This window comes from Pontibacillus marinus BH030004 = DSM 16465, from assembly GCF_000425225.1.
GTDB classification, from domain to species: Bacteria; Bacillota; Bacilli; order Bacillales; family BH030062; genus Pontibacillus; species Pontibacillus marinus.
The window spans coordinates 57,672-115,342 of record NZ_AULJ01000012.1 but is presented as its reverse complement, the minus strand read 5'-3'; the positions used below and the strand labels follow the sequence as shown (position 1 = coordinate 115,342).

Annotated in this window: 52 protein-coding genes, 1 pseudogene and 2 riboswitches (2 of these 55 cut by a window edge); of the genes and pseudogenes, 13 read left to right on the top strand and 40 right to left on the bottom strand. The window is 40.0% G+C overall.

Annotated features, from left to right (window positions below; translation table 11 throughout):
- The 5 genes from H514_RS0102770 to H514_RS0102750 form a co-directional block, all read right to left on the bottom strand.
- Positions 1 to 306, bottom strand: the 5' portion of a protein-coding gene (locus H514_RS0102770) for a glycoside hydrolase family 32 protein (RefSeq protein ID WP_027445563.1). The gene continues 1,116 nt to the left of window position 1, outside the view; 306 of the gene's 1,422 nt are visible here — the first part of the coding sequence; the start codon lies at positions 304 to 306; its stop codon lies off the left edge, out of view.
- Positions 307 to 318: 12 nt separating this feature from the next.
- Positions 319 to 1,275: an aminoimidazole riboside kinase gene (locus tag H514_RS0102765; protein ID WP_027445562.1), complete on the bottom strand. Its 957-nt coding sequence runs from the start codon at positions 1,273 to 1,275 to the stop codon at positions 319 to 321.
- Positions 1,276 to 1,345: 70 nt separating this feature from the next.
- Positions 1,346 to 2,746, bottom strand: coding sequence for a sucrose-specific PTS transporter subunit IIBC (locus H514_RS0102760; protein ID WP_027445561.1), 1,401 nt, complete (start codon positions 2,744 to 2,746; stop codon positions 1,346 to 1,348).
- A 195-nt stretch (positions 2,747 to 2,941) separates the two neighbouring features.
- Positions 2,942 to 3,928 carry a LacI family DNA-binding transcriptional regulator gene (locus tag H514_RS0102755; protein ID WP_027445560.1) on the bottom strand — a complete coding sequence of 329 codons (987 nt, stop codon included), beginning with the start codon at positions 3,926 to 3,928 and terminating at the stop codon, positions 2,942 to 2,944.
- A 51-nt stretch (positions 3,929 to 3,979) separates the two neighbouring features.
- Positions 3,980 to 4,459, bottom strand: coding sequence for a DnaA N-terminal domain-containing protein (locus tag H514_RS0102750; RefSeq protein ID WP_027445559.1), 480 nt, complete (start codon positions 4,457 to 4,459; stop codon positions 3,980 to 3,982).
- A 113-nt stretch (positions 4,460 to 4,572) separates the two neighbouring features.
- Between H514_RS0102750 and H514_RS0102745 the strand changes: the two genes are divergently transcribed.
- Positions 4,573 to 5,235 carry a DUF3889 domain-containing protein gene (locus H514_RS0102745; RefSeq protein WP_231566575.1) on the top strand — a complete coding sequence of 221 codons (663 nt, stop codon included), beginning with the start codon at positions 4,573 to 4,575 and terminating at the stop codon, positions 5,233 to 5,235.
- A gap of 361 nt (positions 5,236 to 5,596) precedes the next feature.
- On the opposite strand, the gene H514_RS0102735 is transcribed toward H514_RS0102745, so the two are convergent.
- Positions 5,597 to 5,971: a hypothetical protein gene (locus tag H514_RS0102735; RefSeq protein WP_027445557.1), complete on the bottom strand. Its 375-nt coding sequence runs from the start codon at positions 5,969 to 5,971 to the stop codon at positions 5,597 to 5,599.
- 1,316 nt (positions 5,972 to 7,287) lie between these two features.
- On the opposite strand from H514_RS0102735, the gene cspD reads away from it, so the two are divergent.
- On the top strand, positions 7,288 to 7,488 hold the full coding sequence (gene cspD / locus H514_RS0102730) for a cold-shock protein CspD (RefSeq protein ID WP_027445556.1): 201 nt from the start codon (positions 7,288 to 7,290) through the stop codon (positions 7,486 to 7,488).
- Positions 7,489 to 7,548: 60 nt separating this feature from the next.
- Here cspD and H514_RS0102725 read toward each other — a convergent pair whose 3' ends face one another.
- Positions 7,549 to 8,490 (bottom strand): arginine deiminase family protein, encoded by a 942-nt coding sequence (locus H514_RS0102725; protein WP_027445555.1) that lies wholly within the window; start codon positions 8,488 to 8,490, stop codon positions 7,549 to 7,551.
- 274 nt (positions 8,491 to 8,764) lie between these two features.
- The gene (locus tag H514_RS0102720; RefSeq protein WP_027445554.1) at positions 8,765 to 8,944 is read right to left on the bottom strand and encodes a hypothetical protein; all 180 of its coding nucleotides are present in this window, start codon (positions 8,942 to 8,944) and stop codon (positions 8,765 to 8,767) included.
- A 144-nt stretch (positions 8,945 to 9,088) separates the two neighbouring features.
- On the opposite strand from H514_RS0102720, the gene H514_RS0102715 reads away from it, so the two are divergent.
- Positions 9,089 to 10,045, top strand: a complete 957-nt coding sequence (locus tag H514_RS0102715; protein WP_027445553.1) for an LptM family lipoprotein — start codon at positions 9,089 to 9,091, stop codon at positions 10,043 to 10,045.
- Between the two features lie 37 nt (positions 10,046 to 10,082).
- Here the strand turns inward: H514_RS0102715 and H514_RS0102710 are convergent, their stop codons facing one another.
- From H514_RS0102710 to H514_RS0102700, 3 genes and pseudogenes are all read right to left on the bottom strand, one after another.
- On the bottom strand, positions 10,083 to 10,853 hold the full coding sequence (locus tag H514_RS0102710; protein ID WP_027445552.1) for a YqcI/YcgG family protein: 771 nt from the start codon (positions 10,851 to 10,853) through the stop codon (positions 10,083 to 10,085).
- Positions 10,854 to 10,919: 66 nt separating this feature from the next.
- Positions 10,920 to 11,563, bottom strand: a pseudogene (locus tag H514_RS22385) (LysE family transporter).
- Positions 11,564 to 11,884: 321 nt separating this feature from the next.
- Entirely contained in the window at positions 11,885 to 12,523 is a 639-nt protein-coding gene (locus H514_RS0102700; protein ID WP_027445551.1) for a spore coat protein, read from the bottom strand.
- Between the two features lie 188 nt (positions 12,524 to 12,711).
- Between H514_RS0102700 and H514_RS0102695 the strand changes: the two genes are divergently transcribed.
- Positions 12,712 to 13,239 carry a CotY/CotZ family spore coat protein gene (locus H514_RS0102695; RefSeq protein ID WP_027445550.1) on the top strand — a complete coding sequence of 176 codons (528 nt, stop codon included), beginning with the start codon at positions 12,712 to 12,714 and terminating at the stop codon, positions 13,237 to 13,239.
- 179 nt (positions 13,240 to 13,418) lie between these two features.
- On the opposite strand, the gene queE is transcribed toward H514_RS0102695, so the two are convergent.
- From queE to queC, 3 genes are read right to left on the bottom strand one after another with little or no spacing between them, the layout of a single operon-like run.
- On the bottom strand, positions 13,419 to 14,150 hold the full coding sequence (gene queE, locus H514_RS0102690) for a 7-carboxy-7-deazaguanine synthase QueE (protein ID WP_027445549.1): 732 nt from the start codon (positions 14,148 to 14,150) through the stop codon (positions 13,419 to 13,421).
- Positions 14,143 to 14,631, bottom strand: a complete 489-nt coding sequence (gene queD / locus H514_RS0102685; RefSeq protein ID WP_027445548.1) for a 6-carboxytetrahydropterin synthase QueD — start codon at positions 14,629 to 14,631, stop codon at positions 14,143 to 14,145. The genes queE and queD overlap by 8 nt, the downstream gene beginning before the upstream one ends.
- Positions 14,628 to 15,296, bottom strand: a complete 669-nt coding sequence (queC, locus tag H514_RS0102680) for a 7-cyano-7-deazaguanine synthase QueC (RefSeq protein WP_027445547.1) — start codon at positions 15,294 to 15,296, stop codon at positions 14,628 to 14,630. The genes queD and queC overlap by 4 nt, the downstream gene beginning before the upstream one ends.
- Before the next feature lie 54 nt (positions 15,297 to 15,350).
- Positions 15,351 to 15,395, bottom strand: a riboswitch (PreQ1 riboswitch).
- Positions 15,396 to 15,533: 138 nt separating this feature from the next.
- Between queC and H514_RS22380 the strand changes: the two genes are divergently transcribed.
- The 3 genes from H514_RS22380 to H514_RS0102665 all read left to right on the top strand — a co-directional run bounded on the left by H514_RS22380 (position 15,534) and on the right by H514_RS0102665 (position 18,666).
- Complete coding sequence (locus H514_RS22380; RefSeq protein ID WP_051255004.1) at positions 15,534 to 16,661, top strand: DUF2515 family protein; 1,128 nt, start codon at positions 15,534 to 15,536, stop codon at positions 16,659 to 16,661.
- An 86-nt stretch (positions 16,662 to 16,747) separates the two neighbouring features.
- Positions 16,748 to 18,238 carry a BCCT family transporter gene (locus H514_RS22375; RefSeq protein WP_051255003.1) on the top strand — a complete coding sequence of 497 codons (1,491 nt, stop codon included), beginning with the start codon at positions 16,748 to 16,750 and terminating at the stop codon, positions 18,236 to 18,238.
- 56 nt (positions 18,239 to 18,294) lie between these two features.
- The gene (locus H514_RS0102665; RefSeq protein WP_027445546.1) at positions 18,295 to 18,666 is read left to right on the top strand and encodes a hypothetical protein; all 372 of its coding nucleotides are present in this window, start codon (positions 18,295 to 18,297) and stop codon (positions 18,664 to 18,666) included.
- A gap of 188 nt (positions 18,667 to 18,854) precedes the next feature.
- Here H514_RS0102665 and H514_RS0102660 read toward each other — a convergent pair whose 3' ends face one another.
- The 3 genes from H514_RS0102660 to ade form a co-directional block, all read right to left on the bottom strand.
- Positions 18,855 to 19,037: a hypothetical protein gene (locus H514_RS0102660; RefSeq protein WP_027445545.1), complete on the bottom strand. Its 183-nt coding sequence runs from the start codon at positions 19,035 to 19,037 to the stop codon at positions 18,855 to 18,857.
- Between the two features lie 162 nt (positions 19,038 to 19,199).
- On the bottom strand, positions 19,200 to 20,024 hold the full coding sequence (locus H514_RS0102655; protein WP_027445544.1) for a 5'-methylthioadenosine/adenosylhomocysteine nucleosidase: 825 nt from the start codon (positions 20,022 to 20,024) through the stop codon (positions 19,200 to 19,202).
- A 110-nt stretch (positions 20,025 to 20,134) separates the two neighbouring features.
- Positions 20,135 to 21,892: an adenine deaminase gene (gene ade / locus H514_RS0102650; protein ID WP_027445543.1), complete on the bottom strand. Its 1,758-nt coding sequence runs from the start codon at positions 21,890 to 21,892 to the stop codon at positions 20,135 to 20,137.
- A 117-nt stretch (positions 21,893 to 22,009) separates the two neighbouring features.
- Positions 22,010 to 22,111, bottom strand: a riboswitch (purine riboswitch).
- A gap of 156 nt (positions 22,112 to 22,267) precedes the next feature.
- Between ade and H514_RS0102645 the strand changes: the two genes are divergently transcribed.
- Positions 22,268 to 23,464, top strand: a complete 1,197-nt coding sequence (locus H514_RS0102645; RefSeq protein WP_027445542.1) for an MDR family MFS transporter — start codon at positions 22,268 to 22,270, stop codon at positions 23,462 to 23,464.
- A gap of 481 nt (positions 23,465 to 23,945) precedes the next feature.
- Positions 23,946 to 25,331 carry an NAD(P)/FAD-dependent oxidoreductase gene (locus H514_RS22370; protein ID WP_051255002.1) on the top strand — a complete coding sequence of 462 codons (1,386 nt, stop codon included), beginning with the start codon at positions 23,946 to 23,948 and terminating at the stop codon, positions 25,329 to 25,331.
- Between the two features lie 52 nt (positions 25,332 to 25,383).
- Here H514_RS22370 and H514_RS22365 read toward each other — a convergent pair whose 3' ends face one another.
- The 6 genes from H514_RS22365 to H514_RS0102610 form a co-directional block, all read right to left on the bottom strand.
- Entirely contained in the window at positions 25,384 to 28,794 is a 3,411-nt protein-coding gene (locus tag H514_RS22365; protein ID WP_051255001.1) for a TIM-barrel domain-containing protein, read from the bottom strand.
- 3 nt (positions 28,795 to 28,797) lie between these two features.
- Positions 28,798 to 30,636 carry a glycoside hydrolase family 125 protein gene (locus tag H514_RS0102630; protein WP_027445541.1) on the bottom strand — a complete coding sequence of 613 codons (1,839 nt, stop codon included), beginning with the start codon at positions 30,634 to 30,636 and terminating at the stop codon, positions 28,798 to 28,800.
- Between the two features lie 60 nt (positions 30,637 to 30,696).
- A complete protein-coding gene (locus tag H514_RS0102625; protein ID WP_027445540.1) occupies positions 30,697 to 31,959 on the bottom strand; it encodes an ABC transporter substrate-binding protein in 1,263 nt (420 codons plus the stop codon).
- Positions 31,960 to 32,066: 107 nt separating this feature from the next.
- Complete coding sequence (locus tag H514_RS0102620; RefSeq protein ID WP_036841839.1) at positions 32,067 to 32,879, bottom strand: carbohydrate ABC transporter permease; 813 nt, start codon at positions 32,877 to 32,879, stop codon at positions 32,067 to 32,069.
- A 61-nt stretch (positions 32,880 to 32,940) separates the two neighbouring features.
- On the bottom strand, positions 32,941 to 33,825 hold the full coding sequence (locus H514_RS0102615; RefSeq protein ID WP_027445538.1) for a carbohydrate ABC transporter permease: 885 nt from the start codon (positions 33,823 to 33,825) through the stop codon (positions 32,941 to 32,943).
- A gap of 26 nt (positions 33,826 to 33,851) precedes the next feature.
- The gene (locus tag H514_RS0102610) at positions 33,852 to 35,075 is read right to left on the bottom strand and encodes an ROK family protein (RefSeq protein ID WP_027445537.1); all 1,224 of its coding nucleotides are present in this window, start codon (positions 35,073 to 35,075) and stop codon (positions 33,852 to 33,854) included.
- A gap of 243 nt (positions 35,076 to 35,318) precedes the next feature.
- Between H514_RS0102610 and H514_RS0102605 the strand changes: the two genes are divergently transcribed.
- Entirely contained in the window at positions 35,319 to 36,506 is a 1,188-nt protein-coding gene (locus H514_RS0102605) for a CaiB/BaiF CoA transferase family protein (protein ID WP_027445536.1), read from the top strand.
- A gap of 11 nt (positions 36,507 to 36,517) precedes the next feature.
- A complete protein-coding gene (locus H514_RS0102600; protein ID WP_027445535.1) occupies positions 36,518 to 37,708 on the top strand; it encodes an acyl-CoA dehydrogenase family protein in 1,191 nt (396 codons plus the stop codon).
- Positions 37,709 to 37,730: 22 nt separating this feature from the next.
- Here the strand turns inward: H514_RS0102600 and H514_RS0102595 are convergent, their stop codons facing one another.
- The 16 genes from H514_RS0102595 to H514_RS0102515 form a co-directional block, all read right to left on the bottom strand.
- The gene (locus tag H514_RS0102595) at positions 37,731 to 37,949 is read right to left on the bottom strand and encodes a hypothetical protein (RefSeq protein ID WP_027445534.1); all 219 of its coding nucleotides are present in this window, start codon (positions 37,947 to 37,949) and stop codon (positions 37,731 to 37,733) included.
- A 134-nt stretch (positions 37,950 to 38,083) separates the two neighbouring features.
- Positions 38,084 to 39,229, bottom strand: coding sequence for a PstS family phosphate ABC transporter substrate-binding protein (locus H514_RS0102590; RefSeq protein WP_027445533.1), 1,146 nt, complete (start codon positions 39,227 to 39,229; stop codon positions 38,084 to 38,086).
- 1 nt (position 39,230) lies between these two features.
- On the bottom strand, positions 39,231 to 39,515 hold the full coding sequence (locus H514_RS0102585) for a hypothetical protein (RefSeq protein WP_027445532.1): 285 nt from the start codon (positions 39,513 to 39,515) through the stop codon (positions 39,231 to 39,233).
- 21 nt (positions 39,516 to 39,536) lie between these two features.
- Positions 39,537 to 40,373 carry an alpha/beta fold hydrolase gene (locus H514_RS0102580; RefSeq protein WP_027445531.1) on the bottom strand — a complete coding sequence of 279 codons (837 nt, stop codon included), beginning with the start codon at positions 40,371 to 40,373 and terminating at the stop codon, positions 39,537 to 39,539.
- 501 nt (positions 40,374 to 40,874) lie between these two features.
- Entirely contained in the window at positions 40,875 to 41,744 is an 870-nt protein-coding gene (locus tag H514_RS0102570; RefSeq protein WP_027445529.1) for a cupin domain-containing protein, read from the bottom strand.
- A 130-nt stretch (positions 41,745 to 41,874) separates the two neighbouring features.
- The gene (locus tag H514_RS0102565; RefSeq protein ID WP_027445528.1) at positions 41,875 to 43,131 is read right to left on the bottom strand and encodes a glutamate-5-semialdehyde dehydrogenase; all 1,257 of its coding nucleotides are present in this window, start codon (positions 43,129 to 43,131) and stop codon (positions 41,875 to 41,877) included.
- Positions 43,132 to 43,149: 18 nt separating this feature from the next.
- Positions 43,150 to 44,283, bottom strand: a complete 1,134-nt coding sequence (proB, locus tag H514_RS0102560) for a glutamate 5-kinase (RefSeq protein ID WP_027445527.1) — start codon at positions 44,281 to 44,283, stop codon at positions 43,150 to 43,152.
- Between the two features lie 61 nt (positions 44,284 to 44,344).
- Positions 44,345 to 45,178 carry a pyrroline-5-carboxylate reductase gene (gene proC, locus H514_RS0102555; RefSeq protein WP_027445526.1) on the bottom strand — a complete coding sequence of 278 codons (834 nt, stop codon included), beginning with the start codon at positions 45,176 to 45,178 and terminating at the stop codon, positions 44,345 to 44,347.
- 392 nt (positions 45,179 to 45,570) lie between these two features.
- Positions 45,571 to 46,188 (bottom strand): DUF421 domain-containing protein, encoded by a 618-nt coding sequence (locus H514_RS0102550; protein WP_027445525.1) that lies wholly within the window; start codon positions 46,186 to 46,188, stop codon positions 45,571 to 45,573.
- Between the two features lie 118 nt (positions 46,189 to 46,306).
- Positions 46,307 to 47,461 carry a saccharopine dehydrogenase C-terminal domain-containing protein gene (locus H514_RS0102545; RefSeq protein ID WP_027445524.1) on the bottom strand — a complete coding sequence of 385 codons (1,155 nt, stop codon included), beginning with the start codon at positions 47,459 to 47,461 and terminating at the stop codon, positions 46,307 to 46,309.
- Between the two features lie 32 nt (positions 47,462 to 47,493).
- On the bottom strand, positions 47,494 to 48,996 hold the full coding sequence (locus H514_RS0102540) for an aldehyde dehydrogenase family protein (RefSeq protein WP_027445523.1): 1,503 nt from the start codon (positions 48,994 to 48,996) through the stop codon (positions 47,494 to 47,496).
- 21 nt (positions 48,997 to 49,017) lie between these two features.
- Complete coding sequence (locus H514_RS0102535; RefSeq protein WP_027445522.1) at positions 49,018 to 50,667, bottom strand: thiamine pyrophosphate-dependent enzyme; 1,650 nt, start codon at positions 50,665 to 50,667, stop codon at positions 49,018 to 49,020.
- On the bottom strand, positions 50,654 to 51,841 hold the full coding sequence (locus H514_RS0102530; RefSeq protein WP_027445521.1) for an LL-diaminopimelate aminotransferase: 1,188 nt from the start codon (positions 51,839 to 51,841) through the stop codon (positions 50,654 to 50,656). Before H514_RS0102530 ends, H514_RS0102535 begins: the two co-directional genes overlap by 14 nt.
- A 181-nt stretch (positions 51,842 to 52,022) precedes the next feature.
- Entirely contained in the window at positions 52,023 to 52,556 is a 534-nt protein-coding gene (locus H514_RS23855) for a hypothetical protein (RefSeq protein ID WP_027445520.1), read from the bottom strand.
- Positions 52,557 to 52,794: 238 nt separating this feature from the next.
- Complete coding sequence (locus H514_RS0102520) at positions 52,795 to 53,340, bottom strand: NUDIX hydrolase (RefSeq protein WP_027445519.1); 546 nt, start codon at positions 53,338 to 53,340, stop codon at positions 52,795 to 52,797.
- 107 nt (positions 53,341 to 53,447) lie between these two features.
- Positions 53,448 to 54,968: a carboxypeptidase M32 gene (locus H514_RS0102515; RefSeq protein ID WP_027445518.1), complete on the bottom strand. Its 1,521-nt coding sequence runs from the start codon at positions 54,966 to 54,968 to the stop codon at positions 53,448 to 53,450.
- A 242-nt stretch (positions 54,969 to 55,210) separates the two neighbouring features.
- On the opposite strand from H514_RS0102515, the gene H514_RS0102510 reads away from it, so the two are divergent.
- Both H514_RS0102510 and H514_RS0102500 read left to right on the top strand, forming a co-directional pair.
- On the top strand, positions 55,211 to 56,515 hold the full coding sequence (locus H514_RS0102510) for a globin-coupled sensor protein (RefSeq protein ID WP_051254999.1): 1,305 nt from the start codon (positions 55,211 to 55,213) through the stop codon (positions 56,513 to 56,515).
- 380 nt (positions 56,516 to 56,895) lie between these two features.
- On the top strand, positions 56,896 to 57,495 hold the full coding sequence (locus tag H514_RS0102500; protein ID WP_027445516.1) for a hypothetical protein: 600 nt from the start codon (positions 56,896 to 56,898) through the stop codon (positions 57,493 to 57,495).
- A gap of 45 nt (positions 57,496 to 57,540) precedes the next feature.
- Here the strand turns inward: H514_RS0102500 and H514_RS0102495 are convergent, their stop codons facing one another.
- Positions 57,541 to 57,671: the 3' portion of a fumarylacetoacetate hydrolase family protein gene (locus H514_RS0102495; protein WP_027445515.1), read on the bottom strand. The gene runs 517 nt beyond the window's last position; only the last 131 of its 648 coding nucleotides appear in the window; the start codon falls outside the window, past its right edge; it ends in the stop codon at positions 57,541 to 57,543.

Sequence of the window (57,671 nt, the reverse complement as noted above, 5' to 3'; positions counted from 1 at the left end):
TGAGTAACAGCCATTCTTGTCGTACCAATCACTCGGTGCAAGAGCAACAGGCTCTAACTCCCAGTTCACTAAATCCTCAGAGGAATAGTGCCCCCAAAACTTAGCACCATGAGTCGTATCAAAAGGCATCCACTGAAAGTACATATGATAAGTTCCCTTCCACTGAATAAACCCATTAGGATCATTCAATAATCCGACAGGTGGCATCATATGATAATTCTGGCGATACGGATCTTTTTCGACAATAGATTGATATTGCTGTACTTCTTTTTCTGCCATCTCTCGTAGTTGTTGGTCACGGTTCATAAAACAATCTCCTTACTGTCCATTCTCAAGGATGTTCTTTACATGTTGTCGGTCAGGTAGTGCTGTCATAGCCCCTTTTGATGACGCGGCCAATCCACCAGAGACACTTGCGAACCTAGCCATATAAACCGCATCCTCCACTGAAATAGAAAGAATATCTCCAGAGCGTTCGCTTAACTGATAAAGTATGCCTGAAACAAAGGCGTCTCCAGCTCCAGTAGTATCAACAGCTTCAACTTGAAGAGCATCCACTTGTGCTGAGCCATGTTCAGTAAACACATAACTTCCTTCAGCTCCCAATGTGACAAAAATCAACGGAATGTTGTACTGCTCTTTAAGCTTCTCGATTCCTTTTTCTATAGAATGCTCACCTGTAATAAATTCAAGTTCTTCTTCAGAGATTTTGAGAACATCAACTTGGTTGAACACAGATACCATCTGCTCTCGAGCTTGTTCCTCACTATCCCATAAGCTCATGCGTAGGTTTGGATCATAAGAAACCATAACACCAGCTTTTCTTGCTTGTTCTACCGCATACATTGTAGCGCTTCGAGCAGGTTCTTTGATTAATGAAATAGAACCAAAATGAAAAACATTATGCTCAGCAAATACATCTTCATGAATATCGGATTTTGAAAGTTTCTGATCCGCTGAAGGATTGACATAGAACTCAAAACTGCGTTCGCCGTTTTCATCTAAGGTGACAAATACAATATTTGTGTTTGCATCATCAGAAAAAGACATGTTTGATGTTTCAACGCCATAATTCGTTAATGTTTCTTTCAAAAATCGGCCAAGTACATCCTGTCCAACTTTTGAAAGAAAAGTAGATTTTGCACCAAGTCGTGCAGCTCCTACAGCTACATTGGCTGGCGCCCCTCCTGGATTCTTTTGATACGTCATATTAGTATGGTCAGTTGGTATAAAGTCGATTAACGCTTCTCCAAGTGTAATAATCCCTTTTGTCATGTTGTTCATCTCCTTACATTAAATAAATAGCAAGAAGACCTTTCTGAGAAAAGGTCTTCTCTTCTATTTTTTATTCCTTTTTATCTAACATATTATCATTGAAACCAAACATCCATGTTAGAGCGAATGCTACTGCAACGGCAACAATGTTGATTAAGAAATAACCGAACAGTTGTCCATTTAGATATAATAATGCACCTGGTAGTACAGTGATGGCCATTCCTGTTGCTTTAAGACCCATGATGGAAGCTAAGAAACCACTAACTCCCCCACCAACAAGTCCCATAATGAATGGTCGCACGTAGCGTAAGTTAACACCGAAGATTGCCGGCTCTGTAATTCCTAAGAATGCAGATGTTGCAGAAGAAATGGATAATGCACGTAGTTTCTTCCCTTTTGTTTTAAGTCCTACAGCTAGTGCTGCACCACCTTGAGCGGCGATTGCTCCTGTGATGATTGGGTTAAATGGATTGTATCCAAGATTGTTTAATAACTGAATTTCTAAGAAGTTAAAGATGTGGTGTACACCTGTAACAACAATGATTTGGTTCACAAAACCAATAATTAGACCACTTAAACCAAATGGAAGTTCAAGTAAGAAGCGCATTGCTTCGAAAATACCTTGTTCAACGATGTGGAAGACTGGTCCAATCGCAAATAATGAAAGCGTAATCATAATGAGTAATACTAAAAATGGTGTAACAACAAGATCTAATGCTTCTGGCACTTTCTTTCGTACGACTTTTTCAAGTTTGGCTCCGACTATACCTGCTATAAAGGCCGGTAGTACTGAACTTTGATAACCTAGTACAGGAATGAATCCAAAGAATGTCATTGGTTCAGCGTCTCCACCAGCTACTGCCCAAGCGTTTGGCAAGGATGGGGAAACGAGCATGAGTCCGAGGACGAGTCCTATGGTCGGATTTCCCCCAAATACTTTGAACGTTGACCACGCTACCAATGCTGGCAGGAATATAAATGCTGTATCAGTTAAAACCTGTGTGAGTGTAATAAAGTTTTCTGGTACGCTTTCAGGCGTTAACCCGAACCATGCTAAAATTTCTTCTTGTAAAACGAGACCACGAAGTCCCATGAATAAACCTGTAGCAACAAGCGCTGGAATGATGGGTACGAATACATCACCGAATGTACGAATCGCACGTTGGAACCAGTTTCCTTGTTGTTTTGCATCTTCTTTTAATTCTGATTTTGATGTACCTGTAACACCTAGGTTTACAACTTCATTGTAAACGTTGTTTACCGTTCCTGTTCCGAAGATGATTTGATACTGTCCGGAATTGTAGAAAGCTCCTTTTACTTTTTCAACTTCTTCTAAGCTTGATACATCAACGTTGTCCTTATCATGCACCATAACGCGAAGACGTGTCGCACAATGGGCAACGGACTGAATGTTTTCATGACCTCCAAGCGCTTCAATAACGCTTTGTGCAATTTGTTTATTGCTTGCCATATTGGTTCCTCCTCACCTGATTCATATGTGTAATCGATTACACATCACTCAAAAAAATTATCATTGTTAACCAGCCGCTTCATCCCAAACAAGGAATCGTTTACATATTTGCTAAAATAAATATGAAAGCGGTTATATTTCTCTCTAAAAAAATAATGTGTGAACGATTACATATATGATTTTTTCTACGTCACACTATACACTATCTCTCAAAATGAGTCTATAGGAATTCTTAATTTTTTTGCTTGTATTTTTTCCCTGCAACTGCCCTAATAGAGCACGAGCGGCTTCTTCACCAGCTTCTTTGTTGAAATAGTCTACTGTAGTAAGAGAAGGCGAGACATACTTCGACATAACCGATGCACCTATTCCAGTCACTGCTACATCTTCTGGTATTTTATATCCTTGTTCCTTCAAGTATTCCATAGCACCTATCGCCATTCGATCTGTTACGGCAAAAACCGCATTAGGTTGTGCATCATGATTTTGCAAGATACGTTTCATACCTTCATATCCAGATTCAATTGAGAAATCTCCCGTTTCAACCCAATGATCCTGAACAGGTAAATCATGCTTTGCCATCGTTTGAAGGTATGCCTGTTTACGTTCATAACCTACAGACGGGTCCTCTTCCCCTACACCAATAAACGCAATTTTGTCATACCCTTTCTGAATCAACATATTCGTCACATCAACAGAAGCAGCGTAGTCATCATAAACAACAGACGTCACCCCAGGAAAGTCTTGTCCTAATGAGACAAAGGGTAAGTCAACATCCTGAATCGTTTGTAAAAGCTCATCGTTAATATTCGTTGCAGATAAAATAATCCCATCAACCTGACGACTTTTCAGCAAACGAATGTATTCGATCTCTTTATCCTTTTGTAGTTCTGTATCGGTTAATAGAATTTGAAACCCTTGCTTTGATAGCACATCATTGATCCCATTCACCAAACGACTCGCTGTTTCTGTTGAAATGCGTGGCAAAATGATCCCAATAACACCTGAGCGCTTCGTACGCAGGGATTTTGCCGACACACTTGGCATGTATCCAGTTTCTTCTACAATGCTCATTATTTTTTTACGAACATCTTCACTAACATATCCACTATTATTTAACGCTCTCGATACGGTGGTTCGAGATACGTTGGCCATTTTTGCTATATCGTTAATTGTTGTCATCGTTCTTCCCCCAAAATCTTCGTGAAACTATCCTAACATAGATTTATGGATTTATGTTTCTTTATCTTGCGTCCATTCTAGAATCGGCAGCTCATGTTCATTTTGTAGCGTTTGAATAAGCTTTTTCTGTGCCTTGTGATCTAAAGCGAGGATTTGACCTGTGATATAGGAAACAGGATCTTCTTGCTGATCGTCTTCCAAGTTTAAATGCTTTTCAATCTTCTTAACTCTTTCCTCGAGCGATGGCACAGGTTTCGCTGATGATTCGTATAGAGGTTGAACGTGTTCAACTTCCTCCAAGCCTGATTGCACCACCACATTGACTTCTTTTCCAGTCACATCTTCGGCTGCTTTTCGAATAAGGTCTTTATATCGCGAGTCAATCCAGTCCCGCGCAAATTCATCAGGTGCATGTACAACGACTATCTCCCCTTGCACTTCGCCCGTAGTTTTGGACAGCCATGTTTCAAAAGATGGTTTTGGAATATCCTTTTGCAGTTTTTGCAATACTTTACTCCAGTTTTCATTCAAGGTGAATCCCTCCAGTTTACTTTTTAGTTTTTTAAAGATTGCCAGTCATGAGCCAAGCTGTCTACATCATACCTTATCAATAGTGGAGAATGTCTACCGAAGGAGGAGTTTGCATGATGTACGCTTATGATCAATATGGAAATCCGTATGTATACAGTCCTTACCCTATTGCTTATGTACCTCAACCTTATAACCCGTATCAACGAGGCTATTATCCGAATTTTTATTACCGTCAACAATCCGTTCAAGGTCAAGCATCTTGGACAGAGGGTGGGGCTGATACCGCATGTAATACACCCTGGTCTACAAACAACTATATGACCACTGCTGTTAGTGAAAATTCACCTTACAAGTGTGGTCAAAAATTAAAAGTAAAAAACCTTTCTTCCAATAATCAAAAAGAAATTACGGTAACCGTAGTGGATAAGGTACCCAACTATCCAGAAAACAAAATTAACCTGCACCGCAAAGCCTTTCAAGCATTAGGAGCCAATCTTGATGCTGGAATCATTAACGTACAAATCACACCTATTTCACCTGAACAAGAAAGCAGTGAATGGGGAAAGTACTTAATGAATGTGACGCAAACAGCTTATCCAAATTATCAAATCACGGATTATAAATCGGTTTCAAAGACTGAGGTGTCGAGTAACCAAACCAAAGAAGTTTATGAATTCACGCTCCAATCTCCACAAGAAACCTTAAAAGTTCAGGGTAGTGTGACGTATAATCCTCAAACAGGGCGTGTTGCTTCATTTGATTTGAAAGAAGTGTAATGCTTTAGGAGAACCGAGCTCGCGGTGGTGAGCTCGGTTTTGTTTTGAAGACTTGGAACTGGGGTGAGTTGGGAGCAGTATGATGGGGGCGGGGACTCTATTCGGAAAAATAATCTCTTTCAGAATGGAGTTTTTCCTTATGTAACCTCTATTCGGAATAATTGATCTCATCTAGGATCGAATTATTCCATATCAAGCCCCTATTCGGAATAATTACCTCTTTCAGGATTGATTTTTTCCGTATGCCCTCCCTCCCCCATCTTTTTGGTTGGACCTTATTCCACATACTGCCCTATCACTGACTCCCCCTCAGATTAAATATAAAAAACCAGGCTGCAACTTCAGCAACCTGGCCTCTTCCTTATGAAGTATCCACTTTTAAATTTTTAAACACGTTCACTACAAAAACAATCACACTAATGGCTAATACATTACTCCCCACAATGACAAGAAGTAACAAAGATTCATTCCCATAAAGCAAGAATCCAAGCCCTAACATAAATAACGGGAGCGACAGATTATGGAGCCAAAAGTGGGCTTTACCTAATTTGTTGTTCGCCAATTGCGGGAAATAGTGATATAAAAGTCCGAAAAGTGCCATTGAAACCCAGCCGACAAGGTTGATATGTGCATGTACGCCCATTAAGGCATGGTCATGAGCCATCTCCATAAAGATTCCTAATCCAATCCCAATTAAAAAGTATATCGTAGCTAATTTGATAAAACGGATCCCCATTGAACTCCTCCTTCCAATGAAATTAGACCTACTATATCTATACAAAAAAAGCTAATAAAATAGACGTAAAAACTTAGTATACAAATAAAAACCTCTCCTCCTCATCGCAAATTGTGATGAAGAAGAGAGGTTAATGGTTCAGTTCTGGATTTGTCATTCTTTAGCGCACCCCTTACCTAATCGTTTTTCAGTACTGCTTTTATCGAAGTCGACGCTCACTTATTAGATATTCTAATTCCATTTCATGAATATTCATCTAATTACCTCCTTCGTTTTCAGTTAACAGCTTACTTCGGGCGACGTTCTTCTACTTGCTGCCCCAATGCAAATTCGTTTAACATGGCTCATCTCTCCTTGTTTTCTTGTTAATTTAAGTATATCTCTCAGTACATTTTTTCTTAACGGTACCAAGCACGAACTTCTCTCAGACTTCAGGAGGATGAGGGAGTCAGACCAGAAGAATAACTTGTTTAATTCACATCAAAAAAAACCTCCCCTCTTCACGAAAGCTTGAGAAGAAGAAAGGTTATTCATGTTCTTTATTCTTTTTATTCCCCATAACGCACCCCTTACGATTAGTGATTTGAAACCTAATTCTCTTTATCGAGGGCGACGTTCACTAATTAAATATTTTAGTTCATGTTCATTTACAACCATTATGCTCACCACCTGTTTAGTTTGTTAAGCACTTATTTGGGACGACGTTCTTCTATTTGATGACTTAGTTCAAATTCATTAAACATGTTTTATCTCTCCTTGTTTTCTTGTTAGTTTAAGTATATCCATGATCGCTTTCCTTCTTAACGGCATCGAGCACGAACTTCCCTCATACTTCAGGAGGATAAAGACTTCAGACCTATTCCAGAGACTTGATTCAAAGACATCACAGATTAGCTTGTACGAATCATGGAAAATCATGCATCGGAACATAAATTTTCCTGAAATTTGTAACTCAACTTTCTTATCACTCGACCTTTAACACAAATGGATTATTCTCTAGAACCTGGGAGGTACCGTGTTGTTAAAGAATTTGATATGGAGGAGAAAAGTGCTTCATTCCCTTTAGCTGCTGAATTTAAGCTTACAAAATAAATGCTAAAAACCCTTGTCATGAAGCCATTTTGAGAGGATAATTAAAACTTTTTTCGTCAGATGTTTGCATTCCTTGGTTCATCTGTTATAATAAAATTACATTATTTTTGTTCGGGTAATGATTATTGAAAGAGAAATGATTCAGTAGTGATTGTCATCTTGAATAATTGTGTAGAGCAAGAATAGTAATATATCGTGCTAAGTTAGCACCTGGAGGAATTGAAATGAACAAAGGTACAGTAAAATGGTTTAACGCAGAAAAAGGCTTCGGTTTCATCGAAGTTGAGGGTGGAGACGATGTATTCGTTCACTTCTCTGCAATTCAAGAAGAAGGTTTCAAATCACTAGAAGAAGGTCAAACTGTTACATTCGACATCGAAGAAGGTAACCGTGGACCACAAGCTTCTAACGTAGTTAAGCAGTAGTCTTACTACCAACAAAGGACTTCTCATAATGAGAAGTCCTTTTTTAATGCTCTTTTATTGTTAAGAACGTACAAGTGGCAATGTCATACATCGAATGCCACCTCCGCCCTTTTCCAACTCTTCTACATCAATTTTGATCACTTGCTTCTTTTTTAAATTTAATTCTTTTGAAAATATCCTCTGATTGGCCTGGCTGCTCACCAAAATGGTTTCTGGATCTAGATTAAGAAAATTGATATCCGATACGGTGTTGCTCACATTAGATGTGTACATCGCTTTAATATGATGACGAGCCAGAAAATCATGTAGCATCATATATTGTTTCCCTTCTCTAGTGACCACCTGCACAGGCAAATAACGCATATATGACCTAGCTAGCAACATGTCATCTCCCACCATATTGCAATTCATATCTAAATGAAGGGTATCGGCTCTTCTAGGTAAATCAATTATTCCAATTTCCGAAAAACCAGCATTAAATATGGCTTGTTTGTTGTGTTCTAAACTTTCGATACTTGTCCTTAAACCAACATTAATGAAGACTGCATCACGGTTTAAGATCAATACATCCCCAAATTCCATAGGATGCTTTTGCTCAGAACCTACATACAAAAACACATCTTCTTCAAACCAATTCTTCATCACCTGATGAGCTTGAACATATTCTGGTTTCCGCATCGAAGTTCCTGCTCCCCCGGGTAAAACCGTTTCACCAAATACACATGCCAGGTCCCGAACAAAATATCGATTTAATAACTTTTCATTTAAATCTCGAGACTCTTTTGGTAAATAGTCGGCATAATCAATGACTTTCGTTCCTGCTCTTTCCAAAGCACGCACCATTTTTTCATGGTTCTTGTACGCTTTTTTTCGATCAACAGGTTTCTCCCATTGTACATCTGTAGCAGTTTGCTGATCAGGAACATCCCAAACAGAAGGCGCCGTTACGACCACAGTTTTCAGCTCACCATGTTCATTCCAACAATTCGGATTTATTGTCATGTCATCATTCTCCTTAAAAGAAAACTCTCCAACTTTACCTTTTCCATCGAGAGAAAAAACATGCTAAAGGCTGCACTTTAAAACCAAATTAATCAACCTAAAGAAAACTTTCCGATTGGCAAGCCTTAAAGGCGCAGACAGAGGCTTAGCCATAGCTTATACTTCATACTTTCAAAATTTTCTCTACGTCGAATTGCTCCATTGCTAAAATTTTATACTTTCTTAACGCGTAAAAAAGAAGAGGAAGATTTTATTCAATCTCCCCCCTCTTTCTCTATTGATCCTTTGATTTCCCATAAATATTAAAACCTAAAATGACGATCGCGACTGTAACTAAGGAAAACAACCAAAACAAATCAATATCCATGGTAGCTTCTAGAATTTCAATGATGATGTTGGTCAATACGAGACCAAAAAACAAAATTTCTTTCAGGCTTGGTTTTCTTTTAAACAAGGTCTAATGCTCCTTCATGGTTGCGAATTCAATATTCTCTATTTTAGCAGATCTATCAAAAAGGAAAAAATTTCTCATTCCTATAATTATTACAATCATGTTACATTAGTTCTCGGTGTAAATAACATACAGGGGGGAGTCAACATGAAAAAAATATTAAGTTTACTATCTGTAACAGCACTATTATTCGTACTTACCGCTTGCGGACAGTCAGCAAAAGAAACATATGTCCAAGCCTATCAAGGGTTTATGGATGCCAAAACATATGAAACAAGTTCAACGATTGACGTAAACGTTCAGTCAGAAGATATGAACAACGCGCCAAACGCTCAAATGTTCTTAGGCCTCATCAATAATGCTGAATTTCAAGCAGATGTACGTGTTGATACGGAAAAGGAAATGACAGAAGCCGTATTAAATATCAAAACGAGCCAAGGTCCTATGTCTTTCAATCTTGATGTTCCTATGCATATCAACATGAAAAAGCAGAAAGTGTACATCAAAACAGAAACGATTAAACAAGCCATGAGCATGGTACCACTTTTACCTGTTTCACCTGACTTTCAATTTGAAAAAGAGTACGTTGCTTTAGATGCGAGTGCTTCTACGAAAAACGGTGACCAGAAACAACTTCAAGAACAATACAACAAACAAATGATGGACATGATCAAATCACTTTCTGAGGACCAATTCACGAAAAATGAAAATCAGATTGAACTGAACTTAAAAGGAAAACAAGTAAAAGATTTAATCATATCACTAGTTGAATCTTCAATTAAAGAAAATAATCAGTTACCTCAAGGTGCCAGCAAGGAGGACATTGAGAAGAGTCTAGAAGATGTGTCATTCAATAAAGTTTCCATGCAAACGACTATTGAAGATAATCAACTTAAGAAAGAAGAAATCAATATGGAAATGGAAGCTAGTGAAGCTGGTCAACAAGGTTCTATAGCGGTTAATGTAACGAATCAATTTAAGAGTATTAACGAAAGCATCGAATTTACTATGAACCCAACAGAAGAAAATACAATGACTCAAAAACAATTTGAAGAGAAATTAAATCAACTTATGATGAAGTCCATGATGCCAACAGAACAGTAAAATAAAACATGCAAAAGAGCTAAATCCATTAAGAGATTTAGCTCTTTTTTATCCCGAACTCTTTAAACTTCTGCTTCATCCGCATAAACGGACATTTGCTTGGTGTTGAATCATCATCATGTAAAAAGTATTGCTTCCACTCATGATTATCTTTTTGGCCGTACCACTTCAAATCTGGATGCGGCGTCATTCCATCGTAACCCTCAAGTCTCTCCCGAATGACCTTCTTCATTTTTCGTCCTAGTGAAGTGGAATCATTGAGTTCATCAAAAACCCATCGTGGTTGAAAAGCGAGCATGAAGTAAGGAAATGACCGACTTTTGCGTTGGGTATGTGCCGGAGTAGCACAAAACGAGAAATAGGGCTCCCCTTCAAAGCAAAACTCCCACTCATGATGAGATGGATCCTCAGGTATTTCCTCTGGCCACGGCTTTTCGTCTTGTTCATGAACCTGACTCAAAATAGACCAAAATAAGCTTTGATAATGATCAACATCTGTATATCCTTTCTCAAGTTCTCTCGAATCAAAAAATATAACGAGCGAGGCATACTTACCTGTGTCTCGTGAAATGGTTCCGTAAGTTTTTAATAAATGAGCTAGATGTATTATTGTTGCCTTATTTCGAGGATCTCCAGCAAAACCAAAACGCAATGAATCCGCTAGAAAGCCTTGCTTCCCTGGCAGACAAGGATAGGGGTGATTCTCATTAATCATCATGGATGTGAATTGCTCGAACGCTGACCATTGCCAGTGCTCCAGTTGATCAGGTGTTTCCTCTATGCAACTTTTCGTATATAAAGACGACACAAAACGTCCCTCCTTAAGGCTACACGTTTATCCTATTAGGAGAGACTCATCTGGGTGTCTGTCTATTTATAAGAATAATAACTGAAAAGCTTGTGCTCCAAAATACAATCCAAATCCAATCAGGATCACCCCAGCAATAATGGAGATCCATTGTAAAACTTTATGATTAAACCATTTTCTCGCTCCTGTTGCTACACTTGCCATGGTTAAATCCCACAGCGTAATCCCCACAAAGATTCCTGAGCTATAAAGAAGAAGTTGAACATTGCTATATGAATCTGCGGTTTTTGCTAAGACAGAACCATAAATTCCGAGCCAAAATAAAATATTGAGCGGATTTGAAACTGCCATGAAAAATCCTATTCTGAATGATTTCCCTTTTGTTTCACCACGAGCATAGGTTCCACTGGTGCTCGTTGATTTTGAATTCATAATACTCTCCACACCTGTGTAGCCACACCTGTGTAGCATAATACGAAAAATCCGAACAACCAAAGAAACGTTTTGATAAGAGGCGTGTCCAAAAATTGAGCTACACCATAATAAATAAGGAGCATGAATAAGGCATCTGCGATCATGCCTCCTATCCCAACTAGCCATGCGTTCATAAAACCAAATCGTATGCCTTTATCCAGTTGTGCAGCATTAATTGGACCAACTGGAGCTGATAGAGATAAGCCTAATAATATGTAACTAAAGAAAATAGCCATAGGAACCACCTTTAATTCTCTTTTGCACTAAATGTATTCGGACAAGCTGGTATGTATTAACGATTCTTTATTAGGATAGTGACTTCCTCTTCGATTCAGGCGGTTTTTTTTGAGTTCAGGCGATTACGCTAGGATTCAGGCGGTCACACCTTTTATTCAGGCGACCCTCGAGCAGATTCAGGCGCTCCTTATTCAAATTTAGGCAATACTCATTGAAATTCAGGCGCCCCTCCTAGATTCCAAGCTCCCCCACTAAACCACCTGATACCCCAAAAGAAAAGCTGGATATAAGCACATGACTTATACCCAGCTTCACATAATTTACATTAACGGTTTGTTTTGACCTTGTACAGGCGCATAGCTCTGAAGCATGTTATTCATGTCTTGTTGCGCTAGTTGTGGAACTTGATAGTAACCGTGCTTGTTTTGGTAAAGGAAGATCTCGTAACCCATCTCAATTAAGTTCGGTACACTATCCGCAATTTCACGACGTAGTACAGGGTTAGTCATTTCTAGAGACGTCATGGTCATTAGAGATGCTAGGGACTTAACTTGGCCTAACATATAAGCAGATAATCCTTGGTCAGATAATTCTTGAATGGATTGGTTAGGCTTTTTAGGTTTTCCAGGTTTCACACCATAAACGGTATCGTTATTTTGTTGCATTTTGTATTGCTGTGTTGGAACAGTTGGATCCTGTCCAGTTTTGAAACTTTCTACAACGGTGTTGTAAAGCTGTGTCATAAATGTGTATTGACGATTTAAGATGCTTTTCAACTCTTGGTCTTGAATATGTTGATCATACATTTGATATTGGTCCAGCATACTAATAATCGATGCGATGACTTCATGAGCATCAAACATCTCATGTCCACCATGATTCATGTTTTGTTGTTGCATGTTTGGTGGCATCTGCATCCCATTTTGACCCTGCGCATTCATCTGATTCTGATTTGCCATTATGGTCCCTCCTATAAAATCACATTCATGATTAGAATGGCTTGTCACACCAGAATCATGCTAGGGAATTGTTTACTATTTGTTTAACCTTCATCTACATAAACATCACAAAAACATGGACATTCATACAGTCAAAAGGGTTCTCACCTACATAATGTATTATTAAATCGGAAAAAGGAGGATTTTGTATGAGTTGTTCTCATGGTAAAAGTGAGTGTGTTTGTGACACAGTACGAGAAATTGTAAGAGCTCAAGATGCTGTTGAAGACAATTGTTGCGATTCAAGTTGCGAGCAATCAATAAATGATTTGCTTTCTCCTACTGGCGGAAATGGTACAGCAACAACAGTTCCATTTACACTATTATGTAAAGGAACTTGTGAGTATTTTATAGGGAAAGCGATTGCTGAAAAACCATTAGGCGGTTCAGGAGGCACGTTTTTGGATTGTCTGGAATCACCAATCTTCCGCGCCAAAAACTTTGTCGATGAAGATGAATGCTGTGTAAGACTTGAGTTGCTACTTCCAGTTACTGAAGGTAGTTCAGAACCAGGTTCCAAAAAGGATATCTGTGATTTCTTCCCTGGTAGCAGTGTACGTGACCTTGAAGCAACGGGCGTATGCTTTACAGTTGACTTAAACTGTTTCTGTGGAATTCAATGCCTTCCAGCAACTACACCACTGGCTCCGACAGTTTCTAGTGAAAAAGATAGTTAATAACGATTGAAAGTTAAAAAAATCCCCAACAGACTTGTTGGGGATTTTTCCAATTACACGTTAAGATATAAAATTTTTGCAATGGAGCAATTCGACGTAGAGAATTTTGAATGTATGAAGTATAAGTGCAACTAAGCCTCTGTCTGGGCCTTAAAAGGCTTGCATTCGGCAAGTTTTCTTTAAACGCCTCGACTATTTCCCCATACAAATGTATGGAGCTGCGGTAAAACGCGCACGTTATTCATACGGGCATCTTCCATCGTTTTGTTGATCAGCCATTCATATTTATTAAGAAGATCCCTAGTTAAGTTGTCATCATCCGCGGTACTTGTATCATCGTTACCGACTTGTAAAAAGAACGGAACATCAGGATAACGCTCATGAACATGAACAGCATACTCAAAGTCCTCGTCATTAAACACAACAACCTTCAAGCTAGTGTGCTTTTCAACACGATCCTGTGATCTTAACTCATTAATGATCGCATCTAACTTTCCAAAATCGGTTTTCATCATCGAACTTGGCGGTTTTGGTGAGATCGTTAAATCATCAATGTTTCCCATCCAGTCCTGCCATTTAGATCCTTGTGTTTCAAGGGCTACTTCGATTGAATGATCATGCAACTGTTCAACAAGTGCATCCATTCCAGCAAGTAACGCTGGGTTTCCGCCAGAGATCGTAACGTGGTTAAACCGAGTTCCACCGAGTTCCTTTAATTCATTAAAAATGTCATCTGCAGACATCTTACGAATTTCATCTTTCGCGGATCCGTCCCAAGTAAAGGCGGAATCACACCAACTGCAACGATAGTCGCATCCTGCTGTGCGGACGAACATCGTTTTTCGACCAATAACCATCCCTTCCCCTTGAATGGTTGGCCCGAAAATTTCTAATACAGGGAGTTTACTCAACTTCCATCCACTCCCTTTTCACTTCTGCGTAACTTGTTGGCGTTTCAAACAAGCGAACAAATTCAACGCGAGCACCATCGTATTGATCCTCACGATTTTTTAGCGATTCGCTCATCTTTTCATAAATCCAAACCACCATGTTTTCAGCCGACGTATTCATTTTCGGAAGCGTCTCATTCAAGTAACGATGGTCTAGATAAATTTCAATTTCATTTTTCCAGATTTCTTTAATGTCACCAAAATCAATAACAAGACCAATATCATTCACAAAGCCACTGATTCCAAAAACGACTTTGTACGTATGACCGTGAAGGTTTTTACATTTCCCTTCATAGCAATGTAAGTGGTGAGCGGCATCAAAAGTGAACTCTTTGCTTACCATAACGCGTTTGTTATGATACTTAAGCTCAGAACGCTGAATGTCCTGATCAATTTTCTCAAGATCTTCTACAATGCGAAATCCGAACATCCCTTCACTCATGACTTCGCCTCCTCTTCAACAGATGCTAAATACTCATCTAAGCCAGCTCGACGTAATTCACATGCCGGGCATTCGCCACAACCATCGGCAATAACACCGTTATAGCACGTTAGTGTCTTCTCACGTACAAATTCTAGGGCATCCAATTCATCAGCAAGTGCCCACGTTTCTTTTTTGTCTAACCACATTAGAGGTGTGTGAATGACAAAATCCTGATCCATAGATAGGTTCAGTGTTACGTTCAAGGATTTTACGAAGGCATCGCGGCAATCTGGATAACCACTGAAATCTGTCTCACATACGCCAGTGATAATGTGCTTCGCTCCAACCTGGCTTGCTAAGACACCGGCAAAAGACAAGAATAATAGATTTCGTCCAGGTACAAAGGTAGATGGTAGCCCGCCATCTTCCCCGTCTTTCACTTCAATATCATCACGGGTTAACGCGTTTGGCGCAAGCTGATTTAAAAGAGCCATATCTAAAATATGATGTTTAACATTCACTTCTTCTGCGATATTTTTCGCACACTCAATTTCAAGAGCGTGGCGCTGATTATAATTAAAGGTTACAACTTCTACTTCATCAAAATGCTTCATTGCCCAGAATAGGCATGTGGTACTGTCCTGACCACCACTAAATACAACAACTGCTTTTTTATTCATCATGTTGCTTTCTCCTTTGTTAAAAAGAAAAACAGCACACCTAAGACCAGGCATGCTGTTATCTTAGTTTTTTAAAGAGGGTTTAGCTAGAACCTCTCTCGCCGTTTGCGAGCTATTTATATGTCCTTAAAGAATTCTACTAGAGGTTTGGGATTATAGCAAATTGATATTTTTCCCATGCATCATCTTATTGAACAGCTAACCATACAATACTAGTAGACGAAGCCAGAGGAGATGATTATGATTCGTTTCTTTAATGTAATGAAAAAGAATACAAAAGATATCTCACCATTTAAAGAAGCCTTACACGACCATCAACTACACACTTCTCCTACCTTATCTCCCAAAGACAAACATCTCCTCAAAACGATTCAAGACAAAACGCAACTCCTTAACAAAAACAACATCATGCGAACAAAAGCCTACTTGGACTACTATCAAAAACACCCTGAAATCCAATGGTCTCTTCTTGCCCATATGGTTTCCCGTAATGCAGGGTGGAACATGACGGACCTTAAAGGAGAATTCTTGCCGAAACTCTTATCACCAAAAGAACAAAACGATTTCTTTCACATGCTAGAACGTGGGAATTGGCTCATTTTCCAAGATGCCTTCCCTCAACTTCTCCTTTATGAAGAGAGCAAAAGAAAGCAAAAATCGCTCTTTTATCTTCTACCTTATTTCGGCGTATCAGTATTTATGAAAGCAATGTGGGAGCATTTTTGGAAAGAGCCAAATCAAGAACTCCTTTCCATAGCCTTGATTATAAACGAACAACATTACATAGAGGACCGTGTGATTCAAAACCCAACGTACCAGCAATCTGTGTTAGATATACTCGAGTTCCAACTTCAGGATGTATTAAGCATGAATCAAATGCTTTTTCCTTGTGAAGAAAATAATGAAATTAAATTAGTTGGAGCTACCGTTCATCACTTCGCCTCATTATATAAACGTATAGAATTCGGCAAAAGCTTGTACACCCTTTTGTTTTCTGACAAACTTCCTTTCATATCAAAGTGGGCTAAAAATAAGGTTCATACTGGTTCCCGACAAGATTATTGGTCGAATGTTTTCCAGGATAAAAAAGAGGCAGTACCTGGGGTATCTTATCCTCCGCGTTTCAAAAATTGTTCGATTTCCTATAACTATCCTCGCTTCTATAGTCCTCAACTATCTCATGTATGGAAGAAGGTTCATCACACCTCTCCCCAAATAGGAGATTGGTATCACGATGAGGCTGTTGTAGATCTTTTAAATATGAAAGGCATTCCATTTACCGGAGAGATCAAACCTCAGTATTGTGAGACATTAGAACGATTGGACCTAATCGTATCTACCAAAAATTTAATCTTTCCCAAGAGGTAAAGAACGATGGATAGCTTGTCATATTCATCCTATCAACCTCATACATTCATCTAATACGGAAGTATGTTTTCTTAGGGGGTACATAAATGAAGAAATCGGTAATGGATTGGCCCTTCTTTCTATTAGCCGTGGGGCTTCTTTTGCTAATGAGTGGGCTGATCTTTCTCTATCCCACCCAGATCCACGATTATTTTGCAGTGATTCGTCAGCAGCTGAATGAAATTGTTGGGATTGTGTACATATGGATTGGAATGTGCTCTCTAGCTTTTTTATTATGGGTAGCCTTTAGTAAATATGGACGTATTCAGCTTTCCAGAACACGCGGGATTTTACCTCGATTTTCAAATTTCAGCTGGATTGCGATGATCTTTTGTGCGGGTGTCGGATCAGGGGTAATTTACTGGGGGACGATTGAGTGGGCCTATTATTATATGAATCCACCACTCGGTCTCATGCCTGAAACCACACCAGCTGTTGAATGGAGTGCAGCCTATGGTCTATTCCATTCAGGTCCTACGGCTTGGGCGATTTATTGCTTGCCTGCCCTTCCGATTGCGTATTTGTATCATGTAAAAGGGACATCGGTTTTAAAAATTAGCGAGGCATGTCGTCCTGTTTTAAAACATTATGCAGATGGGATCGTTGGGAAAATTATCGATTTATGTTTTGTGATGGGCTTATTAGGGGCAGCCGGGACGTCTCTTGGCATCTCGATTCCGATGATGGCGGCTGGCGTTGAAAAAGTAACAGGCATTGAGCATAACTTCATGTTAGACCTCGCTTTACTTTTTATTTGTACAAGCGTATTCGCTGTAAGCGTCTATTCCGGTTTAGATAAAGGGATAAAACGCTTGAGTGATTTGAATGTGTACCTCGTGGTATTGCTTTTGTTCATTGTGATTATTTTCGGACCAACCATTTTTATACTTGAAGTATCCACCAATAGTGTTGGGCTCATCATGAATAATTTCTTTAGGCTCAACACTTGGATCGATCCGATCGCCAAATCTGGATTCCCTGAAAAATGGACTATCTTTTTCTGGGCTTGGTGGATTGTGTATGCGCCCTTCATCGGTCTCTTCATTGCGAAAGTTTCTGAAGGCCGCACGATAAAACAGATGATTTTCGGGACTCTCATTTTTGGTTCACTTGGGTGTTGGATTTTCTTTTTTGTATTAGGAAATTACGGTTTGTTTCTACAAATGAATCAGGAGCTGTCTATCCCTACTATGATTCAAGAGGGACTGGCTTATGAGGCGATTATCGCAATCATCCACACGCTTCCCCTTGGATCCGTTATGGTAGCTCTCTTCACCATTCTCGCGATTATTTTTATGGCGACAACATTTGATACATCGTCTTACATGCTCGCAGCTGTCACACAAAAAAGAGTGGACGAGGACCCCATAAGATGGAACCGATTGTTTTGGGCGTTTGCATTAGCGATCCCACCGACTGCTTTATTATTTATTGGTGGATTAAACACGCTTCAAACCGTAACCGTTTTAGTCGCTCTACCCGGCTGCATTATTATGGTGTTATTGACGATGTCATTTTTAAAACTGGTGGATGAATGATCAGGTTAAATAAATGTCGATTAGGAAGATATTCGTTTCCTAGAAAGGAGATCGTTTTGCAGACAAAACTATTATCGTTATCTGTTGCAGGGCTTGTGTTACTTGGAGGTTTTGGCGCTAGTGAGAATTTCAATGAGTCGAGTCAGGAAAACCTTAAAAAGAAAAGCATTGAGCATAAAGTAAAATCCGCTAGCATAGATAATGTTTCATTCTCTACTGAGGATGCTGAAGATTTCGTGCAACAGCTTTTAAACATAAAAGAAAACGCTCATTTGCGAGTTGAATATGATCATACCAATGAACACGATTATGTCATTCATGTATATGAGTTGGTTAAAGAGGAAAATCACTCACACACAGCTACTACGAATTGGTACTTGATTGATAAGGAAACAGGAGAAGTTTCGACGATGATGGAGAGGTTCTAAAGAAAACTTGCTGATTGGCAAGCCTTTTAAGGCGCAGACAGAGGCTTAGCCTTGGCTTATACTTCATACTTTCAAAATTTTCACTACGTTGAATTTCTCCATTGCTAAAATTTTATGCTTTCTTAACGTGCAATAAAAGGATTGAAAAAGGAGCTATTTGTGGGTAGCTCCTTTTTTGTGTATCTGAGTTAATAACCCCCACCACCACTGTTAATATCTTCGAATCGTTCAAGCTCTGCATAAGCTTTGTCACGATACTTATTACGATCAATATCCTCACCAGCATTATCATTCTTTTTTCTTTTTATATCTACCAAAATGGCTATCCCAAACATGACGATTAGCGGACTTAACATGTATAACCAGATCATACTTATACCTCCTTTATTTATTAATGCTCTTATATCAAAGTACATATAAGGAAAGGTATTAACTATGTATACGGGTGGATTTCAAAACCGTTTCATAAATGTAAATAAAATCCACAAAAAACCAGCTCCATTTTAAAGAGCTGGTTTATCGCTAGTTCTTGTTTATTTATTTTTCTCACTCATACCTTTAAGAATTTCCTCAATCACATGACTAGAATTCTCTGCAGCTTTTTCCACAAAGTTTTCTTGAATAGATGCTGCTTCTTCTCCAGCATCATCAGAGGCAGAACGAATCACGACGTACGGAATTTCATTTAGGTAAGCCACTTGCCCAACGGCTGCACCTTCCATTTCTACAACATAAGCATTAAATGTGTCATAAATCCACTCAGTTTTCTTTTCGCTCGCAATGAATTGGTCCCCCGTTGCAATACGAGCGTTATAGACATCTACATAATCAGGTAAATCTTTTGTACCTTTCATGGCAAGATCTATAAGCTTCTGATCAGCTTTGAAGAATCTTGGATCCATTCCTGGAATTTGTCCTGGTTTAAACCCTTTTGCTGTTTCATCCATATCATGGTGCACGGTTTCAGTTGAGATCACAATATCTCCAAGTCCAAGGTCAGGATGAATTCCTCCTGCTACACCCGAGTTAATTAGAGCATCTACTCCAAACTCACTAACGAGTGTCTGTGCCGCAACCGTTGCATTTACCTTCCCAATTCCAGATTGAACAAGGACAATATTTTGGCCATTCAACTCACCTTCATAGTATGTAAGCTTCCCTTTTTCTACAGTTTCTTCGACATCCATGTGAGAGCGTAAAATATCAATTTCAACTTCCATAGGACCAATAATACCGACTGTCTTTTCTTCCTTCTTTTCAGCTGCAGATGTATTGGCTTGTTCCTGACTACAACCTGAGATAATAAGTAGGATTGTTAATAATCCAATAATGTTTTTAGTTAATGTTTGAATGTTCATGATAGCACTCCTTTTCTAATTAACGAATGATTATATTATTTTATTTAATATCGTTCGGTTTTAGATTATATTATTTATAATTTATTTTGACAATATATATTTTAAATTTTTTAAACGAACATTCTCTCGACTTCTATTGGTATATGTTTGTGTTTTGTCACATCGAAAAGGCCCTTATCTGTTAATTTCAATTCTGGTATAACCGGCAGCGTTAAAAATGACAAGGTTAAAAAAGGATTAAACGAGGCATCTTTTTTCATCACATCCTGTAAGGAGTTGTGAAGGTGACGCAGCTTTTGATTGACTGTGCTGTAATCCTTTTTAGACATTAATCCAGCTATATCAAAAGGGATAGATGCAAGAATCTCTTTATCTTTTACGATAACGAATCCACCGTTCACTTCTTTTAAATGGTTAATGGCCAACTGCATATCAAGATCGTTCATTCCTGCTACGACTAGATTGTGAGAATCATGAGCGACCGTTGAGGCAATCGCCCCTTTCTCAAGATGTAGCCCTTTCACAATTCCTAGCCCCATATTTCCAGTTCTCTGGTGCCTTTCGATAACGGCTAATTTAGCTTGATCTCGTTTAAGTGATGGAAGGAAATAGCCATTTTCCTCATCTACATCCATGACAAGTTTGTTTGTAAGAAGGCAATTCGGAATAACCTCCATTACATGCGCGCTTTTCGAAGAGTTGATCGGTATCCGTAAGTCTTCAAGGTTTATATTAGGCAAGTTCACGGAATTCGTAATGGAAGCTCCAGGTTCAATGGAGGGTGAATCCTCCCCAACATAGTTTCCACCAACCGCTACACACGTACCTTCTTTATACACTTCACCTATTCGAATCGTTTCCAGGTCTTCAAGAAGTAAAAAATCTGCGTCATAACCAGGAGCGATGGCGCCTTTACGATCTAAACCGTAACACTGTGCAGCATTCAGCGTAGCCATTTGGATGGACTGAATTGGTTCAACTCCATGCCGGATACTTAGGCGAACATTGTGGTCAATGCTCCCTTCATCAATCAGCTCATCCAGCCCTTTATCATCCGTACAAAACAGAAAGCGATGAGCGTTACGATGATTCACCACCGAAATAATAGAAGTCAAATCCTTTGAAGCTGACCCTTCTCGAATCAGGACATGCATCCCTCTCCTTACACGAGCTAGTGCCTCTTCCCCTGTATTGCATTCATGGTCTGTACGAATTCCAGCGGCTTTATAAACATTTAGCTCATCTGGTCCAAAACCTGCTGCGTGCCCATCAATATTTAGTTTGTGGGCAGAAGCGTTATACAGCTTTTCGATCATATCCTCTGAAGCATTGGCTACTGCAGGATAATCCATGACCTCAGCCAAACCAATCACATCTGCTTGCTCATAGAAAGGAGCTAACTTTTTCGCCCCTAAATGGGCACCATTATTCTCCATAGGTGTAGCTGGAACACTGGATGGGATCATAAAGTAAACATCCAGTAAGCTAGTTTTGGCATCATCAATCATAAACTGGATACCATCCTCCCCAGATACATTCGCAATTTCATGAGGGTCTGTGATAACAGATGTCACGCCATGAGGAAGAACCACCTTTGAAAATTCACTAGGCTTGACCATTGAAGATTCGATATGGACATGCCCATCTATAAAACCAGGACAGACATATTTCCCTTGAGCATCTATCACTCTTTCTCCATCAAACTCACCAAGGCCTACGAATATGCCATCTACTATAGCCACATCTTCTTCTACAATCTCTTGGTTAAATACATCAACAATACGACCATTTTTGATAACCATATCTGCTGGTTGTTGCTTGTTGGCCACTTTAATTCGTTTGCTTATTTGTTCTTTTTGACTCGTCATGGTGTTACCCCCTTTTTTTCCATTAAAAAAACTCTAGGCAAAGTACCTAGAGTTTGACAAAGAGGAGTTGATTGAATCGTTTTCTAAAATGACATAGGTCACCTCTAGAAAACAGACTTATCCAATCCTTCCCCTCGTAGTCAAACTATTTACGGTAGTTTGGTAGATACTTTTGGACCATATTTCCAACGTTATACGAGTGGTTTTCTTAACCGTTATTTCGTTTTGTAGAAAAAGTATTGTTTCATATTTTATATAGGACATATGAAAGAGTCAATGAAAAATTTCATTCGGGACACGAAAAAGTTATTGCTCTTTTCCCCATTCCATAATAAAATTTTCTGGAATGAATTTTAACGGAAAAGAGTGAACATCATGCCTAAACAAATTTGGTTATTAATTATTGCGACTGCCATTAATGTTACGGGGGCTTCTTTTGTCTGGCCTTTAAACACGATATATATGCATAATCATTTAGGTCATTCTCTCGCTTTAGCAGGTTTAATTTTGATGCTAAACCAAGGTATGGCGATTGTCGGTAACCTCATTGGCGGAACGCTTTTTGACAAGCTTGGCGGCTATCGAACCATCATGAGCGGTACAGGGATCGCACTGCTAGCTGCTGGTTTCCTTACAACGTTTAACTCCATCGTACCTTATGCGATCCTCCTTGCTATTATTGGCTTTGGTTCCGGCATTACGCGACCAGCGATGTTCGCTCTTGCTAGTACGGTTTGGCCTGAAGGTGGCCGCCGCGCTTTTAACGCTCTCTATGTTGCACAAAATCTAGGCGTAGCGGTAGGCGCTTCGCTTGGAGGAATGATCGCTTCTTATTCATTTCAGTACATCTTTCTAGCAAACGCATTCCTGTTCTTGTCGTTCTTTTTACTCGTACTCTTCACATTCAAGCCCATGGACGCAAAACATGATGCCCATGCATATACGGATGTACTAGCTCAACACAAAGAAGTAAAAGATCGTAAATCGCTATATGCGCTCATTATTCTAGGGATCGGCTTTTTCATCTGTTGGGTGGGATATGTTCAGTGGCAATCAACGATATCATCCTACACACAAGAACTGGGCATACCATTGAATCAATATAGTTTATTGTGGACAATCAACGGCGCTTTAATTATTCTGGGTCAACCGATTGTCAAAATGGTTGCAAAGCGCATTCCTTCACCCAAAACCCATATTTATATCGGGAATACAATCTTTTTGATTTCCTTTTCTTCTTTGCTATTTGCTGACAGCTTTTCCGCTTTCGCAACAGCTATGGTGATTTTAACTTTAGGCGAAATGTTCGTGTGGCCTGCTGTTCCAACCCTCGCTGATGAACTGGCACCAAAGGGACGAAAAGGGTTTTATCAAGGAGTCATTAATAGTGTTGCGACAGGAGGACGAATGATGGGTCCTTTCCTCGGAGGAGTCGTTGTGGATCTAACAAGCATTCACGTTCTTTTCTATGGATTGATTTTACTGATCATGGTTCCATTCCTTACAACCTTTATGTATGACCGTGTATATAAACCGACACCTTTATGGAAGCATTCTTATTCTCATAAGTAGCAAAAGCGCAAGCGCCCGTTTAGCAACGAAGGGACTGGACTGAGCCCGTAGTACGATTAACCAAACTTGCTGATTGGCAAGCCGTTAGGCGCAGACAGAAGCTTAGTTGCCGTGGTACTTTCACCTAGAAATTTTAACTACGTCGACTTTCTTCGTTGTTAAAATTTCATGTCACAAACGTGTATAGGAAACACGATGAACAAAGTGAATCGATGTTGACTTATCGTACGGAGAAAGAATGATCGACTAAGTTCGTCACGTCCTGTGACAACGTCGATCTGACCCACGTCGTGTGGGCCCAAGTCTCTTCGTTGCTGGGCGCTGGAGCTGGATGTGGCCCCACTCCCGCAAAAAGTTATACACAAGTCACAAATTTTATAATTTCCTAGACAGTAACAGGAAGCCTAAACCCTTTGTGGTTTAGGCTTTTGATTAGTAAGACATTACGATACACTTGATCTAACAAAAGGGAGGCCATTAGATGTATGATATTACAATAATAGGAGCTGGCGTTAGTAGTGTTTTTCTAGCTTATAAGCTTCAAGAACAAAATAAAAACCTTACTATACATATCATCGATAAAGGAAAACCATTAGAGGATCGAGTGTGTCCGACAGATCATGGAGGAACTTGCAATTGTAAGGCTTGCCCCAAATACTATGGCTTTGCTGGGCTAGGTAAGTCAGAGGGGAAATTTAATTACACAAATGATTTCGGAGGACAGCTCGGAGATAAAATTGGTGAGCAGGAAGCCCTTGAGCTCATGGATGAAGTGGATCGAATACTCTGTTCCTACGGGGCAGATCAAATTGAAGCGTACAGTACCCAGAACCCTGATTTAGAAAGAGAAGCAAAAACATATGGTTTGGATGTTCTCTCTACATCTGTAAGACATCTCGGAACAAAACTGGCTACGAATATTTTTCAGAAACTCTTTGATGATCTCAAGGATTTCATCTCATTTACTTTTGAAGCCGATGTTCAAGCTATTTCAGAGTCAGATAAAGGCTTTTCCATTCAGACAAATCATGGATCCTTTCACTCTACAAAAGTTGTATTGGCTACAGGCATGAGTGGTAGTGAATGGATGCAAAAACAATGTACATCACTAGGAATTCAACCGAGTCGAACAAGAGTCGATCTAGGGTTACGTATTGAAATGAATCGTAAACAAATGAATCCTTTACTCCAACATACTTTTGAAACGAAGCTTCGCTATCGAGGTAAAGATTATGAAGCAACGACTTACTGTATGAACCCAGGTGGCCGAATTATTCGGAAACACCAATCTGGACTTGTCATGGCAGACGGACAAAATTACGGAGAAAAAAACGAACAAACGAAGAACTTAAATTATTCACTTTTTGTCCCTCGATATTTTAATACATACGAAGAAGCGAGAACCTACTCCCGGTCTATCATTGAAGGAGTCAATCAAGAAAAAGGACGCATTGTCGTTCAACGTCTGGGAGATTTATATAAGCAACAAGCTTCAACACAAAAAGGTATTGAAATGAACTCTATTAGACCCTCTCTTGCTGAAATAGAGCCGGGTAATTTAATCAATGAAATGCCTGAATTATACCTTCGAGCCTATCTAGATATGACTGAAGCTCTAGAAGGTTTAATCGGTGAAAAGCTGAATGAAGACACTCTCCTTTATGCTATGGATGCCAAGTTTTATGAACCCAAAGTGGAAACCAACAAAACCTTCGAATCGAATATTCCCAATCTCTTTTTAGTCGGAGATTGCTCAGGAGATACACACTCCTTATCACAAGCAGCTGCCTCCGGACTATTTCTCGGGAAATATTTGTCGAATGTTGAAGATAAGCAGTTTGAACAGGTTGTCGAGAATCGTCATTAATGGCTTAGCACACAAAAACAGCTATCATGAATCTGATAGCTGTTTTTACTATTTATGCTTTTATAAAATAAACAAAATCTGTTTCACGCTCAATCTTACTACACTGCTTCCCGTTCATATTCACCTTATTATATAAGTCTAGATCTTTCGGAATAATAATACGAGTCTCTTCCAATCCATCTACATTTAATATTCCGTTTTCACTACCCTGTATTTTCCATTCATTCCCAAGGTGGTCTGATACATTTTTCCTCAGTTTCTTTAAAGGGTAAATATGAAGTACAGGAATCGTGTAAACTGTCGTATCATTCCCAATAAATGCTCCCCAACAAAGTTCTTGAGAAAGATTACTAACGAATACACTCCCCCTTTTCACATAAACGGGAATATCCATAAGAGATGCTTTTACTTTTCTAAAACAAGGACCAGTTACACACTCATTCGTAAATAACTGAATCCATTCACCTTTTGGAAAATAGACGTCACGTTCTTCTCTGCCTTCTTCAATAATCGGCGCAACCATTAGATCTTCTCCAAAAAGGTACTGATCAAAAATGTCATATACTTTCGTATCGCTTGGATACTCCATAAATAAAGTCTTCATGAGAGGATTCCCAGCTATTGTCGCCTTTTCAGCTTCGTTATAAATGTATGGCAATAGATTCATTCTCAAATTCGCATAATATCGATAGCCAGATACAGCTCTTTCATCCCCAGTACGATCAGCAATATTCCAAGGTGTACGATCCTGGTTAAATTCCGCCTTACTTTCAGCATGATATTGCATAATTGGACAAAAAGCAGCCATTTGAGCTGAACGAATAAACAACTCTACTGTAGGAATATCTCCATTGAATCCGGCCAAGTCCCAGCCCCACATAGATATGCCTGACATACCTGAGGAGAGACCTGCTATCAAAGAATTTCGAAATGCATCAAATGTTGATCGTTCATCCCCTGCCCAATGTGCTGGCATAGTTTGTGCTCCTGTATATCCTGCACGACTAAAAGTTAGAGCATCCCCTTGGTGATGTTCAGTCGCAAAACGATAATAAGATTCAATATAATCATTGGGATACTGATTTCGCATATCATGCCCAGTTGAACCATTATAAAACGTTGTATGACGACCAAACACAAACTCTCCACCATCTGTTTTAAAACCATCCACGCCTATATCGAGTAAATACTGACGTTTATCAAACCACCATTTTGTTCCATCAGGATTGGTAAAGTCCATTAGTAAACTTTCTTTAAACCACCCTTCTGGCATACGATATGGATTCCCACTTTCATCCTTCACGGTGTATCCTTGTTCAATCATAAATGCTTCATCATTATCTTTTTGTGGATGATGCTGACGGTTTAAATACTTTTGAATCGGGATTTGCCACAGTATTGCCTTCAATCCATTTTCATGTAAATAATCCATTAAGCCTTTTGGATCGGGCCAGCGTCCCCATTCTGGAAATTGATAATCCTCATAGCGATGTACTTCATTTCCTGGCTTAACCTCGTATTCTGCATCATTAAAAATATAGTAAGTTGCTTCATCACTCCATTGCTCCATAACCAAAACCGTTGAAGGGATTTGCAGCTCATTGGTCTTTTTAACTTGCTCACGTACAATCGAATCCCGATCCCAATTATTACTCGACATCCATGGCCCGAATGCCCAAACAGGCGGCAATACGGCGTCACCAGTTGCCTCTGTAAATAAGGCCACAACTTGCTTTGGATTTCCTATAAACAGATCAAACCTTTGGTTCAATGTTGGGGATGCTACATCACAACGAATCTGAAGACGATCGCTAAAATGATGAGCAAAATCAAACACAGAGTAATGATCCGTTTTTAAATGCAATCCATAGCCTTTAGAACTTATATAGAATGGTACAGGGATATACGTTCTACTCCCTTGATCTCGATATTGGTTGTAAACATAACAATCAATTTCGTCACCACGGTATTCTAGCTTATGATACCTTTCCCCTAGTCCAAAAAAGCGTTCTTCAAGAGGAGAATAGAAATTCCAGCATACTTGGTGAACAAATCCATCCTCGTTTTGAAGCCACTCAACCAGAGGAAACATCTCTTCAGGATAACTTTCTAAGTAGATTTCTTCATCCTTATATAACTTAACCTTATTACCTTGTTCTAGTATCGTAATCGAGTAATTTTGAAGAGAGAAGTTCATATCATTATGTCCAATGTTCAATAGATCAATACCTGGAGCATCCATAGTTATACCAAACTGACTTCCTTCTTTCTCAAAATACATATAAAGAGATTTTCCTTTATGAGTGGTATCTCCTTTTAACCATAAGGTTTCCTTACCTTCATAATAGGAATGAATTCTATTTAAGGCGTGCTTTTTAAGTGGCTTGAAATGATAGATGTCACTTTTAACTTTCTTACCCTTAACCGTAGTTTCAAACCAATACTTCACTTGATCTAGCGTTTCAAAATCACCTAGGGAAGCTTCCCATACATCATCACCTTGGAATTCCTTTAATGTGCTTGGAATTACACGTATGTCTTCTCCTTGTTGCACTTTTACGTGAACATCAATTTCTTCACTTTTCCCAACACCATGTACCTGACTAAAGACATATACTAAATCTCCAACTTCAGGGTCCCTCGGCTTACGTTCAAACACTTGTGGATCATATGGATTGTCATGTCCGTATGGTCGGTGATGTATGGTAACTTCATCTTGTTGTAGCTGTTCAGTCATATACACGAGCACAATGCTCTTCAACGTATTATAGTAAGTCGGTTTTTCTTTGGTATTCTCTGCAATATCAAAATACATCCTAGCTTTACTCGTTGTACCTTTTTCATAAAAGTACCAAGAAAGCATGAGAGCACTATCTGCTGAAGGTTTTGGATCCCCTTTATATCGATACACACCATCTTTTGTAATCAGACGATCTTCCATCTCCTTAACGGCTTCAACCATAACAAGATCTTCTGGAGAAAACAGCCCAAATGGCATCACAGTGAACAATAAGTCCGTTGACACTTCCTTTATGTCTCTAGAGCGGACTAGCATCCCTCCATCAAGATGATACTGAAAAATGGAATCTCTTAAGCTCGTAATCGTTGGTTGAACAGATGTGTAACCAATGTTTTTCAACCCAAATAAGGCAGCGTAAACCATTCCTAATGTAGAGGTGTGAACCTGATCGTTTAAGTGACCCCAAACATTTGATTGAGGAGTACCCCAATTATTTTGGAGAAAAGATATCCCCTTTTGAATCGTTTGGTCATGTTCCTCAAGTAAGCTATGTTCATCAAAACGTTCGACTTGTTCAGCTATGGCCCATAACCACAATGCCCAATCTAATAGGTCATTTGAAGAAGGAATAAAGGATTGTAGTTTTTGGTGAGCCCAATCCTGCTTGCCTTCAAGTTGATCATAGTGAATATCAAAAGGAGTATGAATTTCCTTTACCTTCATACATTAAGCACTCCCTTCCTGATTAGGATGTAAAAGTACGTTCTCTTGTTTAAAACCGTACGCTTGATAAATGGCAAACGCCAAAAATCCTGCGCAAGTAGCAAAATGTTCTCCAGTCCGAGGCTCCCCTGTATATTCATCAATACTCTCACAAGCAATTCCACCATCCATTGGACTCCTTAAAACAAGATCACGTGCCTCTTCCTCGCGGCCTGACAAAAAGCTATTGGCAATTGATAATACCCATGGATGATTGGCGTGTGCACAACCTAACTCTTCAAAAGGCTTCCCTTTAAATGCATACTCATATCGATCCGATCGAATCAGCTGAACGGTATTTTGGTAGATCGGTTCTTTAAACGAACAAAACTCATAATAAGGAAGAAGCTGCAAACTCCCTGGTGGTTCATCATAAACATTATAATTTCCTTTTAAATCAAATGACCAAGCAAAACATGAACCTGTTTCTTCTTCAACGACAGCATGATTGTATATCGCTTCTGTAATTTTTTGAGCATGATTGTGTAACTGTACAGGTGAATATGGGAGTGATCCACGTTCGCCTAATTGAGCCATAATGTTATACACTTTCCAAACCAGGACATTATTATAAGTTAAATACGGATACACTATAGGGTCATCAGTAGGTTGCAAGAACGTATCATATAAATGGATCTGTGGATGCTTATGTTCTTCTAAGCGCTCAAGGATTAAATCCAAACTGTCCTTTACATAGGACCGTGATACATATGACCAATCTTCTGTTTCTTCAAGATACATATGCAACGCGATAACGGGTGCGCACAGTTCATCAAGTTCAAAGCCGGGCTCAAGCACAACTCCATCTATATAGCGACTATGAATACCGATGTTTTTTTGCTGAGTTGTAAATACATAATCTAGCATCGATCGTGCACGTTTTGCATCTGTAACTAAAATCGATGGGAAACTCCATAACAGACTATCTCGATCCCAGTATGCCGCACTAACATAATACCTTGGGCTTCGGGATGTAACGAGAACATCTTCCTCCGAATCAATGGTCTTCCCTGTAGCATAGAAATAGTTGAAGAATAGATTTATATTCATAACCTCATCCAGACCGTCATCTCCTGTAGTTCTTGAACGTGCTTGTAGCCAGTTCTTTAAATGATCTTTTAATGTAACGGATCCTTTTCGAAGCATTTCTTTTGCGGAAGTTGCTGCACCAACCTCCTCAAGACCAATTCCCCAATAAAAACAAAGGGATGTTGTTTCGCCAGGTGCAAGAGCATGCGTCTTACCTAGTGTATAATTCACTTCATTGGTAGTTTCGTTGTAATCATAGCTTACACGATCTAAGGATGTACAAGTCATAGGAGCGAACGATAATATCGGGGCCTCATTCATTAACTCGAACACAATGGAATGATTCCAGCCACTCTCCATTACTGTCTTCGTTGCTCTCATGGTTTTACTTTCATTAATGGTATGTAGAGTTTCTGACCAGGTTCCATCCATACCAAGTTCAACATTGTGTTGTTGGTCGCTCTTATTCTTTAAAGTTAGGTTATAATAAAAACCTCTTTCACCTAGGGGAGTAACGATTTCACCACTGAACTCAAAGTGATTTGATTGACCATGAAAACGAGGAATCCAATAATCCTCACGGTTCCACTGTAAATCCCATTCTACTTTGGAGCCATCCTTGATCACATAAGGTTGCATAAAAGGTGAACCTTGTGAACCACAAAATTCAATGAGACCTCTGTAGTGCATACTCATGACATTGATATTTTCAATGCTTCCATCCGTAGACAAGGTAGGAATAGAAACTTGTTCATTTCCTGTAGGAATGTACATAACTCTTCAGCTCCTTCGTAAAGAAAATCGAAAAGGGAAAATCCCTTTTCGATTGACCGATTACTTATCGATTAAATCCTGTACTTTTGGTTGCAGATCATTTAATGCTTCTTCTGGAGTTTTATCCCCTAGCTTCACTAAATCTAATTCTTTAGAGAACGCATCTGTGAGCTTATTCCACTCTTCTATTACTGGTGGAACAACAAGGGAATCTAGTGCATCAAACACGACCTGACGTGATTCAGGAGGTGTTTGTTCTAGGTAATCTTGAACAAGCTCTTCGTTACTAACAGCAGGAAGCTCCCAAGCGTTATCTATACGAATTTGAGCAGCTTCCTCACTAGCACTCATGAACTTCACCCATTTCCAAGCGGCTTCAGCGTGCTCAGTATCTTTTGACACGGCTAAACCATTTGCAAAGAAATGATGAGCTTTCTGTGTTTTGCCTGGTTCAAGTGCAATATCCCATTCGAAATCTGTATCTTTAAAGCCATCAAACATCCAGATACCTGTTCGGAGCATTGCGATTTTTCCTGCTTTAAACAGGTCTCCATTGGATTGCCCAGACAGTTCTTCCTCAGAAGGTGTTACATTATATTTATTTACTTTATCTACCATCCACTGCAATGCTTCAATGTTTGCTTCACTATTAACTGTCGCTTTTGTCATATCTTCATTGAAAACAGAACCGCCATTTTGAGCTATGGTCTTGTAAAACTCCCAGAATTGAATCGGAGCATAAGTACCATAAACTCCTTCTTCTTTGTTCGTTATTTTCTGTGCTGCTGCTAATTCATCTTCCCAAGTCCAGTCTGCAGTTGGATAATCAACTCCTGCTTCATCAAAAAGGTCCTTGTTATAAAATAGAACGACATTCGAGAAGCTTTCGACCATACCATACTGTTTCCCATTATATTGGAAAGCTTTAAATGCTTCCTGATTCAGTTGGTCTGAACTAAAATCGCTGTCCTCTTGAATAAGGTTATCGAGATCCATTAGGGCACCTTTCGACGCATAGTTTACAAAATTCTCATAGTTCAATTCGAACGTATCTGGTGCATCCCCACCCGCCAAACGTGTCTGAAGCTTTGTAAAGTAATCCTCAAAGGCTGCCATTTCATAGTTGATCGTGATATTTGGATTTTGCTTTTCAAATTCCTCAATCATCTTTTTCAGATCTTTCTCATGTGCTTCCCCTGGAGAAAACGTAAAGTAATCTAGCTCTACTTTCCCATCGTCCCCTTGAGATGTCTCAGATGAACAACCTGCCGCTACCATCATAACCATTACCAATAAGGCAACCATACCCATCCACTTTTTCACGAATAATTCCTCCCCTAATAAATTGATAGATCTTTATGAAAAACCAACATTATATTGGTTAACCACCAAATTGTATGCGTTTTCATAGATGTGAAAAGAAGACTTAGTTACTCTTTTAATCCTCCCATTGTTAAACCTTGAATAAAGTACTTTTGAGCAAACATGTAAACGGCTAAAACAGGTAATACACTGATCACTACTCCTGCCATCATTAAATTCCAATCTGTAGCCCATCTTCCTTGTAAATTCGCTAACCCCAGAGGTAGCGTCATCATTTCGGTATCACTGACGATAATAAGCGGCCACAGGAAGTTGTTCCATGATTGCATGAATGAGAAGACCATAAGGGTTGCGAGAGCAGGTTTCGCAAGAGGTAAAATAACCTGCCAATACACCCTGAAATGACTAGCTCCATCAATAAAAGCTGCTTCTTCTAATTCTCTCGGAATATTTAAGAAAAACTGACGTAACAAGAACGTTCCAAATGCATTAAACATTCCAGGCAATATAAGCCCTTGATACGTATCTGTCCAACCCAAATATTTCATAAGAATAAACTGAGGTGTCATCGTAACTTGGGTAGGCACCATTAACGTTGCCAGATATATCAGGAACAGTGCGTCTCTCCCCTTAAATTGTAAGCGTGCAAATGCATAAGCTGCCATGGAACATAGAATTAACTGACCTATAGTGGATAATGCGGCAACTAATGTACTATTCCAAAGAAAACGTAAAATCGGAAAAGCTTCCGTAACTCGTTGGTAATTACTCCAGTTCACTTCTTCTGGAATAATTTGTGGCGGTAATACCATGGTTCCACCTGATGTTTTCAAAGAGGTGGATAGCATCCAGACAAAAGGAATGATCATCACTAAGGCTCCAAGAATGAGAACCGTATAAAACAATCCTTTTTTCAGCATTTGAGCTGGAGACAATGTGGGCTTGTTCTTTGATGTAGGAGTATTTGGTTGTTGTCTTCTGCTAATTTCCATAATCCACCCACCTTTTCTGCAATTTCATCTGAACCAATGTTACGCCAAATATGATAAAAAACAGGACCCATGAAATCGCTGATGCATAGCCCATTTCATAATAATCAAAAGCATGCTTATAAATTTGTTGAACGAGAACAGTGGTTGATCCTGCTGGTCCTCCTTCAGTCATAATCATCACTTGATCGAATACTTGAAATGAATTAATCAACGAGATAATCAAGACAAAAAATGTAGTTGAGTTTAATAAAGGGAGAGTAATGTTTCGAAACTTTTGCCAAGCTGAAGCTCCATCAATATCAGCAGCTTCATAATAGGTTGGAGAAATCCCTTGTAACCCTGCTAAATAGATGACCATTACAAACCCTAGGTCCTTCCAAACACTTGTTAATATGATTGCTGGCATAGCCCATGTTGGATCATGTAGCCACGCTGGCCCAGACACCCCAATGAGTGATAAACCATAATTGATGAGACCATATGTAGGGTTGAATAACCATTTCCATATAAGAGAGACCGCAACCCATGAAGTGATAACAGGCACAAAGTATGCTGCACGGAAAAACACACGTCCTCTAATTTTTTTATTCAACACAAGAGCAATTCCTAAAGCTCCGCTCATGACTAATGGAAGATACCCTGCTATAAAGTAAAAGGTATGAAACATAGCTGACCGAAACTCTTCATCTCCCAAAAGTGCTTTGTAGTGTTCTATTCCGATCCAAGATGGGTTTGAAATCAAATCCCATTCGGTAAAACTAAGCCCAAATGATGCCAGAATCGGAACCCCAATGAAAAAGATAAATCCGATGAAGTTAGGGAGAAGAAATATACATATGACAAGAAACTTTTTAAATCCTTTATCACCTACCATGATGTCACCCTCTCTTTATTGCGTTTTCAGCTTAACAACGATACAGTCGTTTCATAGATTGGAGGTTGAAAAAGCTGATCGATTGCCAATAATGCCGCACCTTTCACCCAAGCATCATTTCCTAATGAGGAAACAACAATATCCGTATCACAGTTAGCAAAATTAAAGAAGTTCCTCTTTGCTCTATCCATAGCATTTGGTAAGAAAAATTCCTTTGCGATCATGCCTTCACCGATTAAAACGATTGTTCCAGGGTTAAAACTATTAATTGCATTAACGAGACCTACTCCTAAGTAATCCCCCTGTCTTTCAAAAAGCTTTTGGGCCAGTGAATCTTCTTGCTGAGCAGCTTCCAGAACATGATCGAATTGTATAGATTCCAAATTTAGAGATGTGTTTGGGTATTGATCAATAAGGCTAGAAGCTTCCAATTCAAACGCTTTATTCGAAGCATACATTTCCAGACACCCATGCTGTCCACAATGACATGGTCGGCCATCCATATGAATAACGGTATGACCAAATTCACCAGCGCCTCCAAACTCACCTGAATAGAGCTTTCGATTGATCACAAGACTGGCACCTATTCCATCTCCAATAGATAAACAAATGAAATTCTCATGAGTTACCCCATATCCTTTCTCAATCTCCGCATATGTGTAAGCGTTAACATCATTGTCTATAAAAACAGGCGTTCCTAATGCTTGTTGAATAGGTTCAGAAAGGTTCACATCTTCCCAATTCAGTAAGGATGAGCGAACTACTGTACCTTTTTGATTATCAATTAACCCTGAAACCGCTATACCTACACCTTCAAGGTTTTCTTCTGTAAGATGATGTTGTGTTAAAAGCTTCTTCGTGTTGGAAATGATTAAATCTATGATGTGAGGGACATCTTCTTTATTTTGAAATGAGATTTCAAGTGTATCTAGGATGGTAGAATCTAAATCGGTGAGAGCAATTACGAGATGATCTTTCATGATTTTCGCGCCGATTGCATGACCACTTTGATGATTAAACTCTAGAAGAATTGCGCGCCTTCCTCCAGTGGAATTAGCGGAACCTGTTTCAAATACAAGCTTGTTCTGACTTAATTCATCTATAATTTTCGTGATCGTAGATAAGCCAAGACCTGTTCTATTGGATATATCCGTTCGGCTTAGAGGTCCGAACTTCCGAATCGTATTGATTACAAGCGATCGGTTCATATCCTTGATCAGAGCCCTATTTCCTTTTCTCAATTGACTCATTTTTAGTACCCCTTGTTTGTAAGTTACCCTCATTCTAACTTTCTTTCTTCAGTGAAGCAAGTAAATTTTTAAAATTGTTTGAAAATTTTTAACCCACTCTCTCCTACTTATGAAATTCGTATATTTTCATCATCGCAGAAATAAGATGTTAGTAGGAAAACACTCAATTCTTGCCTTTTTTATTCAATAGATTAAAGCCAGTCCTGAACCAGCTGGCTTTTCCCATAAAGGAGCGTGATGAGATTGTCTGCTTCATTACAAGGGATTCGTGTCCTTGACCTGACAAGAGTTTTGGCTGGTCCCTACTGTTCTATGATTCTTGGAGATCTTGGTGCTGAGGTCATTAAGGTGGAGGCACCTGGTGGCAGTGATGATACTAGAAAGTGGGGTCCGCCTTTTCAAGAAGGTGTCAGTGCTTACTATATTTGTGCGAATCGAAATAAAAAGAGCCTCACTGTTGATTTGAAGTCTGAAAAAGGACAGGACATTATAAAAAGGTTGGTCGCTGAGAGCGATGTGGTCATGCATAACTTTAAATCTGGGACGATGGAACGCTTTGGTTTGGATTATAATTCATTACATAAGATTAATCCTCGGATCATTTTCTGTTCCATTACAGGCTTTGGTGAAACAGGTCCCTACAAGCACCTTCCCGGTTATGATTTTATCGTTCAAGCTATGAGCGGCTTGATGAGCATTACAGGGAACAAGGAGTCAGGTCCACAAAAAGTTGGGATTGCTATAACGGATGTCTTAACCGGGTTATATGCATGTATCGGGATTCAAGGAGCTCTTTGGGAAAGAACGCAATCAGGGTTAGGTCAGAAAATTGACCTCTCCCTCTATGATTCAGCCGTCTCCTCTCTCATCAATATCGGAAGCAATTACTTAATGTCAAGAAAAACTCCTGATCGACTAGGCAACCATCATGCTAATATTGTTCCTTATCAAACCTTTTCCACAAAAGATGGTGAGATGGTCATTGCCGTTGGAAACGACCGTCAGTTTCAGAGTTTATGTGATGTTATCGGATTGTCTGATCTTGCAAGCAAGGATCGTTTTCGTACCAACCCTGATCGTGTAGAAAACCGTGAAGAATTGGTAGGTATCCTGCAGAAAGCGTTCCTTTTGCACACGACGGAACACTGGAAAGAACGGTGTCATGCTGCTGGTATCCCTTTTGGACCGATCCAGACGATTGATGAGCTTGGTAAAGATCGACAACTTCAAGCAAGAAACATGTTTATGTCCTGTGAGCACCCTAAGGCTGGTTCTATAAATATGATCGGGAGCCCACTTAAACTTTCCAGGACCCCCACCCACGTACAGTACCACCCACCTGAAGCAGGAGAACATACAGATGAAATTCTACAAGGAATCGGCTATACAGAACAAGAAGTACAAGAGTTAAGGAAAAATAATACGATTTAAGGAGTGTTTGCATGGACTTCGAATTTACCGATGAACAAAATATGCTGAGAAAAACGGTGCGAGATTTTGTTGATAAAGAAATTATGCCGAACATTGCTGAGTGGGATGAAAAAGGTCATTTTGACACAAGCATCCTCGAAAAATTAGCGAATCTTGGTTTAATGGGTGTCTGCATTCCAACTCAATATGGCGGCAGTGGGATGGACTATAACGCTTTAGCTATTGTGTGTGAAGAGTTAGAGCGAGGAGATACTGCTTTTCGAACGGCTGTATCTGTTCATACGGGCTTAAATTCCATGACCCTTTTACAATGGGGAACAGAAGAGCAGAAGCAAAAGTATTTAATTCCACAGGCAAAAGGTGAGAAAGTCGGAGCATTCGGTCTGACCGAACCAGGTGCTGGTTCTGATGTTGCTGCTCTTCAAACGACAGCTAAACGTGATGGGGATTATTATGTATTAAACGGACAAAAGACATGGATCTCCTTATGTGATACAGCTGATCACTTTCTTGTTTTTGCTTATACCGATAAGGACAAAAAACATCATGGGATCTCTGCTTTTATTGTAGAGCGTACGTATCCAGGCTTCTCTTCCAAAGCCACTAAAGGCAAGTTAGGCATACGTGCCGGTAACACAGGGGAATTATTTTTTGACGATGTGAAGGTTCCGAAAGAAAATTTGCTCGGTGAAGAAGGAGATGGGTTTAAAATTGCGATGTCTGCTCTCGACAACGGCCGCTTCACTGTAGCTGCCGGAGCGTGCGGACAGATTATGGCATGTTTAGAAGCAAGCGTGAACTACTGCCATGAACGAAAAACATTCGGAAAAGAAATCGGAAAACACCAGCTAGTCCAACAAATGCTTGCCAAAATGGAAGCTGGACTTCAAATGAGTCGTCTGCTGGTGTACCGAGCAGGTGAACTAAAAAATGATGGGAAACGGAATACACGCGAAACTTCTTTAGCCAAGTGGCAGGCTTGTGATTATGCTAACCAAGCTGCAGATGACGCCGTGCAAATCCACGGGGCTTATGGATACTCGAATGAATATCCAGTTGAGCGGTATCTTCGTAACTCTAAAGCACCCGTAATCTATGAAGGAACGCGGGAAATTCATACGGTGATGCAGGCCGAGTATGTGTTGGGGTATCGGAAGGATAAGCAGCTGAATCGGATGTTGCCTGAGTGGCCATTTGAATAAGTGATTCCATAAGCAACCAAGCTCACGATCTGGGCTTGGTTGTTTTTGTTTGGTGTTCTTCACTTATTGCCCTGACTTCCTCACTTATCAGGAGCACTTCTTCACTTTTTATCCAATCTTCCTCACTAATCAGAGGTCGTTCTTCACTTATTGCCCTGACTTCCTCACTTATCAGGCTGGCTTCTTCACTTTTTATCCTATTTTCCTCACTTATCCAAGGTCGTTCTTCACTTATTGCCATAGTTTCCTCACTTATCACGAGCACTTCTTCACTTTTTATCCAATCTTCCTCACTTATCAGGCTGGCTTCTTCACTTTTCAGCCAATCTCCCTCACTAACCCAAGCCCGTTCTTCACATACTTCTACTTACCCCATTACCGAATAGGAACATACCCCGTCTTCTCTATGATTCTCTGTCCCTGCTCTGATAAGATCCAATCAATAAAATCTTCAATATGGCGATGGTCAGATCCATTGGTAATCGCATAGAATTCCCCTGTTAAAGGGTACTTTCCACTTTTTATCGACTCAACATTCGGGTCTACTCCATTTACCTTTAGGAGCTTAATCCCATGGTCTTCTTTCATTTGGGTGGCAAAATAACGATAGGAAAACCCAATGGCATTCCGATGGTTGCGGTAGTTCGATGCTTTTTCGATAATACCGCCCATGCCGCCAACACGTTGATCTGTTGGTGGTGTCATAATCGGAATGTCCCCCATCATATTTTGAAGACCCGTCTGACTCCCGCTTCCTTCAGGACGTTGAAAAGCAATAATGTCTTTGTTTCGCCCACCAACCTCTTTCCAGTTGGTAATTTCTCCAGAGTAGATTTTTTGTAAATCTTCTATCGTTAAACTTTTCACTGGGTTACTGTCATGAACAAAAAAGACAAATCCCTCTTTTCCAATTGGAATCATTTGCATGTCATCACTTAATTCGGACCGCTGCTGACTTGAAGGACCTGCTGTAAAAATGATATCTGCCTCAAACTTAGCCAATGCCTTATATGCGCCATTGGTTTTTGAAACTACCACCTCACTAAGCTGTGGATTGTCATGCGGATAGGTTCCCTCTGGATAAACCGCCCGTGCAAAAGCGGAATAAACAGGATACAATGCGGTAGCTCCATCGATTTCGGGAGGATTTTTCTCGATTTGAAAGGTGGCTGGCTCATCCAATTTAACCACCTTTGTGTTTTCATTAAAGGGTTCATATTGCGTCAAATCAACTTCAGCATTTTTGATTTCAATCGTATTTATGTAAAATTCATAGCCACCATAGCCGCCTAGTGGCACAACAAATAATGAAATAGGCACGAGAATCTTCGCCCATTTAGGCAACTTATCAAAAACTCCTAAAATAAGCATGTTTACCGTTATAAGGATTCCTGCTACGATAATCCCCACGTAAACATAACCATTTTGAGAGGACATAAACATGGAAATAAAAAATGAGAAGAATCCAAAAAATCCAAAGAATAGTGTAAAAACAATAGCTCCAATAATACGTGTCCACATACTAGCTCCCTCTCTTTTCTTTCCTACGCTTTACATCCATAGCGAAATGAACAATAAGCATAATCAAACTATTGATATAAAGCACTGACATTAAGTAAGCAGAGGTAAAGCCTATACTTGGATTGTGAGTGATGGATGCGTAGATCATCCCGAAAATATGAAAGAAAACGGGAACACCGATCATAATCAGACTAAAGATGAGCGTTGATTTTTTCTTTTTAATCCGTTTGTTAAACAGGTACCAACTGCCAATAATAATCAAAGCAGCCATGATATAAAGAAACATAGGGAATCTCCTTTCACTTTTCTATCCCACTGACCAATGCGACCGTATTTCATCCGCCACTACATCCGGAAGATCCCAATGAACTAAGTGAGTTGCATTCGGTATACTTTTCACTTTCCCGCTTGCTTTCTTTTCAAAAATACGTGAGGTCATTTTTCGTTTATCTTCCCACGACTGCGGCAAGGTAGCTCGAAGTAACAGAATATCGGGCGGTAGCTGTTCATAAATATCCTCAGCTTCGTGTTTATGCATGGCTTTTATGAAATGGGCAGCTGTTTTACCCCTAGCATGCCAATAGTATTTTTGATTTTTTACCGTGTACAGATCTTTAGCAGCTATTTCGAGTAGAGGTGACCAATTCGATGTATCGCTTTTGACAACATCTAAAAACGCTTCCCATGAATGAACATACTCCTCAAAATCTTTTTCATAGAATGCAATTTCTTCTTCTACAGTTTGATCTGAATGTCTTTTCCCTTGATAACCTCCATCTATCAAAATCGTTCCTTTTACTTTTTCAGGATAGGAAGCTATATAAAATAAAGATACAAAACTTCCCCAGGAATGCGATAGAAAATAGAATTCTTCTACTTCTAATTGTTCGATAATGCCATCAACCCATGTAGCCATATTAGGCATTTCATATTCCTTTGATTGTTCGAAAGGATCTGTTTTCCCGTGACCAGGCGCATCTACAGAAATCAATCGATACTCGTCTTTTAATCGATCAGCTATTTCAATAAAACTAAGACTTGTACTCCCTAAACCATGCAGGCAAAAAATGACCGGGTTTTGTTTATGTCCCCATTCAGTTATATGTATGGTTTGTGTACCTTGATTCATAAAATATCTTTCCATAATTGCCAACTCCTACAGTTGTTAAAAGCTTTGATAAGTGTAAAATTCTACTCTAACTTATGAATTCCTTCTTTCACCTAAAATTTGTTAAACACTTACTACGTTTTCTCCCTATTAAAAAAGACGCTACAAGTTGGGAAGCCCTTGAGGATTTTTAAATAGATTCGTAGGGCTTGTATGATTAATGGGGATTAGATTTTGTTCGGAGCTCTTCTGCTTCTCAGTGGAGCACTGGACTTTTGCGCGGAGCACCATCACTTCTGCGCGGAACCCCTATTTCTGCGCGCATCTCCATCCCCCCAAGCAAATAATGCCATCTTATTAGGCTTACACCTACATAAGATGGCTCTTCTAATACAAACAATATGTTCACTCTTGCCCCCGAGGCTTTCTCTCCCTCGAATTTTCTCTTGTAACGTTTCTCCCCCTTCTTCCTCATTTCCTTCAAAAAATGTAAAAAAGAGCAATCTCCTCTTAAGGAAATGCTCTTTTTATCTACAACTATTCTTCCGCAGCTAAAGCCTCTGCTTTTGTTCTATGAACGGTCCCCTTTGGATGTTCTGGCGGGGCGTAGATCGAATAAATCTTCAATGGCTCATCTCCTGTATTGGTTAGATTATGCCATTTTCCAGAAGGAACCATGATGGCATAGTCATCCTTTACTTTCTTTTCAAACGTTAGGTTGTTTTTTCGATCCCCCATTTGAACAAGGCCTTTTCCTCCTTCGACCCGAAGGAATTGATCGACATCATGAACTTCTAACCCAATGTCATCTCCTGGTTGAATACTCATTAGGGTCACTTGTAGATGTTCACCGGTCCAGATCGCTTTTCGGAAATTTTTATTTTTCACTGTTGCCTTTTCAATATTGACCACATACGGCTCTCCACCATAATCTTTTCTTGCTTCCCGATTCAGGTTTCCCAGTCTAGTTGCATGATCGCTTTCATTATTCAGAGCCCAATGAAAAACATTTTGAACAAGCGGGTGTTGAGTAAGTAAGAGACTATTCTGATACTCTTCATACCCTGCAACTTCTGCTTCATAAGCTCTTTGTAACCCTTCTTGGTAATTGTTAAAAGGAACTTGCTCAATTTGGTACGTTGGCTGAGTTCCTGTTAGGTTCACATATAAATCCGTAAATTGATTTACGTGCGCTCTTTTGTTTTCTAATGACTGAAGAATGTGGTTTTGATGGTTTTCATCTGGTGCCATTTGCGCTAAGCGATGATAAACATCCATCGTTGAAGCTTCTCGTTGAATGCTAGAGCGTATAGCTTCACTTATTTGCTCTTCTGCTCCTTGATGATTTCGTGGCATAACGTTTGGTTGTTGAACGTAATACGGATACGTTCCTGGTTCATAGTACATGTACTCATCCCCTTCTTAAATATACACCACCATGATATGCCTATCCTCAGAGAATGGTACTTAACTATCCATATATACCCATTAAAAAACATGCCCAGATTTTCACATCTGAGCATGCCTTCCTCTTTTTCTATCGAATTTGTCCATTTCCACTCATCATATATTTTACAGTCGTTAATGCTGGTAGTCCCATAGGTCCTCTTGCATGAAGCTTTTGTGTGGAAATACCAATTTCTGCGCCGAAGCCTAGTGCTCCTCCATCTGTGAATCGAGTTGAAGCGTTATGATAAAGAGCTGCAGCATCTACTAGTTTCATAAACGTATCTGCATTCTTCTCACTCTCAGTCACAATGGCTTCAGAGTGCTTCGTACCGTACGTTTCAATATGCTCAATAGCCTCCACTACATCTGCAACGGTTTTTACTGCGATATCTTTGCTCAGATATTCACTACTCCAGTCTTGCTCACCAGCTGGCTTCGTGCCAGGGATTGCTTCTTGAGCAAAGTCATCCCCATGTGTGGAAATCTCATGCTTTTGCAAGGTTTCAATCAACTCGTCTTTATGCGCATCTAACCACGCCTTATGAATAATCACCGTTTCAGCTGCGTTACATACAGCTGGACGATCAGTTTTAGCGTTGACCAAAATATTGAGAGCCTTTTCTACTTCCGCATGTTCATCGATGTAAATATGACAATTCCCTACTCCTGTTTCTAGTACAGGTACAGTTGCATTGTCGACTACAGCTTTAATCAGAGAACCGCCTCCACGAGGAATCAGAACGTCTACATGCTCTTTCATAGTAAACAATTCCTGTGTGGCTTTTCGGTCCGTACTATCGATAAACTGAATCGCATCAGTCGGGATTTTCGTTTCTTCTAATCCTTGCTTCATCACATCGACAATGGCTTTGTTGGATGTGATGGCTGAAGATCCACCTTTTAACACGATTGCATTTCCGGATTTAAGAGCTAGCCCTGTCGCATCCACGGTTACGTTAGGACGGGCTTCGTAAATCATGCCGATCACACCTAATGGGACTGCTACTTGTTTTACATCTAATCCATTTTCTAGCTCCCACTGGGAATGAATTTGACCAGTTGGATCCTCTAATTCAGCTACGTCCCGTAATCCTTGGGCAAAATCAAACACACGTTGTTTTGAAAGAGCCAAACGATCCATAAAGGCGTCTTCATACCCTTTTTCACGTCCTTTTGCCAAATCCTCTTCGTTTGCTTTCAGGATGGTTTCGTAGTTCGTTTCTAAGGTTTTGGCTAATGTAATGAGGGCTTCATTTTTCTCTTCCGTTGAAAGTATAGATAGTTTTTTCGATGCTTTCTTCGCTTCTATGGCTTGCTTTTCGACGTTAATGTTTGTTGTTAGCATCCAATCCTCCTTTAAATTTTAAACTCCAATTGGAATAGAGATTTCAAGATGACATACAAGGTCATCACTTTCGACTGCAGCTTGCTGGTATTGTTCAAGATCTTTACTTTCAGATTCTTTAATTTGCTTAAACGTTTCTGAAGAATAATTCACAACGCCAAGGCCGACTTCTTCCCCTTCAAGATCAAGAATGCGGACAACAGCGCCTTCATCAAAATCACCTTTTACACTATGAACATTTTCCGGTTGAAGGCTTTCTTTCGCTTCAATTACCGTCTCAACAGTTGAGGCATCAACAATTACGTCACCCTCTGGACCTGAGTTAAACGCAATCCATTGTTGTTTTTGATCCAAATTATTCGACTCAACATCTGAAGAAAAGTACGTTCCAACCGCTTCGTTATGAGCTGCTTTATAGACGATATCGGGGTTACTCGCTTTTCCTAAGAAAGAGGAAATTCCTGACGCCATGGCGATTTTAAAGGCATCAATTTTGGATCGCATGCCTCCTGTACCAACTGCGCTTCCTGGTTCTCCTGCTACAGCTTCGATTTCAGGTGTGATTTCTTGCACCTGTGTAATCAGCTCTGCATCTGGGTTGTCAGATGGGTTGTCATCATACAATCCTTCAATGTCGGATAAAATAATGAGCTGATCCGCATCCACTAACCCTGCTACTTTGGCAGAAAGGGTGTCGTTATCACCGAACTTTAAAAAGTCCATTGTGATGGTATCGTTCTCGTTCACGATTGGGATAATTCCACGCTCAAGAAGAACATTGATTGTATTTCGGGCGTTATTATATCGATTCTCATCAGAAAAATCGCTGCGGGTGATGAGGATTTGAGAGGCTACATAGCCATGGGATATAAAGAGGTCTGAATAAGATTCAATCAGAAGTCCCTGACCAATAGATGCAGCTGCCTGCTTTTCAGGTAATGAACTTGGTCGAGATAAACAGCCAAGTCGACGATATCCAGCAGCAACTGCCCCAGATGATACAAGTAAAACTTCGTGCCCTTCATCTTTTAATCGGACGACTTCATCGACTAATTTTTCGAGCTTACGACGGCTAATTTCACCTTGTAAGCTCGTTAACGAACTACTTCCTATCTTAATTACAATGCGTTTCTTTTCGGTATCAGGTACCACTCGCTCACTCCTAGTTTCACATTTCTATCGTTGTACGTTTTATTGGTAGTTGATTTTTTTATTATGAATGGACAAGTGGCTTCATCTGCTCACTAATCTCTTTCGATCGTTTGGCAGCACCTTTTACAGCTTCTGATAGAGCTTCGCCTCCACCATGAGCATTTAATGCATCAAGTCCTGCTGCTGTTGTTCCATTCGGAGATGTTACTTTCTTTCTAAGTTCTGTTGGGGTGTCGTCTTGTTCGAGCATCATCTTTCCAGCACCAAGAATCGTTTGTGCTGCAATGCTACGAGCTGTTTCACGGTCTAAACCGCCTTCTACACCCGCTTCTTCAATATGTTCCATAAGATTATAAAAATACGCTGGGCCGCTTCCTGCGATTCCTGTGAAAATATCCATGTTGGATTCATCAATGACATAGGCTTCTCCAATGCCTTCCATTAAAGATTTCACAGTGTCTACTCGTTGTTCTGGTGTATAAGTTCCTGGAGATATAGCGGTAGACGATTCACTGATCATGCTTGAAGTGTTTGGCATGACACGAATCACCTGTTGTTGCGGTAGATATTCCTCAATGTAGGATGTGGAGATTCCTGCTAAGACAGAAACCAATAATTGCTCGGGTTTTACTTTATCTTGTAGATGGTCAAGTACATGATCAATATCCTTTGGTTTCATAGCTAAAATGAATAGGTCAATAGACTCATAATCTAATTGATCACGATTAACCGCTTTGATTCCATATTTCACTTTTAATTCTTGTAAACGGTTGTGATTGCTTTTGTTACTCACGATGATTTGTTTAGGTGATAGTTTACCAGATTGAACAATACCTGAGATCATAGCCTCAGCCATAGATCCGGCTCCTAGAAAAGCAATTGTTTGATTCACGATGTATGCACGCTCCTGTTCGTATGTAACGTTCGGATTTTTTTGCAACGTTGTTAATCATAACAAACCGATTTTTTTAAGCAAGGGCTTTCTAGGAAGTCATGCGGAAATATCCGAAAAACTGAAGGAAAGCGGTTACATGAAGAGCTATGTGATCTAGATACCATCTCATAAAAAATAAATCGCTCTTATCCTTCTATTTGCAAACGTTTCATTTCCAGTTTAAGCCGAATTTAGACAACCGCTTTAATGCATTAAAAACTAAAAACGGTCACTCTTTATGAAGTGACCGATTCTTTCCTTTTCTTCACAAGGAAGACTATAGTCTGATGTACTTTAATGGCCCTTAGGTAAAAAGGATGATCTTTACAACCTTCCGCGTTAAATTGAATTTTCTATTGCAATTTATCAGGAAAGTTTTCTTTTGCATGTTTATCTTGAATTTCAGAAAACATCGTTTCGTTAGGGGCAGGTGTAGTTGCTAATTGAGCTTTTAACTGCTCCAATTGCTGCGCGTTACTTTCCAATGCTTGAATTAACTGTTGAAATTCCTTCTTTGTTACGGGTTGTGAATCTTGTTTTAAAGTAAATCCAATTTGACCGTTTGGCTCTAATGTGGCCCATTTTACGTCACTTAAATTAGGTACATTTTGTTGCCGTAAATTCATTTCTAACTGATCGACAGTCATCCTTAGCTTTGCAAGTGTTTTTTCTTGCACTACTCCGTTCTGAATAACGACTTTCGATTTGCCTGTGATTAACTTCTCTAATCCATCCGATTTCACTTGAATGAATTCCATAACAATTAAAGTCAAAACCAAGATGCCACCTACCATAAAGGTAACCCATACATTCTTTCCTGCTACAGGTTGAATAAGCAATGAGCCGATCGCAATCATAATGACAGTTTCAGCTAATGTCATTTGGGAGATGGTTTTTCTTCCAGCTATTCGCAATAAAAACGTACCTACAATAACAATTAAAGCTGATTTCCATATGAAATCCCAATCCATGATCTTCCCCCCTACTATGATTTTTTATTAGATTGTGCTTTAAAAGTCTGATCTATTCGGTATTCAAATATAAAAGAGGTGCCAATCCACATGTGATTGACACCCCTACTCTTATCGATCAGTCAGAGGAGCTTCCTTCTGAAATATTGACTCCTCGTTTCATCATTTCTTCAATATACAACTCTCCAGGAACAATGTTTTCCGGAGGATGTACGCCTCGTTTCGTAATTGCACCGCTTCCGATCATTTGTGCAACCACGGAAATGGTGTTCGCTGTTGCCCTAGCCATTGCTGTGACATTACTCGCTCGGTCTTTATACGTCACCATTTCATACTCGTAAGTTTTTTGGACTCCGTTCTTTTTTCCTGCTACCAATACACGCAAAAGTACAGCATCATCTTTATCTTTTAAAGCCACAATCGGATCAATCGTCTTCAATAACACCTCACGAGGTTTTACTTTTCTTCCATCGAGCTCAATTTCATAATCATTTCGTGTAAGGTTTAAGTCTACTAATAGGCGCATTTTATCCGCATGGCCCGGATAACGAATGGTTTTATACTCTAACGTATCTAAGTAAGGATAGGATTTAGGTAAGGTCGATGTCCCACCTGATGTATGGAACGACTCAAGCGGACCAAACTTTTCAAAATACAGGCGTTCCACCTCAGATAGTGAGGGTACCTGTTGTTCTTTTCCATTTCGAATAATGGTAGATGGATCTGTATAGTGATCAAGTAAGCCTTCCATGGAAAAGACGTGATTATATTCAAGTGGAGGATCTGGTTTCACGGGAATGCCCCCGACATAAAGCTTAATCGAATGAGGCTGATCCAGTTTACTGACGCCATAACCTGATAGGATATTGATCATACCAGGAGCTACACCTAAATCGGGTATGACAGTCACTCCAGCTGCTTTCGCTTGATCGTGCATGCTCAACACTTGATCCGTCACATGACCAATATGACCACCTAAATCGACGGAGCTAATCCCCACTTTTATGGCTGTTTCTGCTACTATCTCATTAAAAGAATAGAACAACGCATTAATGACAACGTCGAACTTACTCAAAAATTGAGCTAGATCATTGGCATCTCCAGCATCCACTTTATATGCTTGAATTTTAGAAGATCCAAGCTGCTGACATACCTCCTCTGCACGCGAAAGATCGATATCAGCTAAGCCTACTTCTTTCACACCTGAACTTTGCACTAAATCACGTGCAGCCTCTTTCCCCATCAAACCTGAGCCTAGTACAGCTACCTTCATATTCGATTCCCCCTTACCCTAATAAGCTTTCTTTATTCTACGTCAATTTGAGCACGTTGTAACTTTCCGCTGTAGTCTACATAGACCGCTTTCCATTCCGTAAACACATCGAGTGCCGCTACACCGGAATCCCGATGGCCATTCCCTGTTCCTTTTGTCCCACCAAAAGGAAGATGGATTTCAGCGCCAGTTGTTCCAGCATTAACGTAGACGATTCCTGTATCTAAATCACGTTGGGCAGCAAACACTTTGTTCACATCTTTTGTAAAAATGGAACTAGAAAGCCCATACTCCACTCCGTTATTCACCTCAATCGCTTCTTCAAAAGACTTCACGGGTATGAGTGACACCACAGGTCCGAATATTTCTTCTTGAGCGATGCGCATGTCAGGTGTAGCATCGGTAAATAGGGTTGGTGCAAAATAATAGCCACTCGCATGTTTGTCATCGTTTAACACGTAGCCGCCAGCGAGCAGTTTGGCTCCTTCACTCTTGCCGATCTCCATATATTTTTCTATCTTCTCAAGTCCTGCTTTATTAATAATGGGACCTACTTTAACCGATTCATCCAAACCGTTTCCGATCGAGAGCTTTGCCATCTCATTTAGAAGTTGCTCTTCTAATTTCTCCTTTATATCCTCATGAACAATAACACGACTACATGCCGTACAGCGCTGACCACTCGTTCCAAAAGCACTCCAGAGAATGCCTTCCACAGCTAAGGACAGATCTGCATCGTCCATGACCGTAATGGCGTTTTTCCCTCCCATCTCAAGCGAGACCTTTTTTAATTTCTGTCCGCACTTCCCTGCAACGTTTCTTCCAACATCATTGGATCCTGTAAACGAAATCACGCGGATATCATCATGCTCTACCATGGCATCTCCAACTGTTGAACCTGATCCAAACACAAGGTTCAGCACCCCTTTAGGCAGGCCTGCTTCTTCAAAGATTTTGGTCAGTTCATAGGCCATTAACGGGGTTTCTGTAGCAGGCTTCCAAATCACCGCATTACCCGCAACAATAGCCGGGAAGGACTTCCATGTGGCGATCGCAATCGGGAAGTTCCAAGGTGTAATAATACCCACAACGCCAACCGGGGAACGAACACTCATGGCAAATTTATCTTTTAGTTCAGAAGGTGTCGTCTGTCCAAACAAGCGGCGCCCTTCTCCTGCCATATAAAACGCCATATCAATTCCTTCTTGTACTTCCCCACGTGCTTCTTCGATTACTTTGCCATTTTCCATCGTTAAAATTTGAGAAAGATCTTCTTTTCTTTCTTTCATTAATAAGCCTACACGGTGTAAAACTTCTGCTCGTTGAGGAGCCGGCACCAGTGCCCAGGATTTTTGTGCTCGTTTGGCTATCTGAACAGCCTGATCCACCTCTCCCTCACTTGATAGTGGAACCTGAACAAGCGACTCTAATGTAGCAGGGTTTGTAACCGATGCGTATTGACCACTTGAAGAATCCACCCACTCCCCATCCATGTAATTCTTCAACTTCTCCACTTTAATGAGTGTTTTTGACATGTAAGTAACCTCCTTAATTGATTATCTATGTTTATCTCGCACTTGTTGAATGGTTGATGAAACAGATATTTGTTCGGGATCACTTTCAATTTCAATAACGGCAGCAACACCTCCATTCATGGCTTCCGTTAGTGCCTCTTCAAATTCTTCAATCGTTCTAACAAAAAATCCTCGAGCTCCCATCCCTTTTGCTATCTCAGCAAACTGAACACTCCCTAAATTTGTTCCAATGGTTTTGTATGGATAATGGATTTCCTGATGCATGCGAATGGTTCCGTACATCTGGTTGTTGAAGACAACACTAATAATCGGGATGTTGCATCGCACCGCCGTCTCAAGTTCTTGCATCGTCATCATAAACCCACCATCCCCTGATAAAGAGACAACGGTACGTTCTGGTCGAGCCAGCTTAGCTCCCAAAGCTGCTGGCATTCCATATCCCATCGCACCTGAAGTTGGGCCGACATACGTGTTCCTTTTCCTAAATTGATAAAAAGAATGGAGCCATCCAGCAAAATTCCCTGCATCATTCGTCAAAACGGCATCTTGTGTGAGAAGCTTTTGCATGGTTGCGATCACATTTTGATTGAAGGATTCCTTATCGATCGAGGTTGCATCCTCATAAGCTCTTCTTCTTTCCTTCCGCCATTCGCTCCACCTCGTTGTTACATTGATTTTCGAAAGGGCCTGCAGACTTTCTTTTAGATCGGCCACTACCCCTACATCCGGCGCAAAGACGTTTCCAATCACTTCAAAATCAATATCAACGTGAATGAGCTTATGGTCTTTGTTGATAATCGAATAATCCTGTGTGGTCACCTCTGATAACCGTGTTCCAAAAGCTAATATCGTGTCGGCTTTTTCTACAGTTTCCAATAGATTGGTGTGGGTCCCTAACCCTAAATGGCCCACATAATGCTCATCGTCATTTGGAAACACATCATGCCTGCGGAAGGCTGCCATCACTGGTATTTCGTATGTTTTAGCAAACCCCCAGAGGCTCAGCTCGGCTCCTGACCGTTGCACGCCACCTCCAGCAATAATCAAGGGACGCTCTGCTTCGTGCAACAATGACTCAATCGCTTCTATCTCTTTTACTGAAGGTCTTGGCGCAGGTTTTTGAACAGGGTTGGCAAAACTCATGAAAGCTTTCTCAATCAGCATATCCTCTGGCAACGACACGACGACAGGGCCCGGCCTCCCTGTTTGCGCAATTCGAAAAGCTCGCTGGACAAGTTCTGGCACACGTTTGGCATCCTGAATTTCAACCGTCCATTTGGCGATATGGCTAAAATACTGGTCAAGATCGATCTCTTGAAACCCTTCTCGTCCTCTGAAATCGCGATGAACCTGACCGAGAAAAACGACCATTGGCGTTGAATCCTGATAAGCAGTATGAACGCCAATCGTTAAATTTGATCCGCCCACACCCCGTGTAGCCATCACAACACCTGGTTTCCCACTGGCTTTGGCATAGCCTTCTGCCATAAAGGAAGCACCACCTTCATGCCTGGCTGAAATGAGTGCAATTGACTCCTCATCATGAATGGCATCAAGCACAGGTAAATAACTCTCACCTGGCACACAAAAGACATGGGATACAGATTCTCGTTTCATGCATTCAATAATCGCTTTCGCTCCACTTTTCGGTTGGTTCTTATTTGGAATCATCCACGTCTCCTCCTGCTTGGAAGGTTTTCATTCGTTGCACAGCTTCTCTCAACCGTTCATTGGGAACTGAAAGCGAAATGCGAAAATAACCTTCACCTTGTGCTCCGAAAGCTGTACCAGGTGTAACGATAACGCCCGCTTCCTCTAACATCTTTTCAGCGAATGCTTTAGAGGTTTGAGTGCCAGGCACCTTGGCCCAAATGAAAAAGGTTCCTCTTGGCTTTTCAGCATGGATGCCCATCTCCCACAAGGCTTCGAGCATCGTCTCCATTCGTTTTTGATAAATGGCATTGTTATGGCGAACAGCTGCTAAGTTACTTTGTAATGCGGTCACACCAGCTTTTTGGATCGGTAAAAATTGGCCTGTATCGGTATTGCTTTTCACAATAGACAGTGCGCGAATAATTTCCTTGTTCCCAACCACATAACCGATTCGCCAGCCCGTCATATTAAAGCTTTTCGATAACGAGCCAAACTCTACCGCAACCTCTTTAGCACCTGGAACTTGCATAATACTCGGGGCCTGGTAATCATCAAACGTGACCAATCCGTATGCAGCATCCTGAGCGATACATAAGTTGTGTTTGTTTGCGAATAGAACCGCTTCTAAAAACGTATCCATCTCCACTGTCGCACCAGTGGGATTGCTAGGGTAGTTTAAAAGCATGAGCTTGGCATGTTTAAGTTCTTCCTTATCTAATTGATCGAACATAGGAACATACCCTCTGTCAGGATCGAGCGGTAAAGGTACGCTTTTTCCATATGCAAGATGCACCGCAGAATCATAAACGGGATAACCTGGGTCTGGAATGAGAACCCCCTCACCTGGATCAATCACGGCTGATATCATGTGAGCTATGCCCTCTTTAGACCCAATCAAGGTCAGAACTTCCTTATCAGGATCCAAACTGACGTTATACTGCTTTTCATAAAATGCGGCGACAGCTTCTCTAAACTCCTGTGTACCTGCATACGGCGCATATTTGTGATGTTCCGGTTTTACCGCTTCTTCCTTGAGTCGATCCACAATGAAATCTGGTGTAGGCAAGTCAGGTGCACCAATTCCGAGGTCAATCACATCAACCCCTTTGGCTTGCAGACGTTTCTTCTTTTCATGAAAAACTGAAAACAAATAAGGTGGTAAACTTTGAACCTGTTTTGAAGCATAGGACATCTTTGGTCACCCCGCTTATGATCAGATTGAATGAACCTGTTTAGATTTCTTCCTTATATAGATAAGATCAGTTATTCTATCCTATTAAGACACTTGTCTTTTCATTAATGGATTTTTTGAAGAAAAAAATACTCAGAGCTTGATAGGCTCTGAGTATGGAAAGAAGGCTATATGGTTTTCTCTAATGAATCATCGAATTTATAGCTTTGAATAGTTGCACATACAATGATTCGTAGTCCTGATCTTCTTCACGTGGATGTTGATATGTTATCGACCTATTGAAAGTCGTGCCGTTTTCATCTTTAAAAGATCCTGTTGCAAAGAAGAGGTTGTATCCAGGGTCATCAACCCACCCTAAACCTGTATTAGGGTGTAAGAATACATAAGCTTCAGCGTATGTATCGATAAAAAACACAGGATAAGGTAAGCTTTTAAAAACAGGTGCAAACTCAGGTGTATCTGCTTCTTCATGCACATTGTTCATTACGAAAAGTGCGTCATAATTAGCATCTTCACCTTTTTTGAAAAGGTATTCTCTATCGACTTGAACAAATTGAATTCGTTCAAACTTGTACGCTGGCATTTCTCCATATACAGCAATTTTCAGCCGAGGTCCTTCGTATGTAACTTGCTCTTCTGCATCTCCTTCAGATGAACAACCTAAGAGCGAAACTCCTAATATAAAAAGGACAAGCCCTAGTATGGATCGTTTCATAAAATCACACTTTCTGTTAAAAATCTCTGGTGTGCCGGTGCCCAGCGCTCCCTACGGACATTTGTTCCGCTATTTGCACTGATTCAAGGGGAAAGCCTTCCTTTGCGGACATTTATTCCGCTATTTGAGACAAAACAGATGTTTTCTTTCTTATTTTGATGAGATAACGGAATAGATGTCCGTAAGCATTCACCAAATCGCTTTATCTATGAAAATAGTGGAACAAATGTCCGTTGGCTTAACATGTACCAAGATAGGCTCTAGCCATATAGTAGCCATTGGCGGTAAACAATTGGGTTTTGATCTGATTGTTTTGGAGTATGTTCCCCATCTCTCCAAAATCGATCAGCTCAACCCTAATCTCTTCGTTCTCATCCAAATCTTGCTCGAATTCTTTATAAGCATCTTGTATTAAATAGGTTCTGACCTTATTCGTCTGTGTTGCAGGGTTAACCATAAAATCTCCTAATAGAATAGGAGGTTTTTGCGAAACATATCCGGTTTCCTCTTTCACCTCTCTAAGTATCCCTTCTTCATGTGACTCGCCTTTTTCCATTTTACCTGCTGGAATCTCTAAAAAGAAATCTTCACCCGCATGTCTGTACTGTTTAACCAAAACCATTTGTTTCTCTTTCGTAAGAACTACTGCATTCACCCAGTCTTCATATTCATTTACATAGTAATCAATGATATTACTATTCGGGAGTTCACACTTTTCTTTTCTTAAGTTTCCAAATGGAGTTTGATATAGATATTCAGATTTTAACGTTTTCCATTTATCCATTCATAACCTTCCCTTCTAGCAATTATTTCAATATCTCTTTTGCATTTTCCTTCCAAAACATAAAAAGGACTAAACCCTAATAGATTTAGTCCTCAAATGCTAATCTCTTATTTTAAGTTATACAACTTCGAATACTTCTCTTCTAAATAGTTTACTAGATAATCCGAGTTCAGCTTCTCACCTGTCACCATCTCTATCAATTGACTTGGCTGATAGATGCTGCCGTGCTGGTGGATTTTTTCACGTAGCCATTCACGAATCTGAGTTAGATCACCTTGAGCGATTTGCTCGTAGAAACCAGGGATCTCTTTTTGAATGGTATTTAAAATCTGAGCAGAATAAAGGTTTCCTAGCGAATAGGTGTGGAAGTAGCCAATTGCACCGAATGACCAGTGAACATCTTGAAGGACACCGACACTATCATTATCTGGCACAATACCGAGATACTCTTCCATTTTCTCATTCCATACGCGCGGAAGATCTTTAACCTCAATATCGCCTGCAATCAAACCTTTTTCAATTTCATAACGAATCATGATGTGTAGGTTATACGTTAATTCATCCGCTTCAACTCGGATAAAGGATGGTTGAACACTATTCACAGCATGATAGAAATCTTCTCGAGAAACATCCTTCAGTTGTTCTGGGAATGTCTCTTGAAGGTCGCTGTAATGAGCCTGCCAAAATTCAGGAGTACGACCGACCATGTTTTCTAAGAATCGAGACTGGGACTCGTGAATTCCAAGAGACGTACCACCATTAAGACCTGTACCCTCAAGATCTTCTCTCACGCCCTGTTCATATAGCGCATGTCCAACCTCGTGAATCGTAGAGAATAAAGCAAATGAAAGATTATCCTCATCATAACGTGTTGTAATACGAACGTCACCAATATTTACTTTCTGTGCAAATGGATGCGCTGTTGCATCAAGACGTCCTGCTTCTGTGTCATAGCCAAGCTTTGGCAACAGATTATGTAAAAATTCTTCTTGCGTCTTAGTATCATAATTCTTCTCTAAGAATGAGCGATCCATCTTCGTACCAGAATTCTGAATGCGTTCAAGTAGGTTAATAGAACTTTCACGTAGGTCACGGAAAATCGGATCGATATCTTTCACTTTAAGTCCTGGTTCAAATGCGTCCATTAAGGCATCGTATGGATGATCTTCATATCCGTAATACTCCGCAAACTTACGCTTGAAGTCGACCATTTTTTCTAAATAAGGTTGATACGAAGCAAAATCGTTATTCGCGCGCGCCTCTTCCCACGCCTGATTCGCTTCTCCTGTTAAGACACTATACTCTTGGAAAAGATCTGTTGGGATGCTTTTACTACGCGTATAATTATGGTTGTAGTCACGTACTAGTGCCTGATCCTTTTCATCTAATGTCTCGTACACTTCAGGCTTCGTTAACTCCTCTAGCGCTTCACCCAATTCAGGTGAAATAGACATTTTGAAAACCTCAGTAGATACCGCCCCCATGGATTTCGCAAACGTACTGCGACCTTTTTTGGGAGCCTTCACCTTCTGATCCCATCCAGCCAAACTCAATATGCTTGAAAATGCAGAAATCTTCTCATCTAATTGCTTCAATTGTTGAAGCGACTCATTTACTGCTACTGCCATTCTCGATTCCTCCCTTTTGGAAATATTCTGATAATCATACGGATAAATCCAGTATAGCGTATTTCCCTTCGAGTTTCGAATTATTTCTCTATAAACTCATCGACAAATATCGGGTTATTTATAGTACAAAATACTTTTATAAATTGTCACAAAAAATTTCCAATACCAGTGTGGGTTTCCAACAATTTTCATTGTATAATGAAAAGACCTAAACTATTTACATGTTAGAAATGAGGAAAATGATGATTAAACAACTTTTACGAACCCAAACCAAGGAAAAGCCATTTGAATTTCGAGAAGACTTCGAGGGAAAGATACAAGTTAAGAGAAATAGTGACCTGGATAAGCAATTAAAAATGATAGACTTTCAAAAAGAAGACTTGTCTATCTTAAAATCACTACAGCCGATCATCCAAGAGAATATCCATGTAATCGTCAATCAGTTCTATAAAAACCTTGAGCATGAAGGCTCCTTAATGACGATTATCCAAGATAACAGCTCTGTTGATCGACTAAAAAAGACGCTTACCACTCATATCATCGAAATGTTCGATGGGATAGTAGACCCTTCATTCGTGGAAAAACGAAATAAAATTGCTTACATACACGTAAAGATCGGACTAAAACCGAAATGGTATATGTGTGCCTTCCAGGACCTTTTGCTATCTCTTATGCGCATTTTAGAAGAACATATTCAAGACCGAGATACATACATAAAAGCCATACAATCTACTACAAAAATGCTAAATATTGAACAACAACTTGTTTTAGAGGCGTTTGAACAAGAGAATGAACGTATCCGCAATCAACAAGAGGAGAGCAAAAATCAACTTCTAAGAGAAATTGACCATACGGCAGAAACACTTGCAGCTGTCTCACAGCAAACAAATGCCTCTTCTCAAGAAATAACGGCGAGATCTGAACAAATTTTATCCTTGTCTAGAAAAGGGGCCGAAATTTCTCATCAAGTAAAAGATCAATCCCAAACAGGGAAAAATGAGCTAGAAGCCCAGCAACAACAAATGAAACATATTCAAACAAGCATCACGGAAATGCTAGAAGAAATGAGTAAACTAACGGATATATCAAATGAGATCCGCCACATCGTCGATATCGTAACAGGAATTGCTGAACAGACGAACCTCCTAGCCTTAAATGCTGCCATTGAAGCAGCACGCGCTGGAGAACATGGCCAAGGGTTTGCAGTAGTAGCAAATGAAGTACGAAAGTTAGCCGAACAAACCAAAGAATCTGTATCCAATGTATCTTCACTGATCCACACCACCAATGAACAGATTGAAAGTGTTTCACACAATGCAACAGATATAGACCAGTTAATCTCAAACAGCACCTCCAACATGGACCAAATCAATCAATCTTTTAATGAGATTGTATCGGCTATGTCTCAGAGTAATGACTATAATGATTCCATTGAAAAAGAACTAGAGAACTTCACGTATGTCATTCAAGAAATTAATAGCGCCATTATGCACGTAACGGACTCATCCACACAACTTCATACATTGACGGAACAAACAAATCGCTAAAGAGGAAAAGCTCTCACCCTAACAGGATGAGAGCTTTCTTATTTTGTTAATCAGCAATCTCTGCAACGAGAAGACCCGCTACAAAAATGACTAAAAAGATCAGCAACACCACGATCGCTAAACCAACCTCCATGTGTGTCACCCCCTTATTCATCTAGTTGTGAAGATAGACTAGATTCATACTGAGAGATAGATATTTTCTATCTCACACTTTATTTATATGAGCGCTCTCCTCTTTTGACAGGGTGTTTGATAGATGGCATAAGCTTGTTTTTCTATGACTTCTATTAAAAATGGTCGAAATGCTTATCCATTTAATAGGTATCCACACTTCCTTTGTACAATCAGAGACATAAAATAGCTATGCAGGAGGTGAATGTATGAAGAATAAAAGGACAAATTCAGGAGGCATGTTGGACTTACCACACACTTTATTAAGGTCATTGACTATCCCAACATCCACTACGACCACAGACTCTTCCTCAAATAACACAAAACCTAAACCAAAGGATTTAACTAGCCTATTTGATGACCTAAACAAGCAATCCAAATACGATACCCTTTACTTTTTAGGTCAAAATGAGGAGAAAAAAACGAGTACCCCGACATTTCTTAATGAAAAAATTGAACTCCCCCAGCTGTCAGATAAAACCGTTAAGCTTTTACAGAATACAAGCTCCCAATTAATCGATCGAACAATCGAAAAAATTAGTGCCAACATAGCTGGAAAATTCGTAAACAAGGAGGGGATGAACCATATGTCTGATGACAAAAAATCAAGCACACTCTCGAATATGGTAGAAGGTATTCTGCAGGACGAGGGGATCCAAGACAGCATCAAACAAATAGCTGAAAGCATGAAATCTGAAGAAAACCAGGATAAGAACCATCTATCCGAAGATGCATTGCAAGATGTCTTGAATCACCCTGAAGTTCAGAGGCAAATCAATGATCTTTTTAAGAAGATGAAAGAAGAGTAGAAACAGAGCAGAAAGAATGCTAACGTTCTTTCTGCTTCCTTTTCCTTATTTGAATATGACTTTCAAAGGCCCGTAGTTTTTTTCACTCCCTGAAAACTCAGCTTTCATTTCTAAAACATCCCCGTCTTGTAAGGGTCCCACTCCTTCTGGCGTACCTGTGTACACAACGTCTCCTT

Bases quoted from the DNA above. Each gene is read 5' to 3' on its own strand.
- H514_RS0102765 (WP_027445562.1), bottom strand. From the start codon at position 1,275: ATGACAAAAGGGATTATTACACTTGGAGAAGCGTTAATCGACTTTATA.
- H514_RS0102760 (WP_027445561.1), bottom strand. From the start codon at position 2,746: ATGGCAAGCAATAAACAAATTGCACAAAGCGTTATTGAAGCGCTTGGA.
- H514_RS0102755 (WP_027445560.1), bottom strand. From the start codon at position 3,928: ATGACAACAATTAACGATATAGCAAAAATGGCCAACGTATCTCGAACC.
- H514_RS0102745 (WP_231566575.1), top strand. From the start codon at position 4,573: ATGATGTACGCTTATGATCAATATGGAAATCCGTATGTATACAGTCCT.
- H514_RS0102735 (WP_027445557.1), bottom strand. From the start codon at position 5,971: ATGGGGATCCGTTTTATCAAATTAGCTACGATATACTTTTTAATTGGG.
- cspD (WP_027445556.1), top strand. From the start codon at position 7,288: ATGAACAAAGGTACAGTAAAATGGTTTAACGCAGAAAAAGGCTTCGGT.
- H514_RS0102725 (WP_027445555.1), bottom strand. From the start codon at position 8,490: ATGACAATAAATCCGAATTGTTGGAATGAACATGGTGAGCTGAAAACT.
- H514_RS0102715 (WP_027445553.1), top strand. From the start codon at position 9,089: ATGAAAAAAATATTAAGTTTACTATCTGTAACAGCACTATTATTCGTA.
- H514_RS0102700 (WP_027445551.1), bottom strand. From the start codon at position 12,523: ATGGCAAATCAGAATCAGATGAATGCGCAGGGTCAAAATGGGATGCAG.
- H514_RS0102695 (WP_027445550.1), top strand. From the start codon at position 12,712: ATGAGTTGTTCTCATGGTAAAAGTGAGTGTGTTTGTGACACAGTACGA.
- queD (WP_027445548.1), bottom strand. From the start codon at position 14,631: ATGAGTGAAGGGATGTTCGGATTTCGCATTGTAGAAGATCTTGAGAAA.
- queC (WP_027445547.1), bottom strand. From the start codon at position 15,296: ATGATGAATAAAAAAGCAGTTGTTGTATTTAGTGGTGGTCAGGACAGT.
- H514_RS22380 (WP_051255004.1), top strand. From the start codon at position 15,534: ATGATTCGTTTCTTTAATGTAATGAAAAAGAATACAAAAGATATCTCA.
- H514_RS22375 (WP_051255003.1), top strand. From the start codon at position 16,748: ATGAAGAAATCGGTAATGGATTGGCCCTTCTTTCTATTAGCCGTGGGG.
- H514_RS0102660 (WP_027445545.1), bottom strand. From the start codon at position 19,037: ATGATCTGGTTATACATGTTAAGTCCGCTAATCGTCATGTTTGGGATA.
- H514_RS0102655 (WP_027445544.1), bottom strand. From the start codon at position 20,024: ATGAACATTCAAACATTAACTAAAAACATTATTGGATTATTAACAATC.
- ade (WP_027445543.1), bottom strand. From the start codon at position 21,892: ATGACGAGTCAAAAAGAACAAATAAGCAAACGAATTAAAGTGGCCAAC.
- H514_RS0102645 (WP_027445542.1), top strand. From the start codon at position 22,268: ATGCCTAAACAAATTTGGTTATTAATTATTGCGACTGCCATTAATGTT.
- H514_RS22370 (WP_051255002.1), top strand. From the start codon at position 23,946: ATGTATGATATTACAATAATAGGAGCTGGCGTTAGTAGTGTTTTTCTA.
- H514_RS22365 (WP_051255001.1), bottom strand. From the start codon at position 28,794: ATGAAGGTAAAGGAAATTCATACTCCTTTTGATATTCACTATGATCAA.
- H514_RS0102630 (WP_027445541.1), bottom strand. From the start codon at position 30,636: ATGTACATTCCTACAGGAAATGAACAAGTTTCTATTCCTACCTTGTCT.
- H514_RS0102620 (WP_036841839.1), bottom strand. From the start codon at position 32,879: ATGCTGAAAAAAGGATTGTTTTATACGGTTCTCATTCTTGGAGCCTTA.
- H514_RS0102615 (WP_027445538.1), bottom strand. From the start codon at position 33,825: ATGGTAGGTGATAAAGGATTTAAAAAGTTTCTTGTCATATGTATATTT.
- H514_RS0102610 (WP_027445537.1), bottom strand. From the start codon at position 35,075: ATGAGTCAATTGAGAAAAGGAAATAGGGCTCTGATCAAGGATATGAAC.
- H514_RS0102600 (WP_027445535.1), top strand. From the start codon at position 36,518: ATGGACTTCGAATTTACCGATGAACAAAATATGCTGAGAAAAACGGTG.
- H514_RS0102595 (WP_027445534.1), bottom strand. From the start codon at position 37,949: ATGGCAATAAGTGAAGAACGACCTTGGATAAGTGAGGAAAATAGGATA.
- H514_RS0102590 (WP_027445533.1), bottom strand. From the start codon at position 39,229: ATGTGGACACGTATTATTGGAGCTATTGTTTTTACACTATTCTTTGGA.
- H514_RS0102585 (WP_027445532.1), bottom strand. From the start codon at position 39,515: ATGTTTCTTTATATCATGGCTGCTTTGATTATTATTGGCAGTTGGTAC.
- H514_RS0102580 (WP_027445531.1), bottom strand. From the start codon at position 40,373: ATGGAAAGATATTTTATGAATCAAGGTACACAAACCATACATATAACT.
- H514_RS0102570 (WP_027445529.1), bottom strand. From the start codon at position 41,744: ATGTACTATGAACCAGGAACGTATCCGTATTACGTTCAACAACCAAAC.
- H514_RS0102565 (WP_027445528.1), bottom strand. From the start codon at position 43,131: ATGCTAACAACAAACATTAACGTCGAAAAGCAAGCCATAGAAGCGAAG.
- H514_RS0102550 (WP_027445525.1), bottom strand. From the start codon at position 46,188: ATGGATTGGGATTTCATATGGAAATCAGCTTTAATTGTTATTGTAGGT.
- H514_RS0102545 (WP_027445524.1), bottom strand. From the start codon at position 47,461: ATGAAGGTAGCTGTACTAGGCTCAGGTTTGATGGGGAAAGAGGCTGCA.
- H514_RS0102540 (WP_027445523.1), bottom strand. From the start codon at position 48,996: ATGTCAAAAACACTCATTAAAGTGGAGAAGTTGAAGAATTACATGGAT.
- H514_RS0102535 (WP_027445522.1), bottom strand. From the start codon at position 50,667: ATGATTCCAAATAAGAACCAACCGAAAAGTGGAGCGAAAGCGATTATT.
- H514_RS0102530 (WP_027445521.1), bottom strand. From the start codon at position 51,841: ATGTCCTATGCTTCAAAACAGGTTCAAAGTTTACCACCTTATTTGTTT.
- H514_RS23855 (WP_027445520.1), bottom strand. From the start codon at position 52,556: ATGAAACGATCCATACTAGGGCTTGTCCTTTTTATATTAGGAGTTTCG.
- H514_RS0102520 (WP_027445519.1), bottom strand. From the start codon at position 53,340: ATGGATAAATGGAAAACGTTAAAATCTGAATATCTATATCAAACTCCA.
- H514_RS0102515 (WP_027445518.1), bottom strand. From the start codon at position 54,968: ATGGCAGTAGCAGTAAATGAGTCGCTTCAACAATTGAAGCAATTAGAT.
- H514_RS0102510 (WP_051254999.1), top strand. From the start codon at position 55,211: ATGATTAAACAACTTTTACGAACCCAAACCAAGGAAAAGCCATTTGAA.
- H514_RS0102500 (WP_027445516.1), top strand. From the start codon at position 56,896: ATGAAGAATAAAAGGACAAATTCAGGAGGCATGTTGGACTTACCACAC.